This window comes from Ancylobacter oerskovii, from assembly GCF_018390555.1.
GTDB classification, from domain to species: Bacteria; Pseudomonadota; Alphaproteobacteria; order Rhizobiales; family Xanthobacteraceae; genus Ancylobacter; species Ancylobacter oerskovii.
Genome location: NZ_JAHBGB010000006.1, coordinates 396,542 through 452,200 on the forward strand (window position 1 = coordinate 396,542; position 55,659 = coordinate 452,200).

Below are 55,659 nucleotides of genomic sequence, written 5' to 3' on the forward strand. Positions count from 1 at the left end.
CGACCTTCAGCGTCGGCTCCATGAAGCCGAAGGAGGTGGTGAAGATCAGCTTGTTGCCGGCGCGGGCCAGCTGCTCGATGACGCGCTCGGCGTCCGGGCCTTCCTGCACGTTCTCGACGAAGGTGGTCTCGACCTTGTCGCCGAACGCCTTCTCCACCGCCTTGCGGCCCTGGTCGTGCTGGTAGCTGTAGCCGAAATCGCCGACCGGGCCGACATAGACCCACGCCGCCTTCAGCTTCTCGGCGGCGGAAGCCGGCAGCGCGCCGGCGCCGGCCAGCGCCGCACCGGCGGCGAGGCCCAGCGCCAATGAGAGAATCTTCCGCATGAACGTCTCCGCTCTTCCTGTCCGTGGCGGCCGCTTGGATGTCCGCCCCGGCGTGGCCGTCGCCGCCGGGACATGAGGCCGCCTGCGCGGCCGGAGGGGATCGTCCCGGCGCTCAGCGGTCGGGCACGAAGGGCACGCCGAGCGAGGCCGGGGCGCCCTGCCCGCGCTTCAGCGCCGAGATCAGCACCAGCGCCACCACCGTCGCCAGATAGGGCAAGGCGGAAAGCAGCTGCGGGGGAATGCCGAAGCCGAAGCCCTGCACATGCAGCTGCAGGATCGAGACCGCGCCGAACAGATAGGCCCCGGCCAGCAGCCACAGCGGCTTCCAGGCGGAGAATACCACCAGCGCCAGGGCGATCCAGCCGCGCCCGGACGTCATGTCGCTGGCCCAGAACGGCGTGTAGGCGAGCGACAGATGCGCTCCCGCCAGCCCGGCGCAGGCGCCGCCGAACATCACCGCCAGCGTGCGGATCCGGCGCACCGGGTGGCCGAGGGCGTGGGCGGCGGCATGGCTCTCGCCCACCGCGCGGATGACGAGGCCGGCCCGGGTGCGGGCCAGCCCCCAGCTCACCAGCGCCAGCAGCGCCAGCGAGGCGTAGACGAAGGCGTTCTGCCCGAACAGCGCCTCGCCCAGCAGGGGCAGGTCGGTCAGGCCCGGCACCTGGAGCTCCGGCGCCGCGTCGAGCCGGGTGCCGACGAAGGGAGCGCCGATCAGCCCGGCCAGCCCGAGGCCGAGAATGGTGGTGGCGAGGCCGGAGGCCACCTGGTTCGCCGCCAGCCAGATCGCCAGCGTGGCGAACACCAGCGACAGCGCCGTGCCGGCCAGCACCGCCGCCAGCGTGCCGAGAAGGAGGCTGCCCGAGGAATAGCCGGTGGCGTAGCCGACCGCCGCGCCGACGATCATCATGCCCTCGACGCCGAGATTGAGCGTGCCCGCCCGCTCGGCCACCAGTTCGCCGAGCGAGGCGATGAGCAGCGTGGACGCCGCCGCCACCACGCTCGCCAGCACCGCGCCGACCATCGCCGCATCAAGCATGGCGCGTGCCCTCCACCCGGCGGATGCGGTAGCGCACCAGCACGTCCGCCGCCAATATGGCGAAGAGCAGCGTGCCCTGGAACACGCGGGTGACGTCGAAGGGCATGCGCAGCGAGATCTGCGCCGCCTCGCCGCCGATATAGGTGAGCGCCAGCACCAGGCTGGCGACGAGGATGCCCACCGGGTGCAGCCGCCCCAGCATGGCGGCGATGATGGCGGTGAAGCCGTAGCCCGGCGAGATGGAAGGCTGGAGATTGCCGATCGGCCCCGCCACCTCGATGATGCCGGCAAGCCCCGCCAGCGCCCCGGAAACGGCGAAGACGCCATAGGTGACGCGCTTCTCGTGGAAGCCGGCGAAGGCCGCCGCGCGCGGCGCCGAGCCGCCGAGCTCGATGGAGAAGCCCACCAGCGTGCGCCCCAGCACGAAGGTCGCGGCGGCCACGGCGATCAGGCCGATGACGATGCCGGCATGCAGGCGCCCCTCGCCCAGCAGCAGCGGCATGGTCGCCACCGCATCGAAGGACACGCTCTGCGGGAAGTTGAAGCCGGCCGGGTCGCGCCACGGGCCGCGCACCAGATAGTCGAGGCCGAGCTGGGCGACATAGACCAGCATCAGCGAGGTGAGGATCTCGCTGGCGCCGAAGCGCACCCGCAGCAGCGCGGGAATCAGCCCGTAGGCGGCGCCGCCCAGCGCGCCCAGCACCAGCATCGCCGGCAGCACCCACGGCCCGGCCTCGGTGCCGTGCGTCGCCAGCGCCAGCCAGGAACCGGCCAGCGCCCCGGCGACATATTGGCCTTCGGCGCCGATGTTCCAGCGGTTGGCGCGGTAGCAGAAGGCGAGGCCGATGCCGATCAGCAGCAGCGGGCCGGCCTTCACCACCAGCTCCTGCAGCGTGTAGGCATCGCTCAGCGGATCGACGAAATAGATGCGGAACGCCTCGACCGGGTCGCGGCCCATGACGGCGAACATCACCGTACCGACGACGAGCGTCACCGCCAGCGCCACGAAGGGCGCCGCCACCAGCCCGGCGAGCGGGACGTTCTCCTGCCGTTCGAGCTTAAGCGGCATCGGCATCCTCCGGGGCGGGCGCAAGCGCCCCGCCCATGGCGAGGCCGATCGCCTCGCGCGAGGTCTCCTCCACCGGCACCGGCCGGGTGAGCCGACCTTCGCTCATCACCGCGATGCGGTCGGTGAATTCCAGCAATTCGTCGAGGTCCTGGCTGATCACCAGCACCGCGCAGCCCTCGGCCGCCCGGCTGCGCAGCGTGGTGCGGATGAAGGCCGCGGCCGCCGCGTCGACGCCCCAGGTCGGCTGGTCGACGACGAGCAGCACCGGCTCGCGCAGCACCTCGCGGCCGATGACGAATTTCTGCAGATTGCCGCCCGAGAGCCGCCGTGCCTTGGGGTCGCGGCCGCCGAAGCGCACGTCGAAGCGCTTCACGATCTCGGCGAAGCGCGCATGCAGCGCCGACTGGCTGACGATGCCGTGGCGGACGATCCTGCCGTCGCCATGGGTGGTCAGCAGCACATTGTCGGAGAGCCGCATGTCCGGCGCCGCGGCGTGGCCGAGCCGCTCCTCCGGCACGAAGCCTGCCTTGAGCGCCCGGCGCTCGGTCGGCCCCAGCGCCCCGGCCGGCACGCGGTTGATGACGATCGCCTCCGGGTCGCCGCCGAGCCGCTCGCCGGACAGCGCCTCGAACAGCGCCGTCTGGCCGTTGCCGGCCACCCCGGCGATGCCGACGATCTCGCCGGCACGGATCTCGAGCTCGATGTCGTGAAGCGCCGAGCCGCGCGACCCGTCGCCCTTGAGGGTGAGGTTCCTCACCAGCAGCCGCGGCTCGCCGAGTTCGTGCGTCACCGTGCGGGGCGTGCGCGGCACCTCGGCGCCGACCATCAGCCGCGCGAGGCTCGCCGCGCTCTCCCGGCGCGGATCGACCTCGGCGATGAACTTGCCGCCGCGCAGCACGGTGGCGCGCTGGCACAGGCGGCGCACCTCGTCGAGCTTGTGCGAGATGAACAGCACCGCCCGCCCCTCGGCGGTGAGCAGATCCACCGTGCGGAACAGGTTCTCGGATTCATCGGGGGTGAGCACCGAGGTCGGCTCGTCGAGGATCAGCACCCGCGGGTCGCCGAGCAGGCAGCGGACGATCTCCACCCGCTGGCGCTCCCCCACCGACAGCTGGCCGACCCGCCGGTACGGCTCGACCGCCAGCCCGTAACGATGCACGCAGGCCTCGATGCGCGCCGCCAGCGCCGGCAGGCTCTCATGCGCGGGAAGCCCCAGCGCGACGTTCTCTACCACCGTCAGCGCATCGAACAGCGCGAAATGCTGGAACACCACGCCGACGCCCCGGGCGCGGGAGGCGGCGGGATCGGGGAAGGTGACGGGAGTGCCGTCGAAGCGCAGTTCGCCCGAATCGGCCTGGATGAGGCCGCACATCATCTTCACCAGCGTCGACTTGCCGGCGCCGTTCTCGCCGAGCAGCGCATGTGTCTCGCCGGCACGGATGGCGAGGCTGACGTGATCGTTCGCCAGCAGGGCGCCGAAGCGCTTGGTCAGCCCGATCGCCTCCAGCACGGCCGGCGGCGAATCCCCCGGGGACGATGAGGCAGCGGGCGCGGAGACGTCAGTCATGGCGAGCCCCGATGCGGCTGTCATGGCTTGCCGAGGCGGCCGCGGAAAGCTCCTGCGGAACCGGTCGGAACGGGCAGCGATGTCTCATCCGGTTTCCACGCCGATGCACTTTTAACAAGCATCGCATGCCGGTTAAGCAGAGCAAGCCCAAAGTCTGGCCGGCCGGTCCGGGATCCTGCCGTAATTCACGGCATTTTCGTATTTTCCGGCCTTCTCGCCGGCCACGCGCCGCCGCGGCCTTCCCCGGCTGCTGCGGCGCCCCTTATCCTAGGGAATCAGCACGCTCGAGCCGGTGGTCTTGCGGCCCTCCAACTCGCGATGCGCCTCGGCGACATCGGCGAGCTTGTAGCGCTGGTTCACCGGGATCTTCACCACGCCCTTCTGCACGACGTCGAAAAGGTCGGCGGCGTTCGCCTCCAGCGCCTCGCGGGTCGAGACATGGGTGAACAGCGTCGGGCGCGTCGCATAGAGCGAGCCCTTCTGCGAGAGCAGCAGCAGCGAGAAATTCTGGATGGCGCCGGAGGCGTTGCCGAAGCTCACCCACATGCCGCGCGGGCGCAGGCAGTCCAGCGAGGCGGGATAGGTCGCCTGGCCGACGCCGTCATAGACCACGTCGCACAGCGCGCCTTCGGTGATCTCCTTCACCCGCGCCGCGAAGTCCTCCTTCGAGTAGTCGATGGTGTAGGCGGCACCGGCTTCCCTGGCGATGGCGCATTTCTCCGGCGAACCGGCGGTGCCGATCACCGTGGCGCCGAGATGGTTCGCCCATTGGCAGAGGATCTGCCCGACGCCGCCCGCCGCTGCCTGCACCAGCACCACGTCGCCGGCCTTCACCGGGTAGGTCTGACGCAGCAGGTAGCGCGCGGTCATGCCCTTCAGCATCATCGCGGCGGCGACCTCGTCCTCCACGCCGTCGGGGATCTTCACCAGCGTCGCGGTCGGCATGATCCGCTCGGCGCAATAGGCGCCGAAGGCGGTGCCATAGGCCACCCGGTCGCCGCGCTTGAAGCCGGTCACGCCCTCGCCCACCGCCTCGATCACCCCTGCCGCCTCGTTGCCGGGGGTGAAGGGCGTGCCGCCCACCGCGGGATAGAGGCCGGAACGGAAATAGGTGTCGATGAAGTTCAGCCCGATGGCGGTATGGCGCAGCCGCACCTGGCCCGGCCCCGGCGCGCCGAGCTCGATCTCCTCCAGCTTCAGCACCTCGGGTCCGCCGACCTCGTGCACCCGCACCGCCAACACCATGGGTCTCACTCCGGCAAAAGGATCTGGAAGGATGGGATCAGGCGGCCCGGCGCCGCGACGGCACCAGCCCGAACAGCAGGAAATAGAGGCCGACGAGGCACAGGCCGACATCCACCCACACCGGGGGCGCCAGCTTTTCCACCACCGCCGTCACCGCCAGCAACGCCCACAGCGTCATCAGCGCGATGGTCAGGATCCGCCCGCGCACCACCCGGAACGGATGCACGAACTTGATCGGCAGGAAGGTGGCGGCCGAGAGGAAGGCGATGATCGCCGCCACCACATAGCCGTTCATCGGCAGCAGGAAGAAGTAGAACACCACCAGGTTCCACACCGCCGGGAAGCCCTGGAAATACTTGTCCTCGGTCTTCATGTTGGTGTCGGCGAAATACAGCGCGCTGGTGAGCAGGATCGCCGCGCTGGCGGGCACGGCGAGCCAAGTCGGCATCAACCCGCCGGTCGCCACCGCGAAGGCCGGCACCAGCACATAGGTGAGGTAGTCGACCACGAGGTCGAGCGTCTCGCCGGACCAGCGCGGCAGCACCTCCACCACGCGCACCTTGCGGGCGATCGAACCGTCGATGCCGTCGACGAACAGGGCGGCGCCCAGCCAGGCGAACATCAGCGCCCAGTTGCCCTCGACGGCGGCGATCAGCGCCAGCAGGCCGAGCACGGCGCCGGTGGCGGTGAAGATATGGACGGCGAAGGCCAGCGTCTGCTGGCGCGTCGGCCTTTCGGCAAAAGGTTTAGCGGACACCGCCACTGGTGGTTCTCCCATGGCCGCGACGCGGGGCCGGCCGGCATGTTCTTCATCGACGTCGCGCATATATCACGCCTGGAGCAATCCGCATGGACAGACCGCGTTGCCCTCGCTTATCCCACACTCCTGCCCGGCCTTGTAGCCCCGCACAACATTCATGGAGGCCCCAGATGGAGCCGCGACCGGCCGCCGCGCCGCAAAACCCAACGCCGAAGCCGTCCGAAGGTTCGCCGGTGGCCGTGGTCGGCGCCGGTGCCGCGGGCCTGATCGCCGCCCTCGCTCTGGCCGCGGAGGGGCTCGACGTCGCGCTGGTCGGCCCGCCGCGCGGCCGCGATGCCCGCACCACCGCGCTGATGGACGGCTCGGTACGCGCCCTCGATGCGCTCGGCGCCTGGGCCCGCCTGAACGGCCGGGTGTCGCCGCTGCGGGTGATGCGCCTCGTCGACGACACCGGCCGGCTGTGGCGCGCGCCGGAGGTGAGCTTCGCGGCGGCCGATCTCGGCCTGCCCGGCTTCGCCTGGAATGTCGAGAACGAGACGCTGCTGCAGGCGCTGGAGCAGGCCGTCGCCGCCGAACCGCGAATCACCCGCCATACGGCCAGCGTCACCGCGGTGTCGGATGGCCCGGAGGCCGCGACGCTCGTACTCGACGACGGCACCCGCCTCACCGCCGCGCTGGTGGCCGCCGCCGACGGGCGGCAATCGCCCTGCCGGGCCGCCGCCGGCATCGGCCTGCGTTCGCACGACTACCCGCAGGTGGCGATCACCGCCACGCTGTCGGCCGAGCGCCCGCATCGCGACATCTCCACCGAATTCCACACCCCGACCGGCCCGTTCACGGTGGTGCCGCTGCCGGGCGGGCGGGTCAGCCTCGTCTGCGTGGTGGCCCCGAAGGACGCCGAGGCGCTGATGGCGCTGGACGAGGCCGCCTTCTCCCGCGAGATGGAGCGCCGTGCCCACTCGCTGCTCGGCAAGATGCGGCTCGACGGCCCGCGCGGCGCCTTCCCGCTCGCCGCCCGCACCGCCGAGCGCTTCGCGAGCGGCCGCATCTTCCTGCTCGGAGAGGCCGCGCACATCATCCCGCCCATCGGCGCGCAGGGGCTCAATCTCGGCATACGCGACGCCGCCACCCTCGCCGAGCTCGCCGGCACAGCCCGCCGCACCGGGCAGGACATCGCCGGCGCCGAGGTCGCCGCCGCCTATGAACGCCGCCGCCGGGCGGATGTCGGCAGCCGCAGCCTGGCGGTGGACCTGTTCAACCGCTCGCTGCTCACCGATTTCCTGCCGGTACAGGGCGTACGCGGCCTCGGCCTCTGGGCGCTCGGGCGCTCGGCCACGCTGCGCCGCCTCGTCATGCGCGAGGGCGTCGGCCCGACCCGCGACGTGCCACCGCTGATGCGCACGCGGGGAGACGAGCTCGCGCACGACACGAAGAACGCCTCATAACCATTTATAGAAGCACAAATAAACCACCCCGACCCTGAGGTGCCTGGCCGCAGGCTTGGCCTCGAAGGATGCTCATCCGGGTGCGGGTGCGCTCGAGGGTCCTCCTTCGAGGCTCGCTGCGCTCACCTCTCGGGATGAGGTCGCTCTGGGGCGGGAACCAAGGCAAGCCCACACCGGCCTGCCCTTCCTTGTTCCCTGTCGCTCGACCTGTGGCCCGCCCGTTCCGGGCTGGAGGCGGCTTCCTGCCCATCAAAATCCGTGCGGCAGCATGTCGTGCTGCACCGCATAGAGCAGCGCGGTGACGGTGGCCACCGACACCACGGTGCCGATCAGCACGCCGCCGGAGGCGCCCTCGACATAGGTCTCGTACTGCTTGGCCATGATGAAGGCGTTGAGCGCCGGCGGCAGGCCGGCCATCAGCACCGCGGTCGCCACCCACACCGGCGCGAAGCCGCCGACCAGCATCAGCACCGTGAACACCAGCAGCGGATGGACGAGCAGCTTGATGGCGATGAGGAACGGCACCTCGCCCTGCACCTTGCCCATCGGCCGCAGCGCCACCGAAACGCCGAGGGTGAACAGCGCGCAGGGCGCCGCGGCGTTCTTCAGGAACTCCAGCATCCGGTCGATCGCCGCCGGCGGATGGAACTCGACGGCGGCGGCGAGCACGCCGAGAAAGGTGGCGACGTTGAAGGGATGCGTCACCACCCGCCGCACCACATACCAGAGCGTGGCGCCGATGGAGCGCTTCTCCCGCCCGCCCAGCGCCATCAGCAGCGGCACGACGGTGAAGAAGAACAGGCTGTCGAACACGAAGATCAGCGCGGTCGGCACCGAGGCGGCCGCCCCCAGGGCGCCCAGCGTCAGGCCCGGGCCCATATAGCCGACATTGGAATAGGAGCCGACCACCGCCGAGATCGTCGCCTCCGGCAGGTTGCCGCGCCGCAGCCACAGCCCGATGGCCAGCGACAGCGCGAAGCAGGTCGCCGAGGACAGCGTGGTCACCAGGATGAAGCGGCCATTGGCCAGTTCGTGGAACGGCGTGCGCGCCACCAGCGAGAAGAACAGCGCCGGCAGCGCCACATAGATGATGAAGAAGCTGAGCCAGGCGAGGCCGCTTTCGGGAATGCGCGCGATCTTGCCGCAGCCGAGGCCGAGGAAGATCACGCCGAAGAAGGGAAGCGCAAGCGCGAGGACGTCGGCCATGCCCGTTGGCTATCGGCTTGCGGCAGGCCGGTCAATCGCGCCGCCGGGGCGGCACGCCGGTTGCTTCCTGATCTGCGGCGGAACTTCTACCAAGGTAGCATCCTGCTCCCGAACCCGCCTACGGCTAAAGTTGACATCATCGCACCCGGCGCTTAGGGCTCACCGGCGCGGAAAGGCGAACGACATGGATATGAAGGAACGCATCGCCAAATACCGCATCGGCCAGGTGGTGCGCCACCGCCACTTCCCGTTTCGCGGCGTGGTGTTCGATGTGGACCCGGAGTTCGCCAACACCGACGAGTGGTGGGAATCCATTCCCGAGCATATGCGGCCGTCCAAGGACCAGCCCTTCTACCACCTGCTGGCCGAGAACGCCGACACCGAATATGTCGCCTATGTCTCCGAGCAGAACCTCGAGCCGGACACGTCCGGCGAGCCGGTGCGCCATCCCCAGGTCGAGGAGATGCTCGCGGCCGACGGCGACGGCGGCTGGCGGGTGAAGAGCGACCGGCTGCAATAGCGACCCGGGGCGCCGCGACGGAGCCGCCAAGACCGTCACCGATCATGAAAAAGCCCGGCGCTCGCGAGAGGCCGGGCTTTTCGTTCGCATCGCGCTCCCGCGGGCGGGAGAGCCGGCCTCACTGGGCCGGCTGGGCGCCCTTCAGCTTCTCGGCACCGAGCTTCTCCAGCCCCTGCTTGGTGGCCTGCTCGCGCGCGTCGGCCTGGGCCTTGAGCTGCTCCTGGCGGGCCTTCACCTGGTCCTGGATCTTCTTGACCTGCTCCTCGAACACCTTCGGGTCGGTGTCGGAGCCGTCATAGACCTTGGCGAAGTCGCCGAGGCCGATCGGGTAGTTGACGAGACGGCCGACCGCATTGGCGGCCTGGATGGTCAGGCCGGGCGCCTTCTTCATGCGGGCGATGAAGTCGTCGTCGACCTGCAGGTCGCCGCGGCAGGTGCGCTCGTCGCACATGATGTAGGTGCCGAGGATCGGCTGCTCGTTGGCGAGCGCCACCCGGAAGCCCTGGCGCAGCAGCACGCCGGTCGGGAAGGAGACGGTGAAGAACTTCTTCGGGTCGTCCTTCACCTCGAAGATGCCGAAGCGGACCAGGAACTGCCCGGTGTCGGTGATGATGCTCTGCTCGTAATTGCAGACCTTCTTGTTGATCTGCTGGTTGTCCTCGCAGCGCTTCACCCACGGGATCGGAATCGCCGGGATCTGCGGGGCAGCCTGCTGCTGCTGCGCGGGCGCCTGGGCCTGCGCCGGGGCAGGCTTGGCCGCCGGCTTCTGCGCCTGGGCGAGGGCCGGGCCGGAACCGGCGAGCGCCAGCAGCAGGGCGGCGCCGGCGACCTTGCGCGCGAGGCGCGACTGCGGCGCGGGAAACGAGCGTCTGATCATATCAAGTTCCTGTCGTGCGAACCGCGGCGAAGCTACGGCAGCTGGGCTACGGCGACGGACGCCTTGGCGCCTCTGGGAAGACGAGGCTGTCTCCCGTTCAAATGCGGCAAGACAGTGGCTCATGGCGCGGCCGGCGTCCATTCTGTTATCAGTGGCGCGACCGATCCAGACCGAATCCGTCGCAAGGAAACAGCAAGCGTGACCGATATCACCCGTCGCGCCGTCCTGCGCAACGGCCTCATCGCCGCAAACGGCGCAATTTGGACAGCGGCCTGCCTGCCGGCCATTGTGACCCGCGGGCATGCCGAAACCGTGGCAGCCATCGGTCCAAATGCGGAAACCGCCCCGCGTCACGGCCTCGCCATGCATGGCGCGCCGCTCTATCCGGCTGATTTTTCTCACTATGCCAGCGTCAATCCGGCCGCGCCGCGCGGCGGGCGGCTGGTGCAGGGCGCGGTCGGCGCCTTCGACAGCCTCAATCCCTTCATCGTGCGCGGCTCGCCGGCGCCCTTCGTGCGCTGGAACATCGTCGAGAGCCTGATGGCGCGCTCGCCGGACGAGGCCTTCACCGTCTACGCCCTGCTGGCGCGCTCGATCGAGACCGACGACGCCCGCTCCTATGTCGCCTTCGAGCTCGACGAGCGCGCCCGATTCGCCGACGGCACCCCGCTCACCGTCGCCGATGTGATCTTCTCCTTCGAGCTGCTGAAGGCTCGCGGCCGGCCGAACATGCGCAGCTACTACGCCAAGGTCGCCCGCGCACAGGCTATGGGCGAGCGTCTGGTGCGCTTCGACTTCGCCGGCGCCGACCGCGAATTGCCGCTGATCCTCGGCCTGATGCCGATCCTCGCCCGCCACGCCACCGACACCGCCACCTTCGAGCAGACCAGCTTCAGGGCGCCGCTGGGCACCGGCCCCTACGAGGTCGCCACCGTGCGGCCCGGCGAAAGCGTCATCCTGCGCCGGCGCGCCGACTATTGGGGCGACGCCCTGCCGGTCAATCGCGGCCTCTATAATTTCGCCGAGCTGCGCTACGATTATTACCGCGAGGTCAACGGCCTGTTCGAGGCCTTCAAGCGCGGCCTCACCGACATCCGCTTCGAGACCGATCCCGGCCGCTGGAGCTCGGGCTACGACATACCGGCGGTGCGCGACGGGCGCATCCTGCGCGAGGACATCGCCACCCGCGTGCCCAAGCCCTATTCGGCGCTGATCTTCAACATGCGCCGCAAGCCCTTCGACGATGTGCGCGTCCGGGCCGGCATGATGGATCTGTTCGACGCCGAATGGGCGAACGCCAATCTCTATTTCGGCCTGTACCAGCGGAACGGCAGCTTCTTCGACGGCTCCGAGCTGTCGTCGCGCGGCCGTCCGGCCGAGCCGGCCGAGCGCGCCCTGCTGGCGCCCTTCCCCGACGCCGTGCTGCCGCAGGTGATGGACGGCACATGGCAGCCGCCCGCCTCGGACGGCTCCGGCCGCGACCGCGCCCGGCTGAAGGCGGCGCTGGAGCATTTCGAGGCCGGCGGCTACGTGCTCAAGGGCGGCCGGCTGGTCGCCGCCGCCGATGGCCGCCCGCTGGCGCCGGAAGTGCTGGTCGGCACCTACGACCAGGAACGCCTGGCGCTGTCCTGGCAGCGCATGCTCAAGCGTGCCGGCATCGAGCTGTCGATCCGCCTGGTCGACGGCGCGCAGTTCGAGGCGCGCAAGACGAATTACGACTACGACATCGTCCCCTATATCTGGGACCAGTCGCTGTCGCCGGGCAACGAGCAGGCCTTCTATTTCGGTTCGGACGCCGCCGAGACGCCCGGCACCCGCAACTTCATGGGGCTCAGGAGCCCGGCGGCGGACGCGATGATCGAGGCCCTGCTCGCCGCCCGCTCGCGCGAGGCGTTCGTCACCGCCGTGCGGGCGCTGGACCGGGTGCTGATTTCGGCGCGCTTCTCGCTGCCCCTGTTCTATACGCCGGGCGAATGGCTGGCCCGCTGGCGCGACGTGGAGCGGCCGGCGACGCTCTCGCTGCGCGGCACGCTGGCCGAAACCTGGTGGCAGGGCGAGCGCAAGCGCTGACGGGCCGCGTGTGCCGCGCGCGACGGGGCGCGGAGGCCACACACGGGGATTTCCTTAACCTAGGGACGCCCGGACACTGGACATAGCCGGCGGAAACGGCTCCTTAGGGGCCGGGCGGCGCGAAGATTGGCTGTCTTTCGGAGTTCAACCAGATGCGTTACGCCGCGTTTATTGCCGCCGGCCTTGCCGCAGCGGCACTTACTGCAGGCCCGGCAACGGCCCAGCAGTCCATCACCGTTCATCCCCAGGGGCAGCCGCGCAGCATGGGCGAGGAAATCGTCATCCCGCCGCTGAATAACCCGAACTATCTCGATCCCGGCCCGATGCCTGACCGTCCGGGCTCGGACAAGTCGATGGACTACATGAACCAGGCCGGCGGCAACGAGCTGGGCGGCGTGGGCGTGGGCATCGGCGCGGATGTGGACGCCGACGACCTGCCCGATGGCGACGGCGCCTACGATTCCGATCCATAGGCCCGGCCCGCAGCACCGCCCACAGGCACAGCCTGAGGCCCCCGCCCCGGACACCTCCTCGTCACGAGGCGAGCGCAGCGCGCCTCGAAGGCGGTCCCTTCGCTACCTTCCCGCAAGCTCACCCTCATCCTGAGGCGCGAGCGGAGCGAGCCTCGAAGGATGCTCGTCCGGGGCAGGCCCCCGGCGGCCGCCTATCCGCCGCGAACCGATGGCCGACGCGCCGCCTCGCGCACCGACATCCAGTCGCCGCGTGCCAGTGCCTCCTTCTTCGCACGGCTCCAGCCCTTCAGCTGTCGCTCGGCGGCGACGGCATCCTCGATCCGCGGGAAATGTTCCGACCAGATGAGCGTCACCGGCCGCCGTTGAAACGTGTAGCCGGGAAACGCTCTGCTCTGATGTTCGGCCAGGCGCGCTTCCAGCGCCCCGCGTGTCGAACCGATGTAATAGGAGCCGTCGGCGCAGCGCAGCATGTAGACGAAGGCGCTCATTCCCGCTCCAGGGCGACCATCCTTCGAGGCTCGCTGAGCTCGCACCTCAGGATGAGGGTGTTCTCAATGGATGAGAGCGGAAGACAGCGCCTCGAACAAGCCCGTTACACCCCCTTCGCCCCCCGACACGCCGCCCCAGCCTCGCACCTCATCTGAGGCGCGAGCGCAGCGAGCCTCGAAGGACGCAGGCCCGCCCCAACTCCCCCACCCCTGAAACAGCGCCGGCACCATCCGCCCCCAACCGGCAGACGCCCCAGCCGGCGCGCCCTACGCCGCCTTCGCGCCGGCGTCGGCGATCTTCGCCAGTTCCTTCAGGATCGCGCCCACGCCCTTCAGCCGCGCATTGGCGGTGCTCCAGTCGTCGGAAAACACCACCTTCAGGTCCGGGCGCACCTTGGCGATCACGTTCGGCTTGCCGAGATAGGCCACCAGCCCCGCCGGATTGGGGAACTCGTTGTCGCGGAAGGTCAGCACCGCCCCGCGTGGGCCGGCATCGACCTTCTCGACATTGGCGCGCCGGCACATCGCCTTGATCGCCACCAGCTTGAGGAACTGCTTCACCTCCTCCGGCGCCGGGCCGAAGCGGTCGACCAGCTCGGTGCCCACCTGGTCGATCTCCTCCTCGGTCTCGAGGTCGGCGAGGCGGCGATAGAGGTTCAGCCGCACATGCAGGTCGGCGACATAGTCCTCCGGGATCAGCACCGGCGCGCCGATGGAGATCTGCGGCGACCACTTCTCCGCCACCGGCGCGGTGATGCCGGCCTTCAGATGCGCGATCGCCTCCTCCAGCATCTCCTGGTAGAGCTCGTAGCCGACCTCCTTGATGTGGCCGGACTGCTCGTCGCCGAGCAAATTGCCGGCGCCGCGTATGTCGAGGTCGTGGCTGGCGAGCTGGAAGCCGGCGCCCAGCGTATCCAGCGATTGCAGCACTTTCAGCCGCTTCTCCGCCTGCTGGGTGATCTGCTTCTCGGCCGGCAGGGTGAAGATCGCATAGGCCCGCGTTTTCGAGCGCCCCACCCGCCCGCGCAGCTGGTAGAGCTGGGCGAGGCCGAACATGTCGGAGCGATGGATGATCAGCGTGTTGGCATTGGGCACGTCGAGGCCGGATTCGACGATGGTGGTGGAGAGCAGCACGTCGAACTGCCCGTCATAGAAGGCGGACATGATCTCTTCCAGCTGCGTCGCCGCCATCTGGCCATGCGCCACCGTGACCTTCACCTCCGGCACGTTCTTGTCGAGGAACTCCTTCACCTCGCCGAGGTCCTCGATGCGCGGGCAGACATAGAAGCTCTGGCCGCCGCGATAGCGCTCGCGCAGCAGCGCCTCGCGCACGATCAGGGGGTCGAAGGGCGTCACGAAGCTGCGCACCGCCAGCCGGTCCACCGGCGGCGAGGCGATGATGGAGAGCTCGCGCACCCCGGTCATGGCGAGCTGCAGCGTGCGCGGGATCGGCGTCGCGGTGAGCGTCAGCACATGCACCTCGGCGCGCAGTTGCTTCAGCTTCTCCTTGTGGCCGACACCGAAATGCTGCTCCTCGTCAACGATGACGAGGCCGAGATCCTTGAAATGGATGGTCTTGCCGAGCAACGCATGCGTGCCCACGACGATGTCGACGGTGCCGTCGGCGAGGCCCTTCTTGGTCTCGGTGAGCTCCTTGCCCGGCACCAGGCGCGAGGCCTGCCGCACCACCACCGGCAGCCCCTTGAAGCGCTCGGAGAAGGTCTTGAAGTGCTGACGCGCCAGCAGCGTGGTCGGCACCACCACCGCCACCTGCTTGCCGTTGAGCGCCACCGCAAAGGCCGCGCGCAGCGCCACTTCGGTCTTGCCGAAGCCGACATCGCCGCAGACGAGGCGGTCCATCGGATGGCCGGAGCCGAGATCGTCGAACACCGCTTCGATCGAGGCTTCCTGGTCCTCGGTCTCCTCATAGGGGAAGCGGGCGCGGAACTCGTCATAGAGCCCCTCCGCCGGCACGAGGCGCGGCGCTTCCTTCAGCTGCCGCTCGGCCGCCACCTTGATCAGCTCGGCCGCCATCTCGCGGATGCGGCTCCGCATCTTGGCCTTGCGCGCCTGCCAGCCGCCGCCGCCCAGCCGGTCGAGCTGCGCCTCGGTGTCCTCCGAGCCGTAGCGCGACAGCAGTTCGAGATTCTCCACCGGCAGGAACAGCTTGGAGCCTTCCGCATAGTGGATCTCGAGGCAGTCGTGCGGCGCGCCCATCGCCTCGATGGTCTTGAGGCCCACGAAGCGGCCGATGCCGTGGTCGACATGCACCACGAGGTCGCCGGCGGTCAGCGCCGACAATTCGGAGATCACGTCCTGCGGCCGGCGCGCCTTGCGCTTGGGGCGCACCAGCCGGTCGCCGAGAATGTCCTGCTCGCCGATCACCGCCAGCGCGTCGGTCTCGAAGCCGCTCTCGATGCCGAGCACGCAGACGCCGAGCGCGCCCTTGGGCAGCTTCTCGGCGGCGTCGCGCGAGCCGATCCGCTGCGTGCCCTTCAGCCCGTGGTCGCCGAGCACGGTGGTGAGGCGGTCGAGCGAGCCCTCCGACCATGCGGTGACGACCGTGCGCTTCTTCCCCGCCAGCTCGCGCAGATAGGTCGCCGCCGCCTCGAAGACGTTCCCCTCCGGGTCGGCGCGCTCGGGCGCGAAGGAGCGCGCCGGCCGGCCGTCGAGGTCGATCACGTCCTTCGACGGCGGCACGGCGAAGGCGGTCAGCGCCACGGCGGGCGCCTCCTCGCGGCGCTTCGCCCATTCGGCATCGGTAAGGTAGAGCCGGTCCGGCGGCAGCGGCTTGTAGGGGGCGCCGCCACCCAGCATGCCCTGCCCGGGATGCGCGCCCTGCAGATCCTGGCTTTCCCGCCGCGCGTCGTAATAGTCGCGGATCTGCGCCAGCCGCTCGCCAGCCGCTTCAGTGCCCTGCGCCTCCATCACGATCGGGCTGTCGCCGGTATAGTCGAACAGCGTGTCGAGCCCGTCATGGAACAGCGGCAGCCAGTGCTCCATGCCGGCATAGCGCCGGCCCTCGCTCACCGCCTCATAGAGCAGGTCGCCGCGCTGGGCGGCGCCGAACTGCGCCACATAGGCCATGCGGAAGCGCCGCATGGTCTCGGTGGTCAGCTGCAACTCGCTCATCGGCACCAGTTCGAGGGCGCGCATCTGCGCCGCGGTGCGCTGGGTCTCGGGATCGAAGGAGCGGATCGATTCCAGCGTGTCGCCGAAGAAATCGAGCCGCACCGGCATCGGAAGTCCCGGCGGGAACAGATCGACGATGCCGCCGCGCACCGCATATTCGCCGGTGTCGCGCACGGTGGGGGTGCGGATGAAGCCGTTCACCTCCGCCCATTGCGTCACCTCGTCGAGCGACAGCGCATTGCCCGGCGCCGCCGAGAAGGACTGCGTGCCCACCAGCTTTCGCCGCGGCACCCGCTGCAAGGCGGCGTCCACGGTGGTGAGCACCACCGAGCCGCCCTCGCGGCCCTTCACCCGCGCGAGGCGGGCGAGCGTCGCCATCCGCCGCGCCACGATGTCGGCATGCGGCGAGGCGCGGTCATAGGGCAGGCAGTCCCAGCCGGGGAAAGCCAGCCGCTCCACCTCCGGCGCGAAGAAGGCGAGCGCGCGCTCCAGTTCGGCCATGCGCTCGGCGTCGCGGCAGATCACGGTGAGCGTCGGCCAGGCGGCCTCGTCCCTGGCCGCCAGCGCGCGGGCGAGGTCGCCGATGACCAGCCCCTCCATGCCGGCGGGCACATTGGCGAGGGTCACCGTCCGCCCGGGGGCGAGACGGTCGATGAGCGCGGAATGGGCTTTGGTCATATTTCGGGAAGGCCTTCCCCGGAGAGATGGAAGCGGCGGAAACGCTGGAACATCGGCGTGTCGAACGGCGCCGGGGCGTTGCCGGAGTTGACCCAGTACAGGATGTCCGGGTCCTCGATCTCGATCAGCAGCTCGAAGGCGTCGACCTCCTCCTCGCTCATCTCCGGCAGCAGGGCGTCGGCGAAGCGGCCCATCAGCAGGTCCATCTCGCGCGTGCCGCGATGCCAGGCACGGAAGAGAAGCCGCCGCCGGCGAGGGTCGAGCCCCGCGCTCGAGCGCGTGGTTCCGGTCATTCGCATACGCCTCGTTGTGGCCGGCCGATCGGCGGTCGGCGAGAAAGGTCCAAAGGGCGCCGCCCTCTTAGCGCGCCCCGCCCCGCCTGTCAGGTAGGCAATGGGATGGCATTAGGGAAGTGGCCCGCGCTCATGGCCGGGTTGCTCCGCGCGTGCCCCCGGGGCGCGGCAGGGCGCGGGGGATAGGGAAAAGCCGGCTCCCGAGGCACCTACCCAGCAGAACCCCCTCATCCTGAGGCGCGAGCGCAGCGAGCCTCGAAGGAGGCCCGGTGAGGCGCATCCGCCCCGCGGGACCATCCTTCGAGGCCCACCTGACGGCGGACACCTCAGGATGAGGGCGCGCTTGTGGAAGCGTGGGCAAAGCTACACGCGGAAGCGACCAGCCACACACGCCGTCATCCCCGGGCTTGGCCCGGGGATCCACGCCTTCCACCGGCACGGCGTTTCCGGCGGCCCTGAAGAGGCGGAGGACCGGGACAAGCCCGGCCATGACGACCGGAGCACCGCATGCTCTCCAGCCGGGGGACAGCCCGCCCCGTCCGATTGCACCCCCGCGCCTCTTCCGCCACAGTCCGGCGCCATGCGCCCGGACGCCCTCAACCCCTATTTCGCCGCCGTCACCGACCTGTCGGGCATCGGGCCGAAGCTCGCCCGTCCGTTCGGCCGGCTGCTCGGCCGGCCGGAAGGCGCGCGCGTGCTGGACCTCCTCCTGCACCTGCCCTCCTCCACCCTCGACCGCCGCGCCCGCCCGACCATCGCCCAGCTCGCCGCCGGCGACCTCGCCACGCTGCGCGTGCATGTCGACCGCCATGTCCCCACCCCGCCCGGCTCGCGCGCGCCCTATCGCGTCTACGCCCATGACGAGACCGGCGACCTGGCGCTGATCTTCTTCGCCGCCGACCGCCGGCGCATGGAGCACATGCTGCCCGTCGGCGAGGACCGCTGGGTGTCCGGCACCGTACAGATGTATGACGGCCTGCCGCAGATCGTGCATCCCGACCGGGTGCTGGACGATGCCGGGATCGCCCGGCTGCCGCCCGTCGAGCCGGTCTATCCGCTGGTGGAAGGGCTGGGCCAGGGCCATGTCCGCCGCGCCATCGCCGGCGCGCTGCAGAAGACCGGCCCGCTGCCCGATTGGGGCTCCCTGCCCGGTGCGCCGGAATTCCACGCCGCCCTCGCCGGCATCCACCAGCCGCAGGACACCGCCGATGCCACGCCCGCCGGCACCGGCTGGCGCCGCCTCGCCTATGACGAATTGCTGGCCGGCCAGCTGGCCCTCGCTCTGGTGCGCGCCCGCACCGTGCGCAAGACCGGCCGGCCCGTCACCGGCACCGGCGTGCTGACGGCGAAACTCCTCCAGGCCCTGCCCTTCGCGCTCACCTCTTCGCAGGAGACGGCGCTCGAGGCCATCCGCGCCGACCTCGGCTCCGGCAACCGCATGCTGCGCCTGCTGCAGGGCGATGTCGGCTCCGGCAAGACGGTGGTAGCGCTGCTCGCCGCCGCCACGGTGATCGAGGCCGGCCATCAGGCGGCGATCATGGCGCCGACCGAAATCCTCGCCCGCCAGCACCTCAAGACCATCGCCCCGCTCGCCGAGGCCGCCGGCATTCGCGTCGCCGTGCTCACCGGGCGGGAGAAGGGCAAGGCCCGCGGGGCTCTCCTCGATGCCCTGATGCAGGGCGAGATCGACCTCGTCATCGGCACCCATGCGCTGTTCCAGGAGGGCGTCGGCTTCCGCGATCTCGCGCTCGCCATCGTCGACGAGCAGCACCGCTTCGGCGTGCACCAGCGCCTCGCCCTCGCCGCCAAGGGTGAGGCGGTGGACGTGCTGGTGATGACCGCCACGCCGATTCCGCGCACGCTGGTGCTCACCTATTTCGGCGACATGGATTCTTCCGAGCTGAGGGAGAAGCCCAAGGGCCGCAAGCCGATCGACACCCGCATGGTGGCGATGGACCGGCTCGACGAGGTGATCGCCCGCCTCGGCCACGCCTTGCAGGAGGGCCGCCGCGTCTACTGGATCTGCCCGCTGGTGGAAGAATCCGAAACCTCCGATCTCGCCGCCGCGCAGGAGCGTTTCGAGGATCTGCGCCAGCATTTCGGCGCCGCCGTCGGCCTCGTGCACGGCAAGATGAAGGGCGCCGAGAAGGACGCCGCCATGGCCGCCTTCGCGCGCGGCGAGACCCGCATCCTCGTCGCCACCACCGTCGTGGAGGTCGGCGTCGACGTGCCCGAAGCCAGCATCATCGTCATCGAGCATGCCGAGCGCTTCGGCCTCGCGCAGCTGCACCAGCTGCGCGGGCGGGTCGGGCGCGGCGACGTCGCCTCGACCTGCCTCTTGGTCTATCGCCGCCCGCTCGGCGAGGTCGCCCGCGCCCGGCTGGAGGCGCTGCGCGAATCCGACGACGGCTTCTTCCTCGCCGAGAAAGATCTGGAACTGCGCGGCGAGGGCGACCTGCTCGGCACCCGCCAGAGCGGCCTGCCCGGCTTCCGCGTCGCCCGGCTGGAGGTGCATGGCGATCTCCTGGAGCGCGCCCGCGCCGAGGCCCGCGCCGTCGTCGCCGCCGACCCGGATCTCCTCGGCGAGCGCGGCCGGGCCTTGCGCCTGCTGCTGCACATCTTCGAGCGCGACGTCGCGGTGAAGCTGCTCGAGGCCGGCTAGGGCCATGACCGCCTCGCGGGGCCGGCATCCACCCGGCATCGTGCCGGGGCTTCCGGGAAGGCCCGCATCCGTCCTAAGGTGGGGCCTCGCCAACCGGCGCCCATCCCGTGCGGATCTCTTCCCGCACGGATCGACACAGTCCGGCGACACCCTATATCCGGCCCATGATCGACCGACCCACCGTGTCCTCCCTCGCCGCCGCGCCCCTGCGCTGGGTGCTGTTCATCCTCGCCTGGATCTGCGTCGGCCTCGGCGTGGCCGGCATCGTGGTGCCGGTGCTGCCCGGCACGCCCTTCCTCATCCTCGCCGCCTGGCTGTTCACCCGCTCCTCGCCGCGCTTCGAGGCCTGGCTGCTGGCGCATCCCCGGCTCGGCCCGGCGGTGGTGGCATGGCGCGCACGGGGCGTGGTGCCGCGCTGGGCGCAGTTCTTCGCCACCGGATCGATGGCGGCGAGCTTCGTCCTGCTCTCCTTCACCGCCATCCCGCATATGGTGCTCGCCGGCCTCGGCGCGGTGATGCTCGCCGTCTCCGCCTATCTGCTCACGAGACCGGCCGCGTGACGACGAGCGCGCCGCCGGCCGCCATCCTCGGCGTGATTCTCGCCGGCGGCCTGTCGCGCCGCATGGGCGGCGGCGACAAGGGGCTGCGCATGGTCGCCGGCCGCCGCCTCCTCGACCGGGCGATCGAGCGCCTGACGCCGCAGGTCGGCGCCGTCATCCTCAGTGCCAATGGCGATCCGGCGCGCTTCGGCGTCGCCCTGCCGGTGGTGCCGGATCCGCTGCCGGATTTTCCCGGCCCGCTCGCCGGCCTGCTGGCCGGCATGGAGCATGCCGTCGCCCGCGCGCCCCGGGCGCGGCACATCCTCACCGTCCCGGCCGACTGCCCGCTGCTGCCGGAAGACCTCGCGACCCGGCTCGCCGCCGGCAAGGGCGAGGCGGCCGCCGCCATCGCGGCCTCCGGCGGACGCGACCACCCGGTGATCGGCCTGTGGGACGTCTCCCTCGCCCCGCTGCTGCGTCACCTGCTGGTCGCGGAAGGCGAGCGCCGCGTGCGCGCCTTCACCGCCCGCGCCGGTGCGGTGACGGTCGATTGGCCGGACGAGCCCTATGATCCGTTCCTGAACGTCAATACGCCGGAAGACCTGGCCGCCGCCGAGGCACTGATCGCCGGCAGCCGGTGAGCCGCAGCGCCTGCGACGCCGGGCCGCCGCCTCTCAGCCCGTCCGCCACTCCACGAGGTTCACCGCCGCCGCATGCGCCTCGACGAAATCGGCCACCGCCTCGGCGTCGTCGAGGTCGATCACCGGCACCGGCGCCTCCGGCAGCGGCGTGTCGGAGGCGATGGCCGCGATGAACGGGTCGGCGGGATACAGGAACGGCTTGCCGACTTCCGCCCGGTGGATCTCGATCTTCGGGTGACGGTCGCGCTTGAAGCCCTCCACCAGCACCAGGTCGACCGGCGCCAGCTTGGAGAGGAGTTCCGGCAGCTCCGGCTCTGATGCACCACGCAGCTCATGCATTAGTGCCCAGCGCATCGCGGAGGCGACCAGCACCTCGCTCGCCCCCACCACGCGGTGGGTGTGCGAATCCTTGCCGGGCACGTCGACGTCGAATGCGTGATGCGCATGCTTGATGGTGGAGACCTTCAGTCCCCGCCCGACCAGCACTGGGATCAGCCGGGCGAGCAGCGTTGTCTTGCCCGCCCCGCTCCAGCCGGCGAAACCCATCACGCGCATCGACGTCTCCTCTGTCGCGTCCCGCCGGTGCCTCGCGGCTTGCCGGCCTCGCCCGTCCGCCTTAAGCGGGAAGCGGGAGTGACCTAGATGCAATCTGCCGCCTCGCCCGACAAGCCCCGACGCCTCGACCTGAAGGGCCTGAAATGCCCGCTGCCGGCGCTACACACCCGCCGGGCGCTGCAACGTGCCGCGCCGGGCGAACGCTTCGAGGTGGTCTGTACCGATCCGATGGCGGTGATCGACATCCCCCATCTCGTCGGCCAGCTCGGCGACGTGATGGAAGCCAGCGAGCGGCGCGAGGCCGAGCTCGTCTTCCTCATCCGCAAGGCGTGAGGGTCAACCCTCGTCGCGCCAGTCGAAGGGCAGCGGCGCCTCGCGAAAGGCGAATCGGTCGAGATGGCGGGCCACCACGCCCTTCATCCGCTCCAGCGTCTCGCCGTCGACCGCCTCCAGCCGCACGCCGAGCGCCAGCGGGTCGGCATGCAGCGTGGCGACGGTGTTTTCCGGCAGCACGATCCGGCCGTCCTCCGGGGTGAAGCTGACCTCGAACTTGTGCGCCCAGTGCTTGCAGAGCTGCTGCAGATAGCGGCTGGCATGGGCGGTCGGCACGGTGGCGGCGCTGTTGGGCATGGGTTCAGGCTCACATGAGGATCGAGAACATTTCTCTAATACGCTGATTTCAAAGGATCCACCGCCGAGAGTTCTCCTCACCGGAGTGTGAGGGAAGCGCATGGCTCGCCGACGCCGGGACTGGGGCCGGGGCCGGCACGCCATGCGCGGCTCCTCAGGGCGTCGGCCGGAACACGCCGTCGGCGTCGCGCTTCAGTGGCGCGGCCTGCGTCGGCAGCGGCGCGCCGGGCGCGTCGAGCACCGAGACGCCCTCCTTCCAGTCGGCCGGGGCGATGGCGATGTAGCGGGCATAGCCGCCCGAGCCGCCGAGCGGCTTGGCGAAGCCGATCGTCACCAGCGCCCCGCTCTCCGGCACCTTGTCGAGATTGGCGACGCCCTCCGCCTGGGCGAAATTGTTGTGCATCAGCCAATGCTCGCCTTCCAGCGTCGGCGTGGTGTCGGTGTCCAGCGGCTCATGGCCGTGGAACAGGATCTTGCGCTCCAGATGCAGGAACTTCAGCGCCGCGAGGCTAACGCCGGGAAACGGCGCCTTGCCGAAGCGCTCCCTGTCGCCCCACTTCTTGTACCAGTCGGAGCGCACGAACACGACCGCCCCTTCCGGGATGCGCCCATGCTCGGTCTCCCACGCCTCGATGTCGGCGACCTGCAGGTGATAGCCCTCGTCGGCCGCCACCTTGCCGGAGATGTCGATCACCGCCAGCGGGCGGATCGCGAAGCTCGCCGGCAGGTCGGAGATGGTGGCGCCCTTCGGGTTCCAGTGCGAGGGCGGGTCGAGCTGGGTGCCGTACTGGTCGGTGGTCAGCTCATAGGCCGAGGCGACGAAGCCGTGCTTCTCATAGGTGAATTCCTCGCCCTTCTTCACATAGCCCTCGATGTCCCGCCCGGCGACGGCCGGCTTGAACACCGCATTGCCGAAGCCCGGCCACACCGGCTGCACCGGCTCGAAGGCATGGGTGAGGTCGATATATTTGGCGCCCTTCAGCGACTGCTCGTAGATCTTCCACAGCGGCGGCTCCTCGGCGCGGGCGACCCCGCCGAGGACGCCCAGCGCGGCCAGTGCCGCGATCGTCATACGCATCATGTCCAGCCTCCGGCGCTTCCCGTTCGGTGAAGCGCCAGCCTCCGGCCTTTGGCGGCGGCGCACAAGATGGCGGGCGGCGACGTTTCTTCCCGATTCGACGCGCCCGGCAGAATGCCGATCCCTGCTCCGCCGGCCGGGAAAGTCACCGGCGAGCGCGGGCTTTCCCGCCTTTCACCCACCGCCCGGCCTCGCCGCCTCGGCGGTGCGAATGCCGGCCAGCCAGTTCTCCACCGTCGGCAGGATGCGCGCGACGATCACCTCGACGCCGGCGGCATTGGGATGCATCCGGTCCGGCAGGTTGAGCGACGGGTTTCCCGCCACGCCGGAGAGGAAGAACGGGTAGAGCGGAATCCCGTGCTTGCGGGCCAGCCGCGGATAGAGGGCGTGGAAGTCGGACATGTAGATCAGCCCCTTGCGCGAGGGGGCCCACATGCCGGCCAGCAGCACGGGAATGCCGCGCGCCTTCAGCCGGGTGATGATGGTGTCGAGCGCCCGCTCGGTGAGGGCGAGGTCGAGGCCGCGCAGCGCATCATTGGCGCCGAGCTCGAGAATCACCCCGTCGGTTCCGCGCGGCACGGCGCGCTCCAGCCGCTCCAGCCCCGAGGTCGCGGTATTGCCGGAAACCCCGGCATTGCTCACCACGACGTCGTGTCCGCGCTCCCGCAGCGCCGCCTGCAGCCGGGCGGGAAAGGCATCGCCCGGCGACAGGCGGAAGCCGGCGGTGAGGCTGTCGCCGAACGCCACGAGGCGCAGCGTCTCCGCCTGCGCCGCGCCGACCAGCATCAGCCACAGCACCACCGGCGCGACGCGGACGAGGAACCCCAGTCGGCCGCTGGTCATGAAGGCCGCCGCCATCCGCATCCGTCCCCGCCCGTCGAGCCCATGGCGCCGCCCCGTCTCCGTTGCATCCGCCCGCAGGCTAGCACGGCGCCGGCGGCCGGCCGGCAACAAGCGCGTGTACGGGGTTGCCCTATTGGCCGCTATCGCCCGCCAGCAAGGGGAGGATGGCGAAGAGCGGCGGCAGCAGGAACGCCCACACGCCGAGCCCGATGAACAGCCCGGCGGCGACCAGGCAGCCCAGCGCGAAGGCGATGACGGAAGGCAGCATCCGCCGGATCCGCGCCGTCGCCTCGCCCCGCGTCTCGGCCGGCGCCCGCTGCAGCAGCGAGGCGACGTCGAGCATGATCTGGGTGGTGGTCATGGTCATCACCGTCGTCGGCGGCGCGCTTGCCAGATGCAGGCGATGGGTGGCGTTCTGCATCGCCATGGCGGCGACCAGCACCATGCCGGTCGCCAGCGCCTGCCAGGCGTCGCCATCCGGGAACGGCCCGAAGCGGATGGCGAAGCCCGCCGCCGCGGCCAGCAGCCCCGCCTTGGCGCAGAGCAGCAGCCGGAAGGCCGGCAGCCCCCGCTTCCGCAGCGCGCCACCCAGCAGCTGGGTCGCCACCACGATCACGCAGAACACCGGCAGCGCCAGCAGCTTGGCGACGGCCCCGGAGGTGCCGTGGGCCAGCGAGGCGCCGAAGGTGACGAAGTTCCCGGTGACATGGGTGGTGAACAGCCCGTGCAGCGACAGGAAGCCGAGCGTATCGACATAGCCGCCATTGAGGCTCAGCAGCAGAGGCGTGCGGGTTGCGTTCATCGGCGGGCTGTCCTCCGTTGCGGATCGGCGCTCCCCGGCTCCGCTTTGCCGGAAACGGGAAGCCATATTGCGCCCGCCATTTTCCGCGTGTCGACAGGCTTGCATCCCGCACCGGGCGAGGACGCCCGGAGGGGAGGCAAGGCGCCCGACGCCCCCGCGGAACCGGGCAAGGCGGCGAGAACCGCCGGAACGGGCTGTGAATGACCTTACACCGGGCTTGCGCCCCGGGGCCGGCTGTGGCAAAGGTCGCCCCGCTTTCGGGGAGCACCTCCCCGGCGAGCTGCGGTAGCTCAGTGGTAGAGCACTCCCTTGGTAAGGGAGAGGTCGAGAGTTCAATCCTCTCTCGCAGCACCATCCTCCCGAAAAATCAGCACGTTGCATCGGTTTTCGCACTCCGCCCGTGAAGTGTCGTCCGGCGAGGCGGCGACTCGCGATCCCCTGCGGTGCGGCACGGGCCTGCGCGGCCTCCCACCTTCTGCCGCGCGCTGATTCGCGGAACGGCCACATCCCGTGCGACCCGGGCGCCGACTTCCAGCCTGCCCCCGCCCGCTCCCCCCTCGGCTGGACAGCGCCGCCCTGCCGGTGCCAGAGAGGGACGCCATTGCCGTGGGAGGGTCGCCGATGCGCCGCAAGGACGATGCCGAAGCCGAGGAGCGCGCCCGGCGCCTCGCCGCCGCGCTGCGCGAGAATCTCAAGCGGCGCAAGGCGCAGGCGCGCGGGCGCGATGCCGCCGACGCCCCGTCACCTTCCCCCGATACCCCCTCGCCCGCCGCGGCGCCGTCCCCGCAATCCCCCGCCGGCGAGAACGAGGACTGACGCCGCCGGCCGGCGAATTGCCGCGCCGCCCGCCACGCGCTAGGACTGGCGATCAATGTGGGGGAAGCGCCGCGCGAATCGCGGTTCCCCGGATGAGAACCACTGCCGCCGCGAGCGCCTCGACGCCTCGCCCCGGCGAGGGAGCACGACATAGATGGACCGCATCCGCATCGTCGGCGGCAACCCGCTCAACGGGTCGATTCCGATCTCCGGCGCCAAGAACGCCGCGCTGCCGCTGATGATCGCCGGCCTGCTCACCGACGAGAAGCTGGTGCTGGAAAACGTGCCGCGCCTCGCCGACGTGGCGCTGCTGCAGCGCATCCTCGGCAATCACGGCATCGACATCACCGTGGCCGGCAAGCGGCGGGGCGATGATGCCTATGCCGGGCAGACGCTGGAAATCGACGCCCGCGTCATCGTCGACACCACCGCGCCCTATGATCTCGTCTCGCGCATGCGGGCCAGCTTCTGGGTCATCGGCCCGCTGCTGGCGCGCATGGGGCAGGCGCGGGTGTCGCTGCCGGGCGGCTGCGCCATCGGCACGCGGCCGGTGGACTTCCATCTCGACGCGCTGCGCGCGCTCGGCGCCGAGATCGAGATCGACGCCGGCTATGTCATCGCCCGCGCCCCGAAGGGGCTGAAGGGCGCGCGCGTGGTGTTCCCGAAAGTATCGGTCGGCGCCACCCACACCGCGATCATGGCCGCCAGCCTCGCGGATGGCGAGACCATCCTCGAGAACGCCGCCCGCGAGCCGGAGATCGTCGACCTCGCCGATTGCATCAACGCCATGGGCGGGCGCATCGAGGGCCAGGGCTCCCCGATCATCCGCATCGTCGGCGTGCCACGCCTCAAGGGCGCCCGCCACGCGGTGCTGCCGGACCGCATCGAGGCCGGCACCTATGCGATGGCGGTGGCGATGACCGGCGGTGACGTGATGCTGTCCGGCGCCCGCGCCGATACGCTCGAATCCGCCCTCGATACGCTGCGCGAGGCCGGCGCGGAACTCACCGTCTCCAATGAAGGCCTGCGCGTGAAGCGCAACGGCGCCGGCATCGCGCCGGTGGAGGTATCGACCGCCCCCTTCCCCGGCTTCCCCACCGACCTGCAGGCGCAGCTGATGGCGCTGACCACCCGCGCCCGCGGCACCTCGAAGATCACCGAGACCATCTTCGAGAATCGCTTCATGCATGTGCAGGAGCTGGCCCGGCTCGGCGCCCGCATCCATCTCGACGGCGATACCGCCACCATCGAGGGCGTGGAACGGCTCACCGGCGCCCCGGTGATGGCGACCGACCTGCGCGCCTCGGTGTCGCTGGTGATCGGCGCGCTGGCGGCGGAGGGCGAGAGCATGATCCACCGGGTCTACCATCTCGACCGCGGCTTCGAGCGGCTGGAGGAGAAGCTCTCCGCCTGCGGCGCGCAAATCGAGCGTCTGGCCGGCTGAGGCGGCGGGCGCCGCCTCTCCGGGCGCCCTCCTTCCGATCCCCGGCCTGCCTGTCTGCGCTTGCAGGCATTCCGCTCGTCGGCATCCCACTTGTCCGCCCCACTTGCGGCCGGCGGGCTGCCGCTCCATCTGTGCGCGGTAAGCGACGCGGAGAACGGAAATGGGCAGCGGCCTCAAGCTGATTGCGCTCGACGACGAGGATCTCGCCGTCCTGTCGGTGCATCTCCAGGATGCGGTGGTGACGGTCGGCGACATGGCGTTCCAGCCCGGCGACCGACGCTTCGTCATGCTCGCCAACCGGTTCGATTGGGAAACCGCGGTGCAGAAGGAACTGGCGGCGGAGGGCGTCGGCGCGCAAGGCGACGTGGCGCTCGATCTCGGGCCGGCCGGCAAGGCGCCGTCGGGCTGCGTGCGGCGGCGGGCGGGCGTCCGCTTCGAGCATGTACTGGGCGCGCGGGTGCGCGGCATCGACCTCAAGCGCAAGCGCGACGTGCTGAACCTTTTGCTCGTCACCTTCGAGCCGACCAGCTCTCCCTCCGGCACCGTCACCTTCACCTTTTCCGGCGGCGGCCAGCTGCAATTGACGGTGGACTGCCTGGAAGCCGGCGTCGAGGATCTCGGCCCCGCCTGGGACGCCAAGGGCACGCCCTGCCACGACAAGACGGCGTGACCTCACGGCCCTACCCCGCCATCCGCGTCGCCGGGCGGCACGCACCTTCGCCTTCAAGCTCGATCTCTTTCGGACGGGCCCTCCGGGCGGCCGACGCCGCCGGGGTGGTTGCATGCGGCCCGGCGCGTCCTGCCCCTTGTCATCCGGCGGCACGGTTGCGATACGGGGAGCCGTGACCGCCGCGACCCGCGGCATGCCGACCGGCCATCCGGCCGCCGCTTGCAGGACCCCGCCATGCCGCTTCACCTCGACACGAGCTCGCCCGATTTCGCGGAACGCTTCACGGCCTTCCTCGGCACCAAGCGCGAGGTGTCCGAGGATGTCACCCGCGCCGTCGCGGAGATCATCGCCGAGGTGCGGGCGCGCGGCGATGCGGCGCTGATCGACTATTCCAGGCGCTTCGACCGCATCGACCTCGCCGAGGCCGGCATCCGCGTCACCGAGGCCGAGATCGACGCCGCCATGGCCGCCGCCGACCCGAAGACGCTGGAAGCCCTCACCCTCGCCCATGAGCGGATCCGCGCGCACCACGCCCGCCAGCTGCCTTCGGGCGGCCGCTATGTCGATGCGCTCGGCGTCGAGCTCGGCCATCGCTGGACCCCGGTGGATGCGGTGGGGCTCTATGTGCCGGGCGGCACCGCCGCCTACCCCTCCTCGGTGCTGATGAACGCGGTGCCGGCCAGGGTCGCCGGCGTCGGTCGCCTCGCCATGGTGGTGCCGGCGCCGGACGGGGTGCTTAACCCGCTGGTGCTGGCCGCGGCCCGGCTCGCCGGCGTCGACGAGGTCTATCGTATCGGCGGCGCCCAGGCGGTGGCCGCCCTCGCCTATGGCACGCCGACCGTGGCGCCGGTCGCCAAGATCGTCGGGCCCGGCAATGCCTATGTCGCCGCCGCCAAGCGGCAGGTGTTCGGCACGGTCGGCATCGACATGATCGCCGGCCCCTCCGAGGTGCTGGTGATCGCCGATGGCGAGCAGAACCCCGATTGGATCGCCGCCGACCTGCTGGCGCAGGCGGAACATGATACCGCGGCGCAATCGATCCTGTTCACCGACAGCCCGGCTCTGGCCAGCGCGGTGGAGGCGGCGGTGGAACGCCAGCTGGCCACCCTGCCCCGGCGCGACATCGCCTCGGCCTCCTGGGCCGAATTCGGCCTCATCGTCCACCTCACCGCACTGGCGGAGGCGCCCGCTCTGGTCGACCGGATCGCCCCCGAGCACCTCGAGATCCTCACCGCGGATTGCGAGGAACTCGCCGCGCAGATCCGCCATGCCGGCGCGATCTTCCTCGGCGCGCACACGCCGGAGGCCATCGGCGATTATGTCGGCGGCTCCAACCATGTGCTGCCCACCGCCCGCTCGGCCCGCTTCTCCTCCGGGCTGGGCGTGCTCGATTTCATGAAGCGCACCTCGATCCTCAAATGCGGACCCGAGCAGTTGCGCGCCCTCGGCCCGGCCGCCATCGCCATCGGCGAGGCGGAAGGGCTCGGCGCCCATGCCCGCTCGGTCGCCATCCGCCTAAACCTTTGAGATTGCTCGCATGGCAGATGGCGAAGACCCTCATGCCGATACGCGGCGCCTGGTGGCGGTGAGGCTCGATCCCGCCTCCATCGGCCGCTCCAATCGCGATATCGAGCATGAGCGCGCCATCGCCATCTACGATCTCATCGAGGAGAACAGCTTCGCGCCGCTCGGCGATCCGCAGCCCGGTCCCTACGCCCTCACCGTCTCGCTCGCCGACAACCGGCTAGTGCTCGACATCGCGCGGCAGGATGGCGAGCCGGTGGTTTCGCACCACCTCTCGCTCAGCCCGCTGCGGCGGGTGGTGAAGGATTATTTCCTTGTCTGCGAAAGCTATTACGACGCCATTCGCCATGCGAGCCCCTCGCAGATCGAGGCGATCGACATGGGCCGGCGCGGTCTCCACAACGAGGGCTCCGAGCTGCTGCGCGAGCGGCTGAAGGACAAGGTCGCCTGCGACTTCACCACGGCGCGGCGGCTGTTCACCCTCGTCTGCGCCTTGCATTGGAAGGGCTGAGCGCGGTGGTGGAAGCGCTGCAGCCACGGCTTGATCCGGCGCCCCGGAAGGCGCGCCCGCAGGCCGTGCTGTTCATGTGCGGCCAGAACAGCGTGCGCTCGCCCATGGCCGCGGCGCTGGCCCGCCATCTGTTCGGGCGTTCCATCTATGTCGGCTCGGCCGGCGTGCTGAAGGGCGAACCCGACCCCTTCGTCGCCGCCGCCATCGACGAGATCGGCCTCGACCTCAGCCGGCACCGGCCGCAGACGCTCGAAGAACTCGAGGAAAATGAAGGCCTTGCCTTCGATCTCGTCATTACCCTTTCCCCCGATGCCCATCATCGCGCCCTGGAACTGACCCGCAGCAACGCCCTGGACGTGGAATACTGGCCGACGCCCGACCCGACGCTCGTCACCGGCAATCGCGAGCAGTGCCTCGACGCCTATCGCGCGGTGCGCGACGAGCTCGAAACACGCATCCGCGCGCGTTTCCGCCCATGACGACGGTCGGCAAGCGTTCACAGCCGCGCGGCTTTCCAGTAGCGTGCCGGCCAATCGGCCCGTTGGATTCTCCGGCGGCACAAGGAGTTCTCGCGTGAGTTCCCGTCCTACCCTGGTCCTGGCGTCCGCCTCGCCGCGTCGACTGGCGCTGCTCGCCCAGGCCGGCATCGAACCTGATGCATTGCTGCCGGCCGATATCGACGAAACTCCCGAGCGTGCCGAGCTGCCGCGCCGTCTCGCCGTGCGCCTCGCCCGCCAGAAGCTCGACGCCGCGGATGCCCGCCGCCGCGCGACCGGGGAGTATGACGGCGCCTTCCTGCTGGCGGCCGACACCGTCGTCGGCGTCGGGCGACGCATCCTGCCCAAGCCCGAACTGGGTGAGGAAGCGGAAGATTGCCTGCACCTGCTCTCCGGCCGCGCGCATCGCGTCTATACCGGCGTGGCGCTGATGACGCCGAAGGGCGGCATACGCACCCGGCTGGTGGAGACGCGGGTGCGTTTCAAGCGTCTCTCGGGCGAGGAAATCACCGCCTATGTCGCCTCGCGCGAATGGCTCGGCAAGGCCGGCGGCTATGCCATACAGGGCCTGGCCGGCACCTTCGTGGTCAAGCTGGTTGGTTCCTACACCAATGTCGTCGGCCTGCCACTGGCCGAGACGGTAGCGCTGCTCGCCGGCGAACGCTTCCCGGTACATGGGCGCTGGGGGAACCCGGCATGACCGACGATACGACCGACAAGTCCGCCGCGAAGCCCTGCCCGATCTGCGGCAAGCCGGCAATAGCGCGCTATCGGCCGTTCTGCTCCAGCCGCTGCGCCGATGTGGACCTGCATCGCTGGCTGTCCGGCGGTTATTCCATACCCGGAAGCACCGATGAGGACGAGGATGGCGACGAGGTTCCCCTGGTGCCGCGGACACCGGACGAGCGCTGATCCCGCCCCCGTCGATCGCCACGGAAGGCGCAAGAGCGCGACGGAGGGTTCCCCCGCCCTTCCCGCGCGACGCGGCAAATGCTTGCAGGACAAGGCGTTAGAGGCGGACGGCGGCGAGTTGGGGATAGCGTCATTTTTCCGTCGAGCCTTATGGACATGCCGGGAGGGAGACTCTATAAACCGCCCCGCTCCGCACGGTTGATCCCGTGCCGGCTACGCCCAGGTAGCTCAGTTGGTAGAGCATGCGACTGAAAATCGCAGTGTCGGCGGTTCGACTCCGTCCCTGGGCACCATTTTCTTCAATAAAATCAATAGTTTAGACACACCAGCGGGATGGCGCGCAAATGCACCCCGAGCCTCGGGTTGCGCCGGGGTGTCGAGAGGCGCGTGCTTGAATGAAATGGGATGTGTCGGACTGAATTAGTCGGCGCCCGCGTCGCTCAATGACCAGGATCGCGCGCGCCTATCGGCGAGTTCAAGCCATCCAACTCTCCGGCTCTCTATTGCACGCGCCGCGGCTGATGGGCGAAGGCACTGAGTCCCAGCCATTGCAGCATCGAGCGAGCGAGAACCGGATCGCCTTCGATGTTGAGCTGCCCGCTGTCTGTCTCGCTCCTGATAGTGGCCAGTCCCATCCAGATCGCCGTCATCGAGCGGAGCGAGCTCTTCACCAACAGGTCGAGCTCATGGCCCGGATCGAAATTGCACAGGTCGACGGCGCCGCCCTCCACCACCAGCCACCAGCTCTTCTGAGCGGCAGGAAGTTCGGGGTACAGAAACTGTATCGTGCAGCGTCGATCCGGCAGCTGGTCCACCTTCAGGCTACGCCGCATGTCCCACATCAGCAGGGAAGGGTCGAGATTCTTCAGCGACAGCCGCGATTCCATCCAGCGTTGAGCCCAGTTGCCGAGGCCCATGATCACGGGTCTCAGCTCCTCGCCAGCCTCGGAAAGCCTATACTCCACGCTGCCGTTCGCTTTGCGTGCCAGCGTGACGACCCCCGCCTGCTCCAGTTCCTTCAGCCGCTTTGACAGGAGGGTCGGCGACATCTTCGGCACCCCTCGCCTCAGATCGTTGAACCGCGTGCTACCGCAGAGTAATTCGCGCACCACAAGCGTCGTCCAGCGGCAGCACAGGATTTCCGAGGCCATCGCGACCGGACAAAACTGCCCGTAACTGCCACGCTCATCCATGCCCGGCCCCTCCGCGAACCAGATCCCCGCTCAGGTACATGCTAGCCGATGACCGGCTACCGTAAAATCGCACAGGTACAGTTGCTGAACTAGAGGGGCGCGGCATCCTGCGGGATCCTCCGGCATCGGACCAAAGGAGGTCGCCATGTCGACGAACACGATCCTGAAAATGCCTGTCATGCAGAATGTCGCGGAGGCCACTGGTGGCTCGTCCGTGGTCGAGACGGCCCGGCGGCTGGCGCCGATTTTCGCGGAACGCGCAGCCGAGATCGACCACAGCGGCCTTTTTGTCAGCGAGAACTACGCGCTGCTGAAGGAAGCCGGCCTGATCGAAGCGGGAGTTCCGCGCGAACTCGGCGGCGGAGGAGCCGAGATCGCCGATCTCGCTGAGATGCTGCGCCTCCTGGCGCATGCCTGCGGCTCCACCGCGCTTGCCTTCTCGATGCACACACATCAGGTGGCCATTCCGGCCTGGCGCTGGCGCCATCAAGGCGTCGCAGCCGTAGAACCGCTGCTGAGGAGGGTCGCGGCCGAGCGCCTTATCCTGCTCTCCTCCGGGGGATCGGACTGGATCGGTGGCTCGGGAAAGGCCGAGAAGGTAGAGGGCGGCTACCGCATCACGGCGCGAAAAGTCTTCACCTCCGGGGCCGAGGCTGGCGATGTTCTGATGACCGGGGCCGTCTGCGAGGCCGATGACGGTAGCCGCTCGGTGATCCATTTCGGCGCGTCGATGAAGGCTCCCGAGGTCCGGATCGAAGACACCTGGCACACGCTCGGCATGCGCGGCACGGCTTCGAACGACGTGGTGATCGAGGATCTGTTCATCCCCGAAGGCCATGTCGCCTTCACGCGCAAGGCGAGCGAGTGGCATCCTGTGTTTCAGATCATCGCTACCACAGCCTTTCCCCTGATTTATGCCGTCTATCTCGGCATTGCCGAGAGTGCCCGCGACATCGCGATCGACGCGGCGCGGGCGAAGCCGCAGGCAGATGTCACGCTCGCCGGCCGTATGGACACGGAACTGCGTGCCGCGCAGCTTGCGCATCGCTGGATGCTCGACACGGTCGCCCGCAATGCTCCTTCCGCGGAGACGGTCAACGAGGTCATGATCGGCCGCTCACTGGTCGCCCGTCATGCCATAGCCGCGGTCGAACTTGCCATGGAGTTGACCGGCGGCGCATCCTTCTACCGGAAGAACGGGCTGGAGCGCCGGTTCCGTGACATTCAGGGCGCCCGCTTCCATCCGCTCCAGGCCGGCCCTCAGGCACGCTATGCCGGTGCGGTCGCGCTCGGTCTGCCGACGGGTTCCGTGTTCTGAAAGGATGAGAGAGCCGCCGGACTTGTCACACATCGGCCGTGTGGCGTGCCGCCACCCCACGCGCAGAGAACTCCTCCGTCGGCCGCGCCGCGTGAATTTTGACCACGAGAAAGGGCGAGGATCCCCCCCGCCCTGTGCTCTTCGGATTTGCCGTGTTCACTCAGCTAGCAAGCGCCGCCCGCCTGCTTCTCGAATTCTGAGCCTTTCGGCCACTCCCATGCCGCACGCGGCTTATGAACCCTTACCAGCTCGGGGTATTTCTTCGGCTCTGGGGAGCGATGCGCAGCGTCTCACAGGTTGGGCGTGGATCGAGCTTGATCTTGTCGAGTATGGCTCCCAAGCTGACCATTGCCTTTTCGGACCATCGCCCGAATAAAATAATGCCACCCAGATCGTCGAGAACAATTCCATCACGTCCAGCGACCGGGGGAGCGCCATTTGCGGATCTCAGGCCTGCTTCATTTAGAAATTCAGCGGGTCATCGTTGCCATGAGGGGCTCAATTTCCAGGAGACAGATCAAGCCGGCCCTGCCCCCGCTCGCATTGCCATGCGATGTATATAAATATCGCCAGGGAAATGAGAGGAAAATACACACGCGCCTCGTTCAGAAGGCCAAATATTATTATATTTACAACAATCATGTAAAATAATAAAATTGCCAATCTTATGGAAATATTATTAGTTTCTATAAATATAATTGACAAATATATTACAACCATCCACAATGTAACGACATACGCTTCGCTTCCTGAGAGGAAGCCAACAAAGAAAATTTCTTTCAAATTATGAAATAAATTTACATGATTTCCTATAAATTGATTGCCGCCATCTACCCCTCCGAACGAACTCTCGAGAAACAAATAATCACGTGATAGTTTTATATATATAAAGCCGCATATGATAAATATTATGTATGTAATACAATACAATATATGTTCTCTTTTGTTTATTGATGTTAAATATTTTCTAGAATAAAATATGCTATACACTTCATAAAATATACAAATTACCGGTACAAACAACGCAATTTCACGATTTAAAATCGCAGTTGGATACAGAAAAATCATAAGTCTTTTATTATCAACAAACAAAATAATATACGAAATGATAGTAAATATCAAAATATCTATCATATCCCACGTATATATCCAATAATCTTGCAACACAAGAAACATAAAAGACCAGAAACATACGCATAGCACTGCAGCTCTGACCGATAGATAGATCGACCTGAGCAAGATGTAGAACAGTGCGTTTTGTGCCAGCAACCCGAGCGCGGTGAAGACGAGCAGGCTTTGCCGGTAGGTCGGAACGACCGTATTGATTCCAAGCACCAAGTACGGCCCGAGAAGGCGGTTCTGGAATGCACGCCAATGAGGCCGCCCCGTTATGACGCCGTAAGCGGCATCCGCCAGGTCCTTCCAGTCTCCATGCATCATGTAGAGCGCCCGGAAGGTCAGCGCCGAAACGACAATCGTCAGCAGGAGGCCAGAAAAATCCTTTCTTTCAACCCAGGCCGGCATCATTACCCGCTCCCCAAAATATCCGGCTAGTATTTGATCCTCTTGAACATTGTCTCGGGCATATGCCGAATGATCGTCATGATGGGCTGCCAGATCGAGCGGACATAAACGACGTCCTTGTGCCTTCGTATGGCGGCGGCCACCGCAGCGCCGACTTCCTCGGGCTGCGCGGTCAGGACGGGCGGCAGCTTGAGGCCCGCCGTCATGCGCGTGGCGACGAAGCCGGGCTTGATTGTCACCACACGAACGGATGTGCGCGACAACCTCGCCCTGAGGCCTGAGAGAAACGCGGTAAACCCCGCCTTGGCCGATCCGTAAACATAGTTCGACGCCCGTCCTCGCTCCCCGGCGACCGAACTGATGCCGACGATCACCCCTCGGCCGCGGGCCTCAAACCGGTTGGCCACGAGGCCAAGAAGCAGGGCCGGCGCGACGTAGTTGGTCTCCATGACGAGCTTGGCGGCGATCGGATCGCCGCGGGATACGGTGTGATCGCCGAGCAGGCCTGCGACGCAGACCACGATGTCAGGCAGCGCCGGCAGCCCGTCGAGCAGGCCGGCATGAGTTTCAAGGGCGAGAAGGTCGAACCCGACGACCGTCACCTCCGTACGATAGCGAAGCCGGATGTCCTGCGCATCCGGCTCCATGCGTGCCGTGTCGCGCGCGGTGAGGATCAAGGCGCCCCCCGCCGCCGCATGGCGGTGCGCGATGGCGCGCCCCATATCGGAGGTGCCGCCGACCACCAGCATGAGCGCTCCCGTCCCATGTGCGGCGCCGGATGCATTCATAGGCCCAACCTCCGAGAGAGAAGCGAAGAGAGGTGCCGCACCGGATCCAGGCGCTCGCGCAGAGCGCGAAAGGCGTCCAATTGGTCATAGCCTGCCAGCATGGCGGCACCGCTGCGCGCATCCTTGGCGAGATAGAGCCGGCCGCCGAAAGCGGCCACGATAGCGTCGAGTTGCTCCAGCAGCTTGAATGTGCCGGCCGAGACGGGAAAGTCCAACGCCAGCGTATATCCTTCGCGCGGAAACGACAGCGAGCCGGCGCGGCTCCTTACCGTGCCGAACAGCTTCAGTACCGCCAGGAACGATCCAGCGCCCGCCGCCGCCACGCGATCGAGTATGGCCCGCAGCCCTTCACGGCTTGCCGACTTCGGCAGCACGAACTGGTATTGCACGAAGCCGTTCCGGCCATACAGCCGGTTCCACCCCCCGATGGCATCGAGCGGATAGAAATAGGACACCAGCGACACGATGCGCTCGCCTGGGCGCCCGCGGGCGTAATAAAGGGCGTTGAAGGCGGCGACCGACCGTTGGTTCATCACCCAGGCGGGACTGGACACAGGCAGCGCCAGTCTTTGCCGCGGAACATCCGCAAACGGCCGCCCCTCCCGTGTGGGCGGCAGGGCGGATCTTGGCAGATGCTCGCCCAGGGTAACCAGCGACCGCCCCAACCGTCCCCCCGATGCCAGACAGTCGATCCATGCCACGGAGTAGGTCGACGCGTCATTCGACTCGAAAAGATCCATCGCCTCGTCGAGGGTCGCCGCCTTCAGCAGCCGCTGTGCCATTAGGTCGGTCTCGATCCGCTGCATGGCGAAGGCGACCCGGAGAATAACCCCTGTCAGCCCCATCCCCCCGAGCGTGGCGTTGAAAAGCCCGACATTCTCCTCGCTGGAGCAACGCATGACGCCGCCATCGGCCAGCATCAGATCGAGCCAATAGACATGATCGCCGAATGAACCGGCGACGTGGTGGTTCTTGCCGTGCACATCCGCCGCCACCATGCCGCCGATGGTGACGAAGCGCGTGCCGGGCGTCACCGGCACGAACCAGCCGCGCGGGACGAAAAGAGCCACGAGGTCCGACAGCAATACGCCCGCCTCGCAGACCATAAAGCCGCTGCCCTCATCGAAGGCGACCAGCCGGCTCATGCGTCGCATGTCGAGCACGCAGGTTTCATTGAGGGCGGCATCGCCATAGGAGCGGCCATTGCCGCGGGCGATGAGGCTGGTCGCGCATGCGAGGTGCGCGCAGATTTCGGTGTCGGTGCGGGGCTGCTCCGGCACGACCTCGACACACGGATAGCGTCCCCATCCCGAAAGCTTCATGCCGGGCGCTCCTCCGGGTGAGACGCGTCTAGGGGAGGTGTGTCGAAGACGACGGCCTTGTCGAGCCGGTATTTCATGGCATAGCCCACCATCAGGCCGAGCACCCCGCCGATATAAAGGCCGGCTCCCTCGGGATCGATCAGGGACCCGATGATTTCGGCCGCCCAGAAGATCGCGGTGGTCAACAGGCCCGTCGCGCCATAGAGTAGGAACTTCTGCGCATGGGCGGCCGCGCCCGTCGAGACGTCGCGGAAGATGTAGCGCTTGTCGAGGCCATATTTGGCAACGAGCCCGACAGCGGTCCCGAAAGCCAAAGCGAGAAGCAATCCCGGCCATCCATCCACATTCGCCAACGCCGCCATGCGCAGCACGCACCATTGCGCAGCGAGATTGATGCCGATCGCCAGCACTGCGAACAGCGCGTAGAGCACGGCGATGCGCTGGGCGGGCGTCATCTAGATGCTGATCACGATGGCGCCGGAGCACGCCGCGGCGCTGAGGAGGCTGGTGCGGTCCGTGGCGGCGAACACCACCGGGTCGTCATGCATCTCGCCGCGTTGGGTCAGGAGCAGCACCCGACTGATCCAGAACAGTAGAATGATGCAGACGATCCAGAGCCGATCTGGATAGGTATAGAGCGCGCGGACCGACTCGCTGTTGAGATAGAGCGCCAGAACGAGCGGCGATACGGCGCCGGATGCCGCAGCCATGAACTGCAATGCCGGCAGATCGCCCAGCCTATAGGCGCGGCCGGTGGGGTCCTGCTTGGACTTGTGCAGGCGATCGATCAGCTCGGAGCATCGCTTCACCAGCGCCAGGCAGAAGAAGATGAAGATCGCAAAGGCGATCAGCCATGGCGACAGCGCCGCTCCGATCGCCGCAGCCCCCGCCCACAGGCGACTGCCATAGAGGCAGGCAAGCACGGTGACGTCTATCAGCAACTTCTTCTTGAGATAAAATGAATAGGCACATGTCAACGCGTAATAACCAATGAGCGCCTCGAGAAATTCTAGAGGCAGGAAAAGTGCCAGTACGAGCGAGCCAAGCAATAGAAGGGGAAACAGAAGCACGCCGTGAAGGATGGGAATTCGCCCCGCGGCAAAGGGACGGTTCTTCTTTCGACTGTGCGCGCGGTCGTTCTTGAGATCGAGCAGGTCATTGAGAACATAAACGCTGGAGGCGCAGAGGCTGAAGCTCACGAAGGCGAGGAGGACGGCTCCGAGTTCTGCCACCAATTCGTGGGCGGCAATCGCCGGCACGAAGATCAGAAGATTCTTCAGCCATTGATGGATGCGGATGGCATGCAGATAGTCCTCGATCCGCACGCGCCTCATGCCGATGGCCTGCGCATGCGGCGCCCATGTGCGTATTTCTGCCAGATGCGAGGGTCGAGCGTCCGCCACATAGACGTTGCGTGCTTTTCGCCACACATCCTCGTCCACCGGCGCATCGCCAATATAGTCGAATCCACCCGCCCCGAACGCTTCGCAAAGAGAGGTCGCCTTGGCGCTACCGGCCAGGTTGAGAGTGCCGTTCGAACCGAACACGCCATCGAAGATGCCCATGCCGTCGGCGACCGCCCGCGCGTATCGCTCGTCGGCAGCCGAGGCCAGATAGATCTTCCGACCTCGCCTATGTTCGGCTTCGACGAAGTTCCGCACATCGTCGTTGAACGGCAGCGCCGTAAAATCGAGCGCAGCCTGGTTCGCGATCTGCGATTTCAATGCCGCCCGCCCCTGCGGCAGCGTCGCGATCGCTCCGATAGCCCTCAAGGGAGACGAAGACAAGAGAAGGAAAAATGACTCCAATAGAAGATCCGTTCGGACAAGAGTCCCATCCAGATCTACGACAAGGGGTGGATCCACGTTCCGTCCTCCCTCGGAGCTTACATATTAATCTCAAAATAAATCTTTCATTCTCGAGTCATTATTTTTATCTATACAAACGATATGTGTAGAAAATCGGAAGTCAACGAATCAATAAAGCGGCGCGACATCACGTAGCGTAACTTTCAATCGTCGGATTGATAGCGCTCTCCGCCTTTTGGCGTAGCTACGGTGAACGATCGGCCCGCCATGCCTCCCTTTGATGCAAACACTAGGGGTCGGAAGGCGACGTGGAGCGGCCTGGGTCGCCCTATCGAGCGCCCCGGTTTCAGTACAATGGATTGTCGGCCTCTCGGCCTGCTCCAGGCCGATGACGGGGGCAAGATGCCCCCTGGAACCGGAGGTTTTTCATCACCGGCACACTCTTCAGATTTACCGTGTTCGCTCAGGCGGCGAATGCCGCCCTCTCCTGCTTCTCGGCTTCCACGCCTTGGCCATTCCCATGGCCCGTGACGTACTAGGCTTCGCAGCCCGGGGTATTACTCCGGCTCGCGGGAGGCGATGCGCAGCTTTTCACATACGGGCGCGGATCAAGCTCGAGTTCATCGCACATGACCGTCAGGTTTACCTGGCGACGGGTTCGACTTTGAGCATGATCGTCCTCCCTTCCCGGACGATCATGCTCAATAAGACCACTCCATTCCGGCCATCAGGCAAAAGCGTCGCTTCCAGCGACAGACGTGCCAACCCCCAATGTTGACCTCCGTCTCCAGGAGAACACCCATTTCCCATCGGCGAAGGCTGGCTGTTTTCATAGGGCTTTTGACAAGGCCTGGCTGGGCATCTCAAACGGAACTCAACAGAATGCTGGTTTCGCTGTTGAGCACGCCCTCGATCGTGCGCACCTCGCGCAGCACGCGGTCGAAGTCGCTGAGGCTCGGGGCGTGGATCTCGGCGATCAGGTCCCAGCTGCCATTGGTGGTGTGCAGGGAGTGCAGTTCCGGCATGCCGCGCAACTGCCGGATGACCGCGGTGGTGGAGCGCCCGGTCACCTCGATCAGCATGATCGCCCGGATCGCCGAGCTGTCGTAGTCCTGGCGGAAGCGCACGGTGAAGCCGAGCACGGCGCCGGATTCCATCAGCCGGTCGAGCCGCTTCTGTACGGTGGCGCGGGTGACGCCGAGAATGGCGGCGAGCTTGGAGACCGGGGCGCGCCCGTCCTCGCGCAGGGCGGCGATCAGGCGGCGGTCGGTTTCGTCGAAGACATGCATGATCAGAAGTGCTCAGTCCGAATGAGCGAAGTGCGCGAAAATCCTCACATATATTAACTCCCTAGCCATTTCGAGCGCAAACTGTCCCGTCCTACCATCGCTTCATGCTCGCGAAGGGAGATCATGCGATGGTCCGCTACATCGGGGTCGAGAACGTCACACGGCTGGTCCGCGCCATCGGCGTCGAGCCCTATCTGGTCGGCCTCAGCCGCTATATCGAGGACGATTTCCGCCGCTGGCCGCGCTTCGACAAGGTGCCGCGCATCGCCAGCCATTCGCCCGATGGGGTGATCGAGCTGATGCCGACCAGCGACGGCACGCTCTACGGCTTCAAATATGTCAACGGCCATCCGGCCAACACCCTCGCCGGGCTGCAGACGGTGACCGGCTTCGGCGTCCTGGCCGACGTCGCCACCGGCTATCCGCAGCTGCTGGCGGAGATGACCGTCACCACCGCACTGCGCACCGCCGCCACCTCGGCGCTGGCTGCCCGCTATCTCGCGCGGCCCGAGGCGCGGACGATGGCGCTGATCGGCCTCGGCTCGCAGGCCGAGTTCCAGGCACTCGGCTTCCACGCCATCAACGGCATCGACCGTCTCAGGGTGTTCGACATCGACGAGGCGGCGACCGCCAAGTTCCTCGCCAACATGGACGGAAGGGACCTCGTCATCGAGGTCGCCCGCAGCGCGGAGGCCGCGGTCGAGGGCGCCGACATCATCACCACCGTGACCGCCGACAAGCGCCGCGCCACCATCCTCTCCGACAACATGGTCGGGGCCGGCGTCCACATCAACGCGGTGGGCGGCGACTGCCCGGGCAAGACCGAGCTGCAGCGCGAGATCCTCATGCGCGCCGACATCTTCGTCGAGCTACCCGAGCAGACCCGCGTCGAGGGCGAGATCCAGCAGCTGGCGCCCGACCATCCGGTCACCGAGCTGTGGCGGGTGATCGCCGGCGAGGTGCCCGGCCGGCGCTCGCGCGAGCAGATCACCCTGTTCGATTCAGTCGGCTTCGCCATCGAGGATTTCGCGGCACTGCGCCATCTGCGCGACCTGGCCGACGAGACCGGCTTCTACCAGGACATCGACCTCATCCCCGCGCCGCGGGACCCGCGCAACCTGTTCGGCCTGATCAGCGCGACCGACCACGCGCTGGCACCTCTCGAAGCGTGACGACCATGGCCGCTGCTGCCACGCCTTCCCCCGCCCCCTCCCCGCATGTCGCGCCAATGAACGTTGCCTCGATGCTTTCCATTCCTTTGAACGCCGTCCCTTCGCCGAAGCTGTCCGTGCAGGCGCCGCGCAGCGTGGTGATCATCCGCCCGCACCATTTCACGCCCAACGAGGCGACGGCGGCGGACAACGCCTTCCAGACCTGTCCGCTGACCGGCACCCGCGAAACCATCGCCGACGCCGCCCATCGCGAGGCGACCGGGGTCGCGGCAGCGCTGGAACATGCCGGCATCACCGTGCATCTGTTCGAGGACGAGGGGACGGAAACACCGGATTCGGTGTTCCCCAACAACTGGTTCTCCACCCATACCGGCGGGCATGTCGCGCTTTATCCGATGTTCTCGCCGAGCCGCCGGCGCGAGCGGCGGCATGACGTGATCGAGATGCTCAAGCAGCGCTACCGCGTGCAGGACATCATCGACTACTCCGGCCTCGAGCAGGACAGCGTCTACCTCGAAGGCACCGGCGCCATGGTGCTCGACCATATCGAGCGCGTAGCCTATGCGGCGCGCTCCAACCGCACCAACGAGGTAGCACTGGAGCGGTTCTGCACGCATTTCAACTTCGAGCCCGTGGTCTTCGACGCGGCGGACGCGGCCGGGCGGCCGATCTACCACACCAACGTGCTGATGTGCATCGGCACCGACTTTTGCCTGATCGGGCTCGACACGCTGCGCGAGCCGCGCCGCCGCGCCGAAATTGCCGGGCGCCTCGCCGAGACCGGCCGTACGGTGATCGATCTCAGCCATGAGCAGATCGGCGACTTCGCCGGTAACGCCATCGAGCTGCATGGCCGGCAGGGGCGCATCCTCGCGCTCTCCGCCCGGGCGGCGCGGGCGCTGCGGCCCGACCAGATCGCGGCGCTGGAACGCTCTGTGAGCATCCTGCCGCTCGACGTACCGACCATCGAGATGGCCGGCGGCTCGGTGCGCTGCATGCTGGCCGGCATCCACCTGTCGCCCCGTGGCTGAGGCGACGACCCACACCTTTAAGGTCGCGCAGGCGGCGCCCCTTGCGGGCGCCGCCTTTCGTGCGTCGTCAGCGCGCCGCCGCCTGCCGCGCCAGCACGCCGAGCGCGGTGGTGATGAGGCGGGCGAAGTTCAGCGCCCCGAGGCCACCGACGTCGCGCTCCGGCATGAACTCGACGAAGTTCATCGCGGCGATGCGCCCGCGCCCGGCCGCGCCTTTGATCAGGTCGACCATCTGGTAGTAGTCCAGCCCGCCGGGACAGCGGCCGATCACGCCGGGCACCAGCGCCGGGTCCATCACGTCGGCATCGGTGGTGACGATGATGTTGGAGCCTTCCGGGATCAGGCTGAGCGCCATCTCGACGCCCTGCTTGTGCAATTCGTAGCCGGTGATGAACTTCACGCCCCAGTCGAGCGCGTCCCGATAGTCCTGCGGGCGCGCCGAGCCGATGGAGCGGGCGCCGACCTGGACGATGCGCTCGATATGCGGCATCTCCGAAGCGCGGCGCATGGTGGAGGACAGGCCCTGCCGCTCGCCCATATATTCGTCGCGCCAGTCGATATGCGCGTCGAGCTGAAGGATGGTGTAGCGCTCGCCGCTGTCGCCCAGCGCCTCCAGCACCGGGATCGGGATGGAATCGTCGCCGCCGAGCGTCACCGGCACCGCGCCCTTCGCACGGATGGTGCGGATGGCGTTGCGGATGATCTCGCGATTACCGGCGCCGTCGGCCTCGTCGAAGGGCAGGTTGCCGCAATCGACCGCCGCGAGCTCCCGGCTCGGGAACACCTGGCCGCCGAGGTCGAAGTCGTGGTGCCAGAGATTGGCGGCGAGCGGCACGGTCGCCTCGCGCAGCGCGTCCGGCGCATGGCGGCAATAGGCGCCGACCGCGCTGTAGGGGCTGGCGCAGGGCGCGCCGATCAGCGCGACCGGGGCCTTCAGGCTCTCGAGATCGGCGCAGGCCTCGATCCCCATGAAGGTCGAGGCGGTGGAGCCGAACAGGGCGGCGAGATCGGGTTTGTCGGTCATGGAACGAAGCCTCGGAACGGAAGTGAGGGGCGGCAAGTGATGGCTGGCGGGCGTTCAGCCCGGATGGGCGTCGGTGGCAAGGACGATGCCGCGCTTGCGGGCCGTCGCCTCGACCATCGCCCATTCCTCGTCGCGCAGGCGGATGCCGTTGGCGCGGTAGTCGCGCTCGGTCGCCGCCGCGCCGCCTCCGGGAAGGCGCACCGCCTCGAAGCCCTGCGCCGGGCGTGCGCCGGTCAGCGTGGCGATCATCCGGTCGGCGGCTGCGGCGAAGGCGGCGGGATCCTGGAAGCGGGCGACGTCGATGGCGATGAAGCTATGGGCGTAGTAGGCGGCGCGGCCGGTGGGATCGGCCGGGCGCTCGCCCTGCCAGTCGCGCTCGCCGCTGAGCAGGGCGGAGAGCAGCTCGACGATCAGCATCATGCCGAAGCCCTTGGGGCCGGCCGGCAGCAGGGCGCCGGACATGCGCGATTCCCGGTCCATCACGTCGAGGATGACGCGGAGCGGATCGTCGGTATAGACGCCGTGCTGGTCGACCACCGCCTTCTCGTCGAGGCGCTTGCCGTCGCGGGCGGCGAGCACGACCTTACCCATCGAGCCGGCGCTGGTCGCCATGTCGATCACGATGGGGTCTTCCTTGCCGCTCGGCACCGCGAGCGCCAGCGGGTTGGTGCAGAAATAGGCGTCCCGCCCGCCCCAAGGGGCGACCAGCACCGGGCCGGTGCTCATGGACAGGCCGATCATGCCGCGTTCCAGCGCCTGCAGCGCGTAGTTCGAGGCCATGCCGTAATCGCCCGAACGCTTGACCGTGACGAAGCCGATCCCGGCGGCTTCCGCCTTGGCGATGGCGATCTCCATCGCCTTGTGGCCGACGAAGTGGCCGCAGCCGCCATGCCCGTCCACCAGTGCGGTGGCGGCGCTCTCGCGCTCGACGGTGAAGGGACGGGCGAAATGCAGCGCGCCGGCCTCGTACAGCTCGTCGAGATAGGGCAGCAGCCCGATGCCCTGCGTGTGGTGGCCGCGCAGATCGGCCTTCAGCAGGCCGTCGGCGAAGATCCCCGCCTCCTCCGCGCCGGCGCCGTGCCAGCGGGCGACGTCGGCATAGAGGCGGCGCAGATGATCGATCGAGATACGCATGGAGACGGCCCGGCTGGAGGTATCGGTGCGGCGGACCCGCGCTCGATATGCCTTATGTGAATATTTTTATCCTATGTGTCAACAAACTTGACATAGAGGATAGACGAATGCGAATTGTCCGAAACGGAGCGGCGAATGCAGAGTGTGGACAAGGATAGCGACGGAATGGGCGGCCCGCGGAACGGAGCGGTACAGCCGATCATCGCGGCGGACAGCATCTGCAAGGATTTCGGCCCGCTCGCCGTGCTGCGCGGCATCTCGCTTCAGGCCGCCAACCACGACGTGATCTCGATCATCGGCTCGAGCGGCTCGGGCAAGAGCACCTTCCTGCGTTGCCTGAACCTGCTGGAGATGCCGACCAGCGGCAGCCTGCGCATCTGCGGCGAGGACATCGACCTGCACCAGACGCCGCAGGGCATGGTCGCCGGCGACAGGAAGCAGGTGCGGCGCATCCGCTCCTCGCTCGGCATGGTGTTCCAGGGTTTCAATCTCTGGTCGCACATGAACGTGCTGGAGAACGTCATGGCCGCGCCCGTCCATGTGCAGGGCAAGAGCAAGGCCGAGGCGCGCGAGAAGGCCGAACACTATCTCCAGCGCGTCGGCCTCTACGAGAAGCGCGACGCTTATCCTGCCTTCATGTCCGGCGGCCAGCAGCAGCGCGCCGCGATCGCCCGCGCGCTCGCCATGGAGCCGGCCGCCGTGCTGTTCGACGAACCGACCTCGGCGCTCGATCCCGAGCTGGTCGGCGAGGTGCTGAAGGTCATTCGCGGCCTCGCCGAGGAAGGGCGCACCATGATCGTGGTCACCCACGAGATGGCCTTCGCGCGCGACGTCTCCTCGCAGGTGCTGTTCCTGCACCAGGGCGAGGTCGAGGAATCCGGTCCGCCGGCGCAGCTCTTCCGCGAGCCGCGCTCGGAGCGGCTGAAAGCCTTTCTGACACGGGCCGCCGTCTGACGCGGCTCCAAATCACCACAGGGGACCACCATGAAAAAATATCTGGCGCTCGGCGTCGTCCTGTCCGGCCTCGCAGGGGCCTTCGCCGGCCCGGCGGCGGCGCAGGACAAGACCATCGTCTTCGCGACCGAGGCGGCCTACCCGCCGTTCAACCAGCTGACCTCGGACGGCAAGATCACCGGCTTCGACGTCGAGATCGGCATGGCCGCCTGCGCGAAGATGAAGCGTAAATGCGAGTTCGTGCAGCAGGACTGGGACGGCATCGTCGCCGGCCTGCAGACCCGCCGCTACGACGCCATCTTCTCCTCCATGGGCATCACCGAGGAGCGCAAGAAGCAGCTCCTGTTCACCGATCCCTATTACCGCCCCTCCGCCGCCTTCGTCGGCAAGTCCGACGTGAAGGTGGACTTCAAGGACCCGGCGCTCGGCGGCGCCACGGTCGGCGCGGTGCCCGGCATCTACGAGTGCTACGTGAAGAAGGCCTATCCCAAAGCCAACCTCACCGTCTATCCGAACTCGGACGCGCTCTATCTCGACCTGACCTCGGGCCGCCTCGACCTCGCCTTCAACGGCCAGGTCGCGATCAGCAACTCCTTCCTCAAGGGCCCGGACGGCAAGGGCTTCGCCATCGCCGGCGAGCCGGTGCGCGATATCGGCTGCCTCGGCGAGGGCGCCGGCGTCGCCATGCGCAAGGACGACACCGAGCTGAAGGCGGCGCTGGACAAGGCGTTCAAGGAGATGCGCGCCGACGGCACCTACAAGACGATCAACGACAAGTACTTCACCTTCGACATCTACGAGTGATGCCTTCGCCGGCGTGCCCTCGCGGCGCGCCGGCCGTTCCCGCTCCTGAGCGTTCCGCCTCCCCGGGGCGTCCGCGAGGCCGATCAGATGCAAGGTTTGACCGCCCGATGAATGTGCTCGCCGACTTCCTGCCCATCGTGCTGCGCGGCATGCTGGTGACCGTGGCGCTCAGCCTCGGCGCGATGGTGCTCGCCACCCTGATCGGGCTCGTCGCGGCCTGGGGACGCCTCGGCGGGCCACGGGCGGTGAGGGGGATCGTGCTGGCCTACACCGTGCTGGTGCGCGGCATGCCGCCGCTGGTGCTGATGCTGCTCATCTATTTCGGCGGCCAGACCGCGATCAACGCCGCCGCCGACGCCATGGCGCTCGATCCGGTGCAGATCGACCCGTTCACCGCCGGCGTGGTGTCGATCGGCATCATCTTCGGCGCCTATCTCACCGAGACCTTCCGCGGCGCCTATCTCGCCATCCCGCAGGGCGAGATCGAGGCGGGCATCGCCTTCGGCATGCCGGCCGCCACCCTCGCCCGCGTCGTCATCCTGCCGCCGCTGATGCGGCTCGCCTTGCCCGGCTACTGGAACATCTGGCTGACGCTGGTGAAGTCCTGCGCGCTCGTCTCCGTCATCGGCCTGCAGGATGCGGTCTATGCCGCGCTGTCGATCGGCCGCTCCACCCGCGAGCCCTTCACCTTCATGCTGGTCGTGATGGCACTGTACCTCGCCTATACCGGCCTGTCCGACCTCGCCTTCCGCGGCCTCGGCAAGCGCCTCGCGCGCGGCACCCGCGTCGTCCGGGTGTGAGGAGGGATCGATGTACGCCTTCGAGGTCGTCTTCGACCATCTCCCGCTCTTCCTCACCGGCCTGCGCAACACGCTGCTTTTGCTGGTGCTCTCGGCGATCTTCTCCTTCGTGCTGGCGGTGCCGCTGGCGCTGGTGGTGACGCGCAGGGTGCCGGTCGCCACGCCGATCATCGAGACGGTGAGCTACGTCTTCCGCGGCACGCCGCTGATCGTGCAGGTCTACCTGCTCTATTACGGCCTCGCCCAGTTCGCCTTCATCCGGGCGAGCGTGCTGTGGCCGTGGCTGCGCGAGGCGTGGACCTGCCTCCTGATCGCCTTCACGTTCGGCACCTGCGCCTATCTCATCCAGATCTTGCGCGGCGCCATCGAGGCGGTGCCTCATGGCGAGGTGGAGGCCGCGCGCGCGGTCGGCATGACGCCGTTCCAGACGCTGCGCATCGTGGTGCTGCCCAACGCCTTCCGCCGCGCGCTGCCGAATTTCGAGAACGAGCTGATCTTCCTGCTGCACGCCACAGCCATCGCCAGCCTGGTGACGGTGATCGACCTCGTCGGCGCCGGGCGCAACTTCAACACCATCTACTACTTCACCTATGAGGGCTTCGCGATCGCCGGCCTGCTCTATCTCGCCATCGTCGGCATCCTGCGCCTGTCCTTCGCCCTCCTCGAAAAGAGGCTGCTCGTCCACCTGCGGCGGGCCGGCATCTAGCCGCGCCGCCGCCCCCCGCCGGCCGTGCGCGGCCGGCCTCGAAGGGACACGATCATGTTGAAGACGCCGTCCGACTGGCGCGCGCTCGCCGCCGCTCTCCCGCTCCGCTCGCAGGCCTTCATCGACGGGCAGTACCGGCCGGCGCGCGACGGGCGGACCTTCGAGACCGTCAACCCGGCCACGGGGACGAAGATCGCCGACATCGCCGCCTGCGACGCCGCCGATGTCGATCTCGCCGTGGCCGTCGCCCGCCGCAGCTTCGAGGCCGGCTCCTGGTCGCGCCGCGATCCGGCCGAGCGGCGCAAGGTGCTGGTCCGCCTCGCCGACCTCATCCTCGCCCATGCCGAGGAGCTGGCTTTGCTCGAGACGCTCGACATGGGCAAGCTCGTGCGCGATTCCGCCACCCTCGACATCCCGGGCTCGGCGGAGGTGTTCCGCTGGTATGGCGAGGCCTGCGACAAGCTGAACGGCGAGGTGGTGCGCGCCGGCGACGGCAGCTTCGCGCTGATCGACCACGAGCCGGTGGGCGTGGTCGGCGCCGTGGTGCCGTGGAACTTCCCGCTGAAGATGGCGGCGTGGAAATGCGCTCCGGCGCTCGCCGCCGGCAACAGCGTCATCCTCAAGCCGGCCGAGCAGTCGCCGCTCACCGCGCTGCGCCTCGCCGAACTGGCCGCCGAGGCCGGGATCCCGGACGGCGTGTTCAACGTGCTGCCCGGGCTCGGCCACGAGGCGGGGCAGGCCATCGGCCTGCATGAGGGCATCGACTGCGTGGCCTTTACCGGCTCCACCGAGATCGGCAAGAAGTTCCTCGCCTATGCCAGCGCGTCCAACATGAAGCGCATCTGGCTGGAATGCGGCGGCAAGAGCGCCAATCTCGTCTTCCCCGAGGCCAGGGATCTCGACCGCGCCGCCGGCTTCGCCGCGCAGGGCATCTTCTTCAACCAGGGCGAGGTGTGCTCGGCGACCTCGCGGCTGTTCGTGCACCGCTCCATCGCCGAGGAATTCACCGCGCGCCTGCTCGAAAAGGTCGACGCCTACCGCCCCGGCGACCCGCTCGACGCCGCCTCCGGCATGGGCGCGCTGGTGACCGAGGAACACACGCAGCGCGTGCTCGACTACATCGCCATTGGCCGGCAGGGCGCGACGCTCGCCTGCGGCGGCGAACGGGTGCTGGCCGAGACCGGCGGCTGCTTCGTCGCCCCGACCATCTTCACCGACGTCGATCCCAATTCGCGCATCGCCCGCGAGGAGGTGTTCGGCCCAGTGCTGGCCGTCTCCACCTTCGCCGACGAGGCCGAGGCGATCCGGCTCGCCAACGATTCCGTCTACGGCCTCGGCGCCTCGGTGTGGACCGACGATCTGAGCCAGGCGCACCGCGTCGCGCGGGCGCTGCATGTCGGCTCGGTCAGCGTCAACACCGTCGACGCGGTCGACGTGCGCACGCCCTTCGGCGGCGTGAAGCAGTCGGGCAGCGGGCGGGACCTCTCGCTGCACGCCTTCGACAAATACACCGACCTCAAGACGACATGGATCTCGCTGTGAACCTGCGTCCCGATCTGCCGCGCCTGACCGATGGCGAGCGGCTGTGGTCCGACCTGATGGCCATGGCCAAAATCGGCGCGCTGGCGCATGGCGGCTGCTGCCGCCTGTCGCTGACCGACGAGGACCGGCAGGCCCGCGACCTGTTCGTGCGCTGGGCGCGCGAGGCTGGCTGCGAGGTGCGCGTCGATCCGTTCGGCAACATCTTCGCCACCCGCGCCGGGCGGAGCGCGGACGCCGCCCATGTGCTGGTCGGCAGCCATCTCGACACCCAGCCGCATGGCGGGCGCTTCGACGGCGTGCTCGGCGTGCTGGCCGGGCTCGAAGTGGTGCGGGCGCTGAACGCGGCCGGCATCGAGACCGAGCACGCCGTCACCGTGGTCAACTGGACCAATGAGGAGGGCGTGCGCTTCTCGCCCGGCCTCACCGGGTCCGGCGGCTTCGTCGGCGCCATCCGCGCCTATGACACCGCGGCGGTGACCGGGGTGGACGGCGTGCCGTTCTATCCCGAGTTGCACCGCATCGGCTATGGCGGCGCGGCGCGGCTGACCTCGCGCCTCGCCGGCTATTACGAGCTGCATATCGAGCAGGGACCGGTGCTGGAGGGCGCGGGCGCGACCATCGGCATCGTCGAGGGCATCCAGGGCGTGCGCTGGCTGGCGGTCGAGCTCGCGGGCGAGGATCGCCACGCCGGGACCACCCCGGCCGCCGACCGCCGCGACGCCTTCATGGCGGCGGCCCGGCTCGCGATCGACGCCCGCGCCGCCGCGCTGGCGCTCGACAGGGACTTCCGCATCACCTTCGGCCGGGTCGGCGTCGAGCCGGGCTCGATCAACACCGTGCCCGGCCGGGTGACCATGAGCGTCGACCTGCGCCATTCCGACGTCGACCTGCTCGACCGCGTCGAGAAGGAGATCGTCGAGGCGGTGGCGGCGCTCGCCGGCAGCGAGGGCACGAGGGGCACGGTGACGCGAGCCATGGATGTCGCGCCGGTGCGTTTCGACGCGGCGATGCAGGACAATATCGAGGCCTCGGCCTCCGGCCTCGGCATCGCCAGCCAGCGGCTGCCGAGCGGCGCCATGCACGATGCGAGCAACCTCGCCCGCATCGCGCCGAGCGCGATGATCTTCGTCCCGTCGCGCGGCGGCATCAGCCACAATGAAAGCGAATGGACCGATCCCGCGCAGGTCGCGGACGGCTGCGAGGTCTTGGCACGCGCCGTGCTGCGCCACGCAACGGGGAAGCTGGTCCCGCACTGAGGGAAGACGATGGAAACGCCGGACGCGAATGTCAGGATTGGCGCGAAACTCAAGCATGCGCGGCTGCTGATGGGGCTCAGCCTCGCCGAGCTCGGCCAGAGGGTCGGCGTGACGGAAGGCTTCCTCTCCAAGCTGGAGAACGGCCGCTCGCAGGCCTCCATCGGCACGCTGCACAAGCTGGTCCAGGCGCTCGACACCAATATGAGCGCCCTGTTCGCCGAGGCGCCGGAGGGCGAGGCCGCGGTGACGGTGGTACGCGCCGGCGAGCGCCCGCGCCTCGAGGCCGGGCATGTACGGGCCGGCAACAATGTCGTGCTGGAGCGCCTGGTGCCGCACCGGCCGGACCAGCTGCTGCAGATCAACATCCATGTCATCCCCGCCAAGGGCGGCAGCCCGGATTTCATCAGCCATGGCGGGCAGGAATTCGGCTATGTGCTGGCCGGCGCCTTCACGCTGGTGGTCGACGGATATGAGCGGCAGATCGGCGAAGGCGACGCCTTCTATTTCGATTCCTCGCTGCCGCACGGCTATCGCAACGACAGCGAGGTCGAGGCGCGGGTGCTGTGGGTGAACACCCCGCCGACCTTCTGAGGGCAGCGGCGCAGGACGGGGCCGAAGGAAGGCAAGCTTAAATCCTTTCAGGAAAGTATCTTGACTAAACGGGACGGGGTTCCTATTCAGGAGACGCTCCCTCCTCAATGCGAGAACGCTCATGGCCTATGATGTGCAGGATGTCCGGCGCCAGTTCCCGGGTCTCGCCCGTGAGCGCGACGGCAGGTCCGTCGCCTTCCTCGACAACCCCGCCGGCACCCAGGTGCCGCTCTCGGTGGTCGACCGCATGGCGGCGGCCATGCTGCACACCAACGCCAATCTCGGCGGCTCCTTCGACACCTCGATCGAGGCCGGCGAGATGGTCGCGCAGGCGCACCGCGCCGCCGCCACGCTGCTGAACGCCGCCGAGACCGGCGAGGTGTTCTTCGGTCAGAACATGACGACGCTGACCTTCGCCATGTCGCGCAGCATCGGCTCGCTGCTGCAGGAAGGCGACGAGATCGTGCTGTCGCGCATGGACCATGACGCCAATGTCGCGCCCTGGCTGATGCTGGCCGAGGACAAGGGCCTGGTGGTGCGCTGGCTCGACTTCTCGCCGGAGACCTACGAGTTCGACCTCGCCGACCTCAAGGCGCTGATGACCGAGCGCACCCGGCTGGTCGCCGTGTGCTACGCCAGCAACATCACCGGCACCATCAACGACATCGCCGGCATATCGAGGATCGCCCACGAGGCCGGCGCGCTGGTCTATGTCGACGCGGTGCAGTACGCGCCGCACGGCCTGATCGACGTGCAGGCGCTGGGCTGCGACTTCCTCGTCTGCTCCGCCTACAAGTTCTTCGGGCCGCATTACGGCGTGTTCTGGGGCCGGCGCGAGGTGCTGGACCGGCTGCGCGCCTACAAGGTGCGCGCCGCCTCCAACGAGGTGCCGTGGCGCTTCACCACCGGCACCACCAATCGCGAGCAGCTCGCGGGCGTGCATGCCGCCATCGACTACATCGCCGGCCTGTCGCGCTTCGACGCCGCCGCCCCGGGCACGGCGAGCCTGCGCGAGAAGCTCGCTTCCGGCTTCAAGGTGATGAAGCAGCACGACGACATGCTGACCCTGCGCCTGATCGAGGGGCTGAAGCCGTTCAACCGGGTGCGCGTGCTCGGCATCACCGATCCGGCGGCGTTCGGCCGGCGGGTCTCGACGGTGAGCGTCTATGTCGAGGAGGCCTCCTCGGCCGAGATCGTGAAGTCCTGGAGCAGCGAGGGCATCCAGGTCTGGAGCGGCCACAATTACGGGCTGGAGCCCAATCGTCACCTCGGCCTTCTCGAAAAGGGCAGCGGCATCCGCATCGGGCCGGTGCACTACAACACGCCCGAGGAGATCGACCGCGTGATCCGCGCCATGGATTCCGCGCTGAACCGGCGGTAATCGTCGCCGCGTCTCCCGCCCGTACGTTTAGTCCGGTGGGAGAGGCAGCCATGCCGTGATCCACCTGCAATGTGAAAACCGGCCTGCGCACCTCGTGCTCACGCCGGCTTATCATCGTGGCGGCAGCCTACAAGGCCGGCCCGTTGTCAACTCTGCGGAGGCGAGGTCGCGCCGATCCAACCCGTTCATCGAGCTCGACCGGCCCCACCTTCCAGAGCGGGCCGGCCGCACGGTTGCACGCTGATCGCGCCCGGAAGCCGCCTAGTTGTAATGGCAGCGACGCATGTGCATCGTGAAAAGCTCGGCCTGGGACGAGATCGACAGCTTTCCGTAGAGACGCTTGCGGTGCACCTTCACCGTGTGCTGGGAAATGCCGAGCCGCAGGGATATGGACGGGTTGGTGTATCCGCCCAGCACATGTGAGGCGACCTCGATCTCGCGTTGCGTCGCATGGAACTCGCGCATCCATAACAGATCGATCGCCGATACCGCGGGGCCCTGCTGCACCGCCGCGGGCTGATCGGCCGGGCGTCCGCATCGGGACACGATCATGGCGTGCTGGCGCACGAGGGCGGCGATCAGCGGCTCCATGCTGTTGAGGTCCGCGATCAACGACCCGTCGAACCGGTTTGAGCCGACGCAGCGCCCGAGCGAGATGTGCACCGTATGGCCCCGCTCGACGGGGCATAGCAGGCCGATCTCGTCGATGAAGGGAATATCCTTGTAGTAGGATTTGAAATAGGCGCTGTCGTTGAAGTCCGAGCCCGACAATTCGCAGCAGCGGCTGACCCCGATGGGCCGGTTTTCCAGCGCCGCCCGGTAGAAGGGATCGAGACGGTAGGCCTGCTTCACGTAGAAGCGGCGGAAGCGGTCGGGATTGATGATCGAGCATCGCTCGAGCACCGTTGGCTCTTCCTCGTCCCGGAACGAGAGAATGACGCAGCTGTTGAAGCGGGCGATCTCGTAGAGCGCGTTCCGTAGCGCCAGATGGAAGGCGGGCGTTCCCAGCTGGTCCACTACTCGCCCGAACATTTCGGGGGAACGCATCAGCGCGTCACCCTGGACGGCAAAAGGTGAAGTCGGCCCATCCCCCCGTCTCCGATCCGTCATCATGCAAGCCTCACAGCCGGAATGCCCGGAGCGAAGCAAGAACGGGACCATCGATCCGGGGCACCGCACCGGGCATCGGGCGGCTGGTCCGGCGCTGCCTCCGCAGCCGGTCGCATTAGAAGGGTCGTCTAGAACTCCAGCAGATTGTCGCGGAAATGAGCATGGCCGTAAGCCTTCCGCATCAGGCCACGCTTCTGCAGCGCCGGCACCAGGCCATCCTCGATCTCGGCAACGGTACGGCGGTGAAGGTTCGGCAATGAGAACAGGAAGCCGTCACCGCCGACCGCCTGCATCACCTCGCCCATCTGCTCGGCCACATCGTCCGGCGAGCCGAGCAGTTCGACCGCGTCCCCGTCCTGGGTGAAGGAGGCGATCGCCTCGCGCAACGTCTTGTTGCCCGCCTGCCGGATGAAGTCTTCCAGCAATTGCTGGTGCCCTTCCGTGGTCAGATTGCCCACCGGCTGGTCGAGGTCGAGCTTGGTGAAGTCGATATTGGTGATCTTGCCGAGGAAGGCCAGCTTCAGGTCCGTCTGGGCGGCGGCTCGCGCCCGCCGCTCCGCCTGTATCAGGCGCGCCTCGGCCATGCTGCCGGCGATGATCGGCGTGACCAGGAACATGATCTTGCAATGGTCGGGGTTGCGGCCCGCCGCCACCAGGCGCGTGCGCACGTCGTCGCGATAGGCTCGCATGTCGTCGACACCGACGACGCTCGTCACCACCGTATCGGCATGCTGGGCCGCGAACTGCCGTCCGCGCGGCGAGCCACCGGCCTGCGCGATCACCGGCCGTCCCTGCGGGGCGGGTCCGCAATTGAGCGGGCCACGCGAGCTGAAATATTTGCCCTTGAAGTCGATCTGGCGGACACGCTCATGGTCGATGAGGATGCCATTGGCCTCGTCGGCGACGATGGCATCGGCATCCCAGGAGTTCCAGAGCTGCTCCACGCAGTCGATATATTCGTCCGCCATGTCGTAGCGCAGGTCGTGCTTGGTCAGTTCCTCATGCCCGTAATTCGCGAAGGCAAATTTGGAGCTGCCGGTGACCATGTTCCAGCCGGCCCGCCCGCCGGAGACCTGGTCGAGCGTGGCGATCTGCCGGGCGATCACGAAGGGGTGGTGGGAGTAGGTGGAGAGCGTCGGCACGATGCCGATATGGCTTGTCACCGCCGTCATGAGGCTGGCCACCACGGCCGGGTCCTGCCGCGGGACGGAGATGCCGTTACGCAGATAGATCTCGCGCGACCCGCCGAAGCTCTCGCCGATATAAGGGCCGTCTTCCAGCAGGATGTAGTCGAAGCACGCCCGTTCCAGCGCCCGGGCGACGTCGAGGAACAGGTCCGGCTTCATCCAGGTCTCGGCGATGCGTCCCGTCCAGGGCGTGTTCCACGCCTGGATGCTGGAGCCCTGCAGGAACAGGCCGAGGTGAAAAGGCTGCGACATGACGAGCATTCCCAAATTCTCAGATGAAGCGAAAACCTGCCCAGGAGGCGTCCGGCGCCGGTCGGGAGGCGCACGGGCAGATCGGGCCTCAGTGCAGGATGGAGCGGATGAACGCCGCGAGACGGGGATTTTCGGGAGCGTCGAAGATCCGCTGCGGAGGTCCCG

The 55,659-nt window shown here is 68.0% G+C and carries 55 protein-coding genes and 2 tRNA genes (2 of these 57 only partly in view); 29 read left to right on the forward strand and 28 right to left on the reverse strand.

The genetic code is table 11. The features are described from left to right. From KHC19_RS06985 to KHC19_RS07010, 6 genes are all read right to left on the reverse strand, one after another. On the reverse strand, positions 1-325 hold the beginning of the coding sequence (locus KHC19_RS06985; RefSeq protein WP_213351621.1) for a BMP family ABC transporter substrate-binding protein. Its footprint begins 761 nt before the window's first position; the window shows 325 of its 1,086 coding nt (coding positions 1-325); its start codon is at positions 323-325; the stop codon falls past the left edge of the window. A 112-nt stretch (positions 326-437) separates the two neighbouring features. After that, positions 438-1,361 (reverse strand): ABC transporter permease, encoded by a 924-nt coding sequence (locus KHC19_RS06990; RefSeq protein WP_213351622.1) that lies wholly within the window; start codon positions 1,359-1,361, stop codon positions 438-440. Next, a complete protein-coding gene (locus KHC19_RS06995; protein WP_213351623.1) occupies positions 1,354-2,430 on the reverse strand; it encodes an ABC transporter permease in 1,077 nt (358 codons plus the stop codon). The genes KHC19_RS06990 and KHC19_RS06995 overlap by 8 nt, the downstream gene beginning before the upstream one ends. Then, positions 2,420-3,997, reverse strand: a complete 1,578-nt coding sequence (locus tag KHC19_RS07000; RefSeq protein WP_213351624.1) for an ABC transporter ATP-binding protein — start codon at positions 3,995-3,997, stop codon at positions 2,420-2,422. Before KHC19_RS07000 ends, KHC19_RS06995 begins: the two co-directional genes overlap by 11 nt. A 267-nt stretch (positions 3,998-4,264) precedes the next feature. After that, positions 4,265-5,242 carry a quinone oxidoreductase family protein gene (locus tag KHC19_RS07005; protein ID WP_213351625.1) on the reverse strand — a complete coding sequence of 326 codons (978 nt, stop codon included), beginning with the start codon at positions 5,240-5,242 and terminating at the stop codon, positions 4,265-4,267. Between the two features lie 37 nt (positions 5,243-5,279). Continuing rightward, positions 5,280-6,005 (reverse strand): CDP-alcohol phosphatidyltransferase family protein, encoded by a 726-nt coding sequence (locus KHC19_RS07010; RefSeq protein ID WP_213351626.1) that lies wholly within the window; start codon positions 6,003-6,005, stop codon positions 5,280-5,282. Positions 6,006-6,172: 167 nt separating this feature from the next. Here KHC19_RS07010 and KHC19_RS07015 point away from each other — a divergent pair, with 167 nt between their 5' ends. Further along, complete coding sequence (locus tag KHC19_RS07015) at positions 6,173-7,447, forward strand: UbiH/UbiF family hydroxylase (protein WP_213351627.1); 1,275 nt, start codon at positions 6,173-6,175, stop codon at positions 7,445-7,447. Between the two features lie 249 nt (positions 7,448-7,696). Here KHC19_RS07015 and KHC19_RS07020 read toward each other — a convergent pair whose 3' ends face one another. Then, the gene (locus KHC19_RS07020) at positions 7,697-8,653 is read right to left on the reverse strand and encodes an AEC family transporter (protein ID WP_213351628.1); all 957 of its coding nucleotides are present in this window, start codon (positions 8,651-8,653) and stop codon (positions 7,697-7,699) included. A 190-nt stretch (positions 8,654-8,843) separates the two neighbouring features. Between KHC19_RS07020 and hspQ the strand changes: the two genes are divergently transcribed. After that, complete coding sequence (gene hspQ, locus KHC19_RS07025; protein ID WP_213351762.1) at positions 8,844-9,173, forward strand: heat shock protein HspQ; 330 nt, start codon at positions 8,844-8,846, stop codon at positions 9,171-9,173. 118 nt (positions 9,174-9,291) lie between these two features. Here hspQ and KHC19_RS07030 read toward each other — a convergent pair whose 3' ends face one another. Continuing rightward, positions 9,292-10,050: an invasion associated locus B family protein gene (locus KHC19_RS07030; RefSeq protein ID WP_213351629.1), complete on the reverse strand. Its 759-nt coding sequence runs from the start codon at positions 10,048-10,050 to the stop codon at positions 9,292-9,294. 363 nt (positions 10,051-10,413) lie between these two features. Here KHC19_RS07030 and KHC19_RS07035 point away from each other — a divergent pair, with 363 nt between their 5' ends. After that, on the forward strand, positions 10,414-12,120 hold the full coding sequence (locus KHC19_RS07035; RefSeq protein WP_213351763.1) for an extracellular solute-binding protein: 1,707 nt from the start codon (positions 10,414-10,416) through the stop codon (positions 12,118-12,120). A gap of 152 nt (positions 12,121-12,272) precedes the next feature. Then, positions 12,273-12,593, forward strand: a complete 321-nt coding sequence (locus tag KHC19_RS07040; protein ID WP_213351630.1) for a hypothetical protein — start codon at positions 12,273-12,275, stop codon at positions 12,591-12,593. Positions 12,594-12,784: 191 nt separating this feature from the next. Here KHC19_RS07040 and KHC19_RS07045 read toward each other — a convergent pair whose 3' ends face one another. The 3 genes from KHC19_RS07045 to KHC19_RS07055 form a co-directional block, all read right to left on the reverse strand. Next, the gene (locus tag KHC19_RS07045; protein ID WP_213351631.1) at positions 12,785-13,081 is read right to left on the reverse strand and encodes a GIY-YIG nuclease family protein; all 297 of its coding nucleotides are present in this window, start codon (positions 13,079-13,081) and stop codon (positions 12,785-12,787) included. Between the two features lie 267 nt (positions 13,082-13,348). Then, positions 13,349-16,891, reverse strand: a complete 3,543-nt coding sequence (mfd, locus tag KHC19_RS07050; protein ID WP_213351632.1) for a transcription-repair coupling factor — start codon at positions 16,889-16,891, stop codon at positions 13,349-13,351. Then, positions 16,888-17,184 carry a succinate dehydrogenase assembly factor 2 gene (locus KHC19_RS07055; protein ID WP_213351633.1) on the reverse strand — a complete coding sequence of 99 codons (297 nt, stop codon included), beginning with the start codon at positions 17,182-17,184 and terminating at the stop codon, positions 16,888-16,890. Before KHC19_RS07055 ends, mfd begins: the two co-directional genes overlap by 4 nt. Before the next feature lie 580 nt (positions 17,185-17,764). Between KHC19_RS07055 and recG the strand changes: the two genes are divergently transcribed. The 3 genes from recG to mobA all read left to right on the forward strand — a co-directional run bounded on the left by recG (position 17,765) and on the right by mobA (position 21,026). Continuing rightward, entirely contained in the window at positions 17,765-19,846 is a 2,082-nt protein-coding gene (gene recG, locus KHC19_RS07060; RefSeq protein ID WP_213351634.1) for an ATP-dependent DNA helicase RecG, read from the forward strand. A gap of 164 nt (positions 19,847-20,010) precedes the next feature. Continuing rightward, positions 20,011-20,406 (forward strand): YbaN family protein, encoded by a 396-nt coding sequence (locus KHC19_RS07065; protein WP_246548329.1) that lies wholly within the window; start codon positions 20,011-20,013, stop codon positions 20,404-20,406. Then, positions 20,403-21,026, forward strand: coding sequence for a molybdenum cofactor guanylyltransferase MobA (mobA, locus tag KHC19_RS07070; RefSeq protein ID WP_213351635.1), 624 nt, complete (start codon positions 20,403-20,405; stop codon positions 21,024-21,026). Before KHC19_RS07065 ends, mobA begins: the two co-directional genes overlap by 4 nt. A gap of 33 nt (positions 21,027-21,059) precedes the next feature. Here mobA and mobB read toward each other — a convergent pair whose 3' ends face one another. Continuing rightward, positions 21,060-21,581 (reverse strand): molybdopterin-guanine dinucleotide biosynthesis protein B, encoded by a 522-nt coding sequence (gene mobB, locus KHC19_RS07075; RefSeq protein ID WP_213351636.1) that lies wholly within the window; start codon positions 21,579-21,581, stop codon positions 21,060-21,062. Between the two features lie 87 nt (positions 21,582-21,668). Between mobB and KHC19_RS07080 the strand changes: the two genes are divergently transcribed. Then, entirely contained in the window at positions 21,669-21,914 is a 246-nt protein-coding gene (locus tag KHC19_RS07080) for a sulfurtransferase TusA family protein (protein ID WP_213351637.1), read from the forward strand. Positions 21,915-21,917: 3 nt separating this feature from the next. Here KHC19_RS07080 and KHC19_RS07085 read toward each other — a convergent pair whose 3' ends face one another. The 4 genes from KHC19_RS07085 to KHC19_RS07100 all read right to left on the reverse strand — a co-directional run bounded on the left by KHC19_RS07085 (position 21,918) and on the right by KHC19_RS07100 (position 24,934). Beyond that, entirely contained in the window at positions 21,918-22,211 is a 294-nt protein-coding gene (locus tag KHC19_RS07085; RefSeq protein ID WP_213351638.1) for a DUF2218 domain-containing protein, read from the reverse strand. Positions 22,212-22,365: 154 nt separating this feature from the next. Then, the gene (locus tag KHC19_RS07090; RefSeq protein ID WP_213351639.1) at positions 22,366-23,292 is read right to left on the reverse strand and encodes a cyclase family protein; all 927 of its coding nucleotides are present in this window, start codon (positions 23,290-23,292) and stop codon (positions 22,366-22,368) included. 171 nt (positions 23,293-23,463) lie between these two features. Beyond that, positions 23,464-24,132 (reverse strand): arylesterase, encoded by a 669-nt coding sequence (locus KHC19_RS07095; RefSeq protein ID WP_246548331.1) that lies wholly within the window; start codon positions 24,130-24,132, stop codon positions 23,464-23,466. 130 nt (positions 24,133-24,262) lie between these two features. Next, positions 24,263-24,934 (reverse strand): YoaK family protein, encoded by a 672-nt coding sequence (locus KHC19_RS07100; protein WP_213351641.1) that lies wholly within the window; start codon positions 24,932-24,934, stop codon positions 24,263-24,265. Positions 24,935-25,213: 279 nt separating this feature from the next. On the opposite strand from KHC19_RS07100, the gene KHC19_RS07105 reads away from it, so the two are divergent. The 10 genes from KHC19_RS07105 to KHC19_RS07150 all read left to right on the forward strand — a co-directional run bounded on the left by KHC19_RS07105 (position 25,214) and on the right by KHC19_RS07150 (position 31,601). After that, positions 25,214-25,288: transfer RNA gene (locus KHC19_RS07105), tRNA-Thr, on the forward strand. 267 nt (positions 25,289-25,555) lie between these two features. Beyond that, a complete protein-coding gene (locus KHC19_RS07110; protein WP_213351642.1) occupies positions 25,556-25,750 on the forward strand; it encodes a hypothetical protein in 195 nt (64 codons plus the stop codon). 154 nt (positions 25,751-25,904) lie between these two features. Continuing rightward, positions 25,905-27,194, forward strand: coding sequence for a UDP-N-acetylglucosamine 1-carboxyvinyltransferase (gene murA, locus KHC19_RS07115; RefSeq protein ID WP_213351643.1), 1,290 nt, complete (start codon positions 25,905-25,907; stop codon positions 27,192-27,194). A 160-nt stretch (positions 27,195-27,354) separates the two neighbouring features. Next, positions 27,355-27,864: a DUF2948 family protein gene (locus tag KHC19_RS07120; protein WP_213351644.1), complete on the forward strand. Its 510-nt coding sequence runs from the start codon at positions 27,355-27,357 to the stop codon at positions 27,862-27,864. A 234-nt stretch (positions 27,865-28,098) separates the two neighbouring features. Continuing rightward, a complete protein-coding gene (hisD, locus tag KHC19_RS07125; protein ID WP_213351645.1) occupies positions 28,099-29,391 on the forward strand; it encodes a histidinol dehydrogenase in 1,293 nt (430 codons plus the stop codon). A 10-nt stretch (positions 29,392-29,401) separates the two neighbouring features. Further along, positions 29,402-29,899: a UPF0262 family protein gene (locus tag KHC19_RS07130; protein ID WP_213351646.1), complete on the forward strand. Its 498-nt coding sequence runs from the start codon at positions 29,402-29,404 to the stop codon at positions 29,897-29,899. A 74-nt stretch (positions 29,900-29,973) separates the two neighbouring features. After that, positions 29,974-30,378, forward strand: a complete 405-nt coding sequence (locus KHC19_RS07135) for an arsenate-mycothiol transferase ArsC (RefSeq protein WP_246548431.1) — start codon at positions 29,974-29,976, stop codon at positions 30,376-30,378. A gap of 94 nt (positions 30,379-30,472) precedes the next feature. Then, complete coding sequence (locus KHC19_RS07140; protein WP_213351647.1) at positions 30,473-31,096, forward strand: Maf-like protein; 624 nt, start codon at positions 30,473-30,475, stop codon at positions 31,094-31,096. Next, positions 31,093-31,308, forward strand: coding sequence for a DNA gyrase inhibitor YacG (gene yacG / locus KHC19_RS07145; protein WP_213351648.1), 216 nt, complete (start codon positions 31,093-31,095; stop codon positions 31,306-31,308). Before KHC19_RS07140 ends, yacG begins: the two co-directional genes overlap by 4 nt. 217 nt (positions 31,309-31,525) lie before the next feature. Further along, positions 31,526-31,601: transfer RNA gene (locus KHC19_RS07150), tRNA-Phe, on the forward strand. Between the two features lie 207 nt (positions 31,602-31,808). Here KHC19_RS07150 and KHC19_RS07155 read toward each other — a convergent pair. Next, positions 31,809-32,501 (reverse strand): winged helix-turn-helix transcriptional regulator, encoded by a 693-nt coding sequence (locus tag KHC19_RS07155; RefSeq protein WP_213351649.1) that lies wholly within the window; start codon positions 32,499-32,501, stop codon positions 31,809-31,811. Positions 32,502-32,646: 145 nt separating this feature from the next. On the opposite strand from KHC19_RS07155, the gene KHC19_RS07160 reads away from it, so the two are divergent. Beyond that, positions 32,647-33,819 (forward strand): acyl-CoA dehydrogenase family protein, encoded by a 1,173-nt coding sequence (locus KHC19_RS07160; RefSeq protein WP_213351650.1) that lies wholly within the window; start codon positions 32,647-32,649, stop codon positions 33,817-33,819. Positions 33,820-34,317: 498 nt separating this feature from the next. On the opposite strand, the gene KHC19_RS07165 is transcribed toward KHC19_RS07160, so the two are convergent. The 6 genes from KHC19_RS07165 to KHC19_RS07190 all read right to left on the reverse strand — a co-directional run bounded on the left by KHC19_RS07165 (position 34,318) and on the right by KHC19_RS07190 (position 40,550). Continuing rightward, entirely contained in the window at positions 34,318-35,346 is a 1,029-nt protein-coding gene (locus KHC19_RS07165) for a hypothetical protein (protein WP_213351651.1), read from the reverse strand. Between the two features lie 23 nt (positions 35,347-35,369). Then, positions 35,370-36,092 (reverse strand): SDR family oxidoreductase, encoded by a 723-nt coding sequence (locus KHC19_RS07170; RefSeq protein WP_213351652.1) that lies wholly within the window; start codon positions 36,090-36,092, stop codon positions 35,370-35,372. Between the two features lie 35 nt (positions 36,093-36,127). Continuing rightward, entirely contained in the window at positions 36,128-37,453 is a 1,326-nt protein-coding gene (locus KHC19_RS07175; RefSeq protein ID WP_213351653.1) for an FAD-binding oxidoreductase, read from the reverse strand. Then, entirely contained in the window at positions 37,450-37,908 is a 459-nt protein-coding gene (locus tag KHC19_RS07180; protein ID WP_213351654.1) for a GtrA family protein, read from the reverse strand. Before KHC19_RS07180 ends, KHC19_RS07175 begins: the two co-directional genes overlap by 4 nt. Further along, on the reverse strand, positions 37,909-39,318 hold the full coding sequence (locus KHC19_RS07185; protein WP_213351655.1) for a UbiA family prenyltransferase: 1,410 nt from the start codon (positions 39,316-39,318) through the stop codon (positions 37,909-37,911). Between the two features lie 806 nt (positions 39,319-40,124). Beyond that, on the reverse strand, positions 40,125-40,550 hold the full coding sequence (locus KHC19_RS07190; protein ID WP_213351656.1) for an Lrp/AsnC family transcriptional regulator: 426 nt from the start codon (positions 40,548-40,550) through the stop codon (positions 40,125-40,127). Between the two features lie 128 nt (positions 40,551-40,678). Here KHC19_RS07190 and KHC19_RS07195 point away from each other — a divergent pair, with 128 nt between their 5' ends. Beyond that, positions 40,679-41,722 (forward strand): ornithine cyclodeaminase, encoded by a 1,044-nt coding sequence (locus tag KHC19_RS07195; protein WP_281418543.1) that lies wholly within the window; start codon positions 40,679-40,681, stop codon positions 41,720-41,722. A 71-nt stretch (positions 41,723-41,793) separates the two neighbouring features. After that, positions 41,794-42,753, forward strand: a complete 960-nt coding sequence (gene ctlX, locus KHC19_RS07200; protein WP_213351658.1) for a citrulline utilization hydrolase CtlX — start codon at positions 41,794-41,796, stop codon at positions 42,751-42,753. A gap of 67 nt (positions 42,754-42,820) precedes the next feature. Here ctlX and KHC19_RS07205 read toward each other — a convergent pair whose 3' ends face one another. Beyond that, the gene (locus KHC19_RS07205) at positions 42,821-43,777 is read right to left on the reverse strand and encodes an arginase family protein (protein WP_213351659.1); all 957 of its coding nucleotides are present in this window, start codon (positions 43,775-43,777) and stop codon (positions 42,821-42,823) included. 54 nt (positions 43,778-43,831) lie between these two features. Next, positions 43,832-44,911, reverse strand: a complete 1,080-nt coding sequence (locus tag KHC19_RS07210) for an Ldh family oxidoreductase (RefSeq protein WP_213351660.1) — start codon at positions 44,909-44,911, stop codon at positions 43,832-43,834. Positions 44,912-45,076: 165 nt separating this feature from the next. Between KHC19_RS07210 and KHC19_RS07215 the strand changes: the two genes are divergently transcribed. The 8 genes from KHC19_RS07215 (at position 45,077) to KHC19_RS07250 (ending at position 52,945) form a co-directional block, all read left to right on the forward strand. Then, positions 45,077-45,865 carry an ABC transporter ATP-binding protein gene (locus KHC19_RS07215; protein ID WP_213351661.1) on the forward strand — a complete coding sequence of 263 codons (789 nt, stop codon included), beginning with the start codon at positions 45,077-45,079 and terminating at the stop codon, positions 45,863-45,865. Positions 45,866-45,895: 30 nt separating this feature from the next. After that, entirely contained in the window at positions 45,896-46,669 is a 774-nt protein-coding gene (locus KHC19_RS07220; protein WP_213351662.1) for a transporter substrate-binding domain-containing protein, read from the forward strand. 107 nt (positions 46,670-46,776) lie between these two features. Then, a complete protein-coding gene (locus KHC19_RS07225; protein ID WP_213351663.1) occupies positions 46,777-47,469 on the forward strand; it encodes an ABC transporter permease in 693 nt (230 codons plus the stop codon). Positions 47,470-47,479: 10 nt separating this feature from the next. Beyond that, positions 47,480-48,175: an ABC transporter permease gene (locus KHC19_RS07230; RefSeq protein WP_213351664.1), complete on the forward strand. Its 696-nt coding sequence runs from the start codon at positions 47,480-47,482 to the stop codon at positions 48,173-48,175. A 54-nt stretch (positions 48,176-48,229) separates the two neighbouring features. Next, positions 48,230-49,717: an aldehyde dehydrogenase gene (locus KHC19_RS07235; protein ID WP_213351665.1), complete on the forward strand. Its 1,488-nt coding sequence runs from the start codon at positions 48,230-48,232 to the stop codon at positions 49,715-49,717. Continuing rightward, positions 49,702-50,973 (forward strand): Zn-dependent hydrolase, encoded by a 1,272-nt coding sequence (locus tag KHC19_RS07240; RefSeq protein WP_213351666.1) that lies wholly within the window; start codon positions 49,702-49,704, stop codon positions 50,971-50,973. The genes KHC19_RS07235 and KHC19_RS07240 overlap by 16 nt, the downstream gene beginning before the upstream one ends. A 9-nt stretch (positions 50,974-50,982) precedes the next feature. Beyond that, the gene (locus KHC19_RS07245) at positions 50,983-51,564 is read left to right on the forward strand and encodes a cupin domain-containing protein (protein ID WP_213351667.1); all 582 of its coding nucleotides are present in this window, start codon (positions 50,983-50,985) and stop codon (positions 51,562-51,564) included. A gap of 121 nt (positions 51,565-51,685) precedes the next feature. Then, on the forward strand, positions 51,686-52,945 hold the full coding sequence (locus KHC19_RS07250; RefSeq protein WP_213351668.1) for a cysteine desulfurase-like protein: 1,260 nt from the start codon (positions 51,686-51,688) through the stop codon (positions 52,943-52,945). Positions 52,946-53,206: 261 nt separating this feature from the next. Here the strand turns inward: KHC19_RS07250 and KHC19_RS07255 are convergent, their stop codons facing one another. From KHC19_RS07255 to KHC19_RS07265, 3 genes are all read right to left on the reverse strand, one after another. Next, a complete protein-coding gene (locus tag KHC19_RS07255; protein ID WP_213351669.1) occupies positions 53,207-54,058 on the reverse strand; it encodes a helix-turn-helix transcriptional regulator in 852 nt (283 codons plus the stop codon). Between the two features lie 125 nt (positions 54,059-54,183). After that, positions 54,184-55,494: an NtaA/DmoA family FMN-dependent monooxygenase gene (locus KHC19_RS07260; RefSeq protein ID WP_213351670.1), complete on the reverse strand. Its 1,311-nt coding sequence runs from the start codon at positions 55,492-55,494 to the stop codon at positions 54,184-54,186. An 88-nt stretch (positions 55,495-55,582) separates the two neighbouring features. Next, a protein-coding gene (locus tag KHC19_RS07265) for an amino acid ABC transporter ATP-binding protein (RefSeq protein ID WP_281418544.1) crosses the window boundary here: on the reverse strand, positions 55,583-55,659 show its end. It continues 703 nt past the right edge of the window; the window shows 77 of its 780 coding nt (coding positions 704-780); the start codon falls outside the window, past its right edge — the gene reads right to left on this strand; its stop codon occupies positions 55,583-55,585.

Bases quoted from the DNA above. Each gene is read 5' to 3' on its own strand.
- KHC19_RS07005 (WP_213351625.1), bottom strand. From the start codon at position 5,242: ATGGTGTTGGCGGTGCGGGTGCACGAGGTCGGCGGACCCGAGGTGCTG.
- KHC19_RS07100 (WP_213351641.1), bottom strand. From the start codon at position 24,934: ATGAACGCAACCCGCACGCCTCTGCTGCTGAGCCTCAATGGCGGCTAT.
- KHC19_RS07000 (WP_213351624.1), bottom strand. From the start codon at position 3,997: ATGACTGACGTCTCCGCGCCCGCTGCCTCATCGTCCCCGGGGGATTCG.
- KHC19_RS07095 (WP_246548331.1), bottom strand. From the start codon at position 24,132: ATGACCAGCGGCCGACTGGGGTTCCTCGTCCGCGTCGCGCCGGTGGTG.
- KHC19_RS07160 (WP_213351650.1), top strand. From the start codon at position 32,647: ATGTCGACGAACACGATCCTGAAAATGCCTGTCATGCAGAATGTCGCG.
- KHC19_RS07120 (WP_213351644.1), top strand. From the start codon at position 27,355: ATGGGCAGCGGCCTCAAGCTGATTGCGCTCGACGACGAGGATCTCGCC.
- murA (WP_213351643.1), top strand. From the start codon at position 25,905: ATGGACCGCATCCGCATCGTCGGCGGCAACCCGCTCAACGGGTCGATT.
- KHC19_RS07225 (WP_213351663.1), top strand. From the start codon at position 46,777: ATGAATGTGCTCGCCGACTTCCTGCCCATCGTGCTGCGCGGCATGCTG.
- hisD (WP_213351645.1), top strand. From the start codon at position 28,099: ATGCCGCTTCACCTCGACACGAGCTCGCCCGATTTCGCGGAACGCTTC.
- KHC19_RS07170 (WP_213351652.1), bottom strand. From the start codon at position 36,092: ATGCTGGTGGTCGGCGGCACCTCCGATATGGGGCGCGCCATCGCGCAC.
- KHC19_RS07240 (WP_213351666.1), top strand. From the start codon at position 49,702: ATGGATCTCGCTGTGAACCTGCGTCCCGATCTGCCGCGCCTGACCGAT.
- KHC19_RS07090 (WP_213351639.1), bottom strand. From the start codon at position 23,292: ATGATGCGTATGACGATCGCGGCACTGGCCGCGCTGGGCGTCCTCGGC.
- KHC19_RS07210 (WP_213351660.1), bottom strand. From the start codon at position 44,911: ATGCGTATCTCGATCGATCATCTGCGCCGCCTCTATGCCGACGTCGCC.
- KHC19_RS07175 (WP_213351653.1), bottom strand. From the start codon at position 37,453: ATGAAGCTTTCGGGATGGGGACGCTATCCGTGTGTCGAGGTCGTGCCG.
- KHC19_RS07195 (WP_281418543.1), top strand. From the start codon at position 40,679: ATGGTCCGCTACATCGGGGTCGAGAACGTCACACGGCTGGTCCGCGCC.
- KHC19_RS07135 (WP_246548431.1), top strand. From the start codon at position 29,974: ATGTGCGGCCAGAACAGCGTGCGCTCGCCCATGGCCGCGGCGCTGGCC.
- hspQ (WP_213351762.1), top strand. From the start codon at position 8,844: ATGAAGGAACGCATCGCCAAATACCGCATCGGCCAGGTGGTGCGCCAC.
- KHC19_RS07030 (WP_213351629.1), bottom strand. From the start codon at position 10,050: ATGATCAGACGCTCGTTTCCCGCGCCGCAGTCGCGCCTCGCGCGCAAG.
- KHC19_RS07205 (WP_213351659.1), bottom strand. From the start codon at position 43,777: ATGACCGACAAACCCGATCTCGCCGCCCTGTTCGGCTCCACCGCCTCG.
- KHC19_RS07235 (WP_213351665.1), top strand. From the start codon at position 48,230: ATGTTGAAGACGCCGTCCGACTGGCGCGCGCTCGCCGCCGCTCTCCCG.
- KHC19_RS06995 (WP_213351623.1), bottom strand. From the start codon at position 2,430: ATGCCGCTTAAGCTCGAACGGCAGGAGAACGTCCCGCTCGCCGGGCTG.
- KHC19_RS07015 (WP_213351627.1), top strand. From the start codon at position 6,173: ATGGAGCCGCGACCGGCCGCCGCGCCGCAAAACCCAACGCCGAAGCCG.
- KHC19_RS07230 (WP_213351664.1), top strand. From the start codon at position 47,480: ATGTACGCCTTCGAGGTCGTCTTCGACCATCTCCCGCTCTTCCTCACC.
- KHC19_RS07110 (WP_213351642.1), top strand. From the start codon at position 25,556: ATGCGCCGCAAGGACGATGCCGAAGCCGAGGAGCGCGCCCGGCGCCTC.
- KHC19_RS07155 (WP_213351649.1), bottom strand. From the start codon at position 32,501: ATGGATGAGCGTGGCAGTTACGGGCAGTTTTGTCCGGTCGCGATGGCC.
- yacG (WP_213351648.1), top strand. From the start codon at position 31,093: ATGACCGACGATACGACCGACAAGTCCGCCGCGAAGCCCTGCCCGATC.
- KHC19_RS07085 (WP_213351638.1), bottom strand. From the start codon at position 22,211: ATGCCCAACAGCGCCGCCACCGTGCCGACCGCCCATGCCAGCCGCTAT.
- mobB (WP_213351636.1), bottom strand. From the start codon at position 21,581: ATGCGCGTGATGGGTTTCGCCGGCTGGAGCGGGGCGGGCAAGACAACG.
- KHC19_RS07165 (WP_213351651.1), bottom strand. From the start codon at position 35,346: ATGATGCCGGCCTGGGTTGAAAGAAAGGATTTTTCTGGCCTCCTGCTG.
- ctlX (WP_213351658.1), top strand. From the start codon at position 41,794: ATGCTTTCCATTCCTTTGAACGCCGTCCCTTCGCCGAAGCTGTCCGTG.
- KHC19_RS07190 (WP_213351656.1), bottom strand. From the start codon at position 40,550: ATGCATGTCTTCGACGAAACCGACCGCCGCCTGATCGCCGCCCTGCGC.
- KHC19_RS07040 (WP_213351630.1), top strand. From the start codon at position 12,273: ATGCGTTACGCCGCGTTTATTGCCGCCGGCCTTGCCGCAGCGGCACTT.
- KHC19_RS07180 (WP_213351654.1), bottom strand. From the start codon at position 37,908: ATGACGCCCGCCCAGCGCATCGCCGTGCTCTACGCGCTGTTCGCAGTG.
- KHC19_RS07035 (WP_213351763.1), top strand. From the start codon at position 10,414: ATGCATGGCGCGCCGCTCTATCCGGCTGATTTTTCTCACTATGCCAGC.
- KHC19_RS07215 (WP_213351661.1), top strand. From the start codon at position 45,077: ATGGGCGGCCCGCGGAACGGAGCGGTACAGCCGATCATCGCGGCGGAC.
- KHC19_RS07255 (WP_213351669.1), bottom strand. From the start codon at position 54,058: ATGATGACGGATCGGAGACGGGGGGATGGGCCGACTTCACCTTTTGCC.
- KHC19_RS07245 (WP_213351667.1), top strand. From the start codon at position 50,983: ATGGAAACGCCGGACGCGAATGTCAGGATTGGCGCGAAACTCAAGCAT.
- KHC19_RS07080 (WP_213351637.1), top strand. From the start codon at position 21,669: ATGCAATCTGCCGCCTCGCCCGACAAGCCCCGACGCCTCGACCTGAAG.
- recG (WP_213351634.1), top strand. From the start codon at position 17,765: ATGCGCCCGGACGCCCTCAACCCCTATTTCGCCGCCGTCACCGACCTG.
- mfd (WP_213351632.1), bottom strand. From the start codon at position 16,891: ATGACCAAAGCCCATTCCGCGCTCATCGACCGTCTCGCCCCCGGGCGG.
- KHC19_RS07065 (WP_246548329.1), top strand. From the start codon at position 20,011: ATGATCGACCGACCCACCGTGTCCTCCCTCGCCGCCGCGCCCCTGCGC.
- KHC19_RS07055 (WP_213351633.1), bottom strand. From the start codon at position 17,184: ATGACCGGAACCACGCGCTCGAGCGCGGGGCTCGACCCTCGCCGGCGG.
- KHC19_RS07250 (WP_213351668.1), top strand. From the start codon at position 51,686: ATGGCCTATGATGTGCAGGATGTCCGGCGCCAGTTCCCGGGTCTCGCC.
- KHC19_RS07220 (WP_213351662.1), top strand. From the start codon at position 45,896: ATGAAAAAATATCTGGCGCTCGGCGTCGTCCTGTCCGGCCTCGCAGGG.
- KHC19_RS07045 (WP_213351631.1), bottom strand. From the start codon at position 13,081: ATGAGCGCCTTCGTCTACATGCTGCGCTGCGCCGACGGCTCCTATTAC.
- KHC19_RS07130 (WP_213351646.1), top strand. From the start codon at position 29,402: ATGGCAGATGGCGAAGACCCTCATGCCGATACGCGGCGCCTGGTGGCG.
- KHC19_RS06990 (WP_213351622.1), bottom strand. From the start codon at position 1,361: ATGCTTGATGCGGCGATGGTCGGCGCGGTGCTGGCGAGCGTGGTGGCG.
- KHC19_RS07020 (WP_213351628.1), bottom strand. From the start codon at position 8,653: ATGGCCGACGTCCTCGCGCTTGCGCTTCCCTTCTTCGGCGTGATCTTC.
- KHC19_RS07260 (WP_213351670.1), bottom strand. From the start codon at position 55,494: ATGTCGCAGCCTTTTCACCTCGGCCTGTTCCTGCAGGGCTCCAGCATC.